This window comes from Xylophilus sp. Leaf220, assembly GCF_001421705.1.
Taxonomy (GTDB): domain Bacteria; phylum Pseudomonadota; class Gammaproteobacteria; order Burkholderiales; family Burkholderiaceae_C; genus Xylophilus.
This window is the reverse complement of record NZ_LMKO01000002.1, coordinates 168816-226486: the sequence shown is the minus strand read 5'-3', so window position 1 is coordinate 226486 and position 57671 is coordinate 168816. Positions and strand designations below refer to the sequence as shown.

Below are 57671 nucleotides of genomic sequence, written 5' to 3'. Positions count from 1 at the left end.
GCGCGACCAGCTGGGTAATGGCTTGGTCGTAGTTCCCTTCCGCGAACGCAAGCTGTGCCGCAGATACGGCCGATCGTGCGGCGGCGATCGATGCGCCGGGCATCGTCGCGGCACCTGCGAGCAATGACAGGCCGCCGATGGCGCGCGGCACCACCACGTCCGTACCCAGAACATCCAAGGTCTGCGTGGCGTTGACACGGCTGTCCGGCACCGCGACGTCGGCCGCATCGGTCTGCACCGCGAAACTGCCCGAGGTCTGCGGCACTCGAAGCTGCCAACGGATGGTGCTTTCCGCACCCGCCGGAACGGGGACGTTCCACACCAGTCTCTGCGATGCGGGATCCACGGGCGATGGTGCGCCATCCATCCACCGCATACCGGCAGAGAGGTCGGCCGACACCCGCGCCTGCACCGAAGTGTCGGCATCGTTGCCGAGGGTGGTGCGCATCGAGGCGTAGCCACCTGCTGCGATCGGCTCCTGGATCGACGCCGCAGCCTCGTCGAGCCGCAGCTTCACGAAACCACCCAAGGCCGAGCCGGCACCGGCGGGCGGCAGAGCGGCCAGGAGATCGAAGCCGAAGCTGAACACCTTGCCCTGGCCGTAGCCGGCAACGGCTGCCGCGACCCCGTGCGCCGGAAAACGCACGATTTCCTGCGCACCGAGGAGTTGGAGCGGCCAGCCGCCGGCAACGGTCGTTGGCGACGCTCCGCCACCGTCCCATGCCACGGCGTTCGCGTCCGCGCTGAAATCTTCGGCGTATCGGGCACCCATCAGATCCGACAGTTCCGCTGCGATTCCTTCTGGTTTGCCTGCTGCCACCAGCACGGCGCCGCGCCGGACGGCAGCGCGCGTTTCTTCGATGGCGGCTGCGTCCAGCTTCCGCATGCCGGCGTCGAGCCAGATTCCGGTGTGCCGTCCGGAACGCAAAGCCGCTCGGTAGTCCGACAGTCGGGTGACGGCGACGGAGCTGTAGCCCAGCGCCGCCAGACCCGCTCTGGCCCTCGCCGCTTTTGCGACGGCGCAATCCTCTTCGGCTGCAACGGACATGGTGCTGCTGCATGAAGACAGCACCAGGAACCGCAAGTCCTTGGAGATGCTCTGGTCCAGGCGAAGTTTGCCTTGGGTGTCTGCCTGCACGAACACCGATGCGGTGTTGTTGGATGCGAGCGGATCGGCGGTGGTGCCGCCGATGGCTGCGGTGGCCGCCGCAGCCTGTGCAAGCGAGCCGACGAGCGTATCCAGCCGCAAGGTCGCGGTTTGGCCCTTGGCCAACGTGCCGATGCTCCACACGCCGGCTGCATAGGTACCCACGCTCGGCATGTGGCTCTGCGGCACCAGCGCAGCGGGCAGACCGGTCGCCACGGAAACCGCCGTGGCGGCGTCCGGACCTGCGTTCGTCGCGGTCACCGTCACGCTCGCGGTGGCGCCCCGGCGCAGCTTGACCGGATTGGCGGCGATCTGGACCGAGAGATCGGCGCTGGCAATGGTGGCTGCCGCACCGGCCCGCTTGGCGAACAGGATGCCGTCGCCGACGCTGCCGGCCCCGACGACGATGTCGGCCAGTGCTCCGGGCGAGGGCACGCCACCGGCGCCACCGGGCAGGACTGCACCGTCGACCAGGCCGGAACGCGTTCCCACCTGCAGTGCGTACCGTCCGGCGCCGAGCCCGGCGAACGAGAACCGGCCCTGGGGATCGGTGTACGCGGTGCTGGATACGGCCACACCGCCGACAGTCTGGCCCTTGAGGTCGAGACCGACGAGGCCCAACCCGGGCTCCTCCTGCTCGCGCAGGCCGTTGGCGTTCAGGTCGTGGTAGACAGCGCCGGAAAGCGTTCCGGTATTGCCTTGAGAAAATCCGATGGCATAGCTGCCGGTGGAATTGACGTCGAAGATGTTGAGGAAATAGGACCAGCTGTGGTCCTGGTTCTGGATCTTGGAGAGCCAGGTGTTCTCGGGCGGCAAAAGTTTGCCGTCGGAGCGCAGCACCCGCGCGGGGCTCCGGTTGCCGTTCGATGGATCGGCCACCCGAGCGAACGCGAATCCAGGTGTCGCCGGGAAAGTCAACGCGGCCGTGCTGCCCGACGACTGCAGCTTCGCGCTGGAGGACCGGTCGGCGACGACCGTATCCAGACCGTCGGACTCGTACACACGCAGGACGTCGACGTCCTTGGCAAGAAAGTCGCGGACGTTGTCGCGCCCTGCGAGGTCCACCCGCACGTCGCGAACCAGGGTGTGGGTCGTCACCTCCTGCAGGAGCGACGTGGCTGCGCCGCCCAGACTGTCGGCATGAACGTAGCTTGCGTCGAACGCGACGAATTTGCCGGACAGGCTGGTGACCATGTCCCACCGACCCATCTGCGAAGTGCCGGGTGCGATGTCGCCGAAATCGAGCAGGAGGCTCTTGCCGGCCGGCTTGTCGGCGACGTAGCCCCCCAGGATCTGGAAGCCGATCGCCAGGCCTTGCTTGTTTTCTACGATCCTGGGCTGTGCCGACTCGATGTTCGTCTTGTACGACACACCGCCGCCGTTGTTCTTGATGCGCACGCCCAGCGTGAACGGCTCGGGCGTTTCCACGGCATCGGTGAACGGGTCGTCCCCCACGACATCGGCCGGCAGGAAGTAGTCGAGCTTGAGCAGGGGTTGCGGACGCACGACGATGTAGTCGGGCGTGACATCGACACTGCTGGTTTGCCCGTTGAGCGTGTAGGTGACCTTGGCACCGACGTAGTAGAGCTTGCCCTTGGACTCCAGCCCTCCGGTGCCAGCGGCCGGGACGATCAGCCAGTGGATGTCGGCTGCAGACTTGCCCGCGATTCCGGCAGAACCCCCGATCGATTCGATTCCGGTCAGCCGGTCGGTTCGAAAAAAGAACGACGTGCCACGCGCGTTCGGGTCGGACGTGGCGCCGACCGGCTGTTCGGCCTGGTCGAGAAAGTAAAGATCGACCTTGACGTTCTGCAGCGCTTTCCCGTCGAGCCCGTTGGTGATCACCATGTGCGCATCGAACGCCTGGCGTTCGAGCGAAAGCTTCTGCTCTATGACGATCTTGACCTCGGCACAGTCGGCGTCCTGTGCCGTCGCGGGATGGAGCCCCAGGGCGCCGGCGACGGCCATGACCAACCACAGCAATCGAAGCCAGGCATATCCAAAGCAGGCCCGTAGCCGACAGCGCATTTGTTTTCCCATCTGCTAACGGCACCGTCGGCCCGATCATAAAATGTCATAAATAGTAACTTATGTTACTAGCGTAGGCATGCTAACGATCGTGATTTCTCATTTGAAATTGATGAACGGTCTCTGTTCGATGGGCCGTCGAAGGCGATTGCGTGCGCTCAACCCTTGCTCTCATCAGGATTCCCATGACACTCGCCACCGTCCAAAGCCGTGCTCTCCAGGGCCTCGAAGCCGCCGCCGTCACGGTGGAGGTGCACCTGGCCAACGGCCTGCCCAGCTTCACCCTGGTGGGGCTGGCCGATGTGGAAGTGAAGGAGGCGCGGGAGCGGGTGCGGTCGGCACTGCAGAACGCGGGGCTGGAGTTCCCGCACAACAAGCGGATCACGGTCAACCTGGCGCCGGCGGACCTGCCGAAGGATTCGGGACGGTTCGACCTGCCGATCGCGCTCGGCATCCTGGCGGCGAGCGGGCAGGTCGACGGCGCGCAGCTGGCGGGCTGGGAGTTCGCGGGCGAGCTGACGCTGTCGGGCGAGCTGCGGCCGGTGCGCGGCGCGCTGGCCACCGCGCTGGCCCTGCGCCGGGCGGCGCCCGGCATCCGGCTGGTGCTGCCCACCGAGAGCGCGGGCGAGGCGGCGCTGGTTCCGGGACGCGAGGTCTACGGCGCGCGCCACCTGCTCGACGTGGTGCAGCGCTTCCTGCCGCCCGCCGTGGCCGCGCAGGCCGCGGCCGGCGACGCGGGTGCGGCGGACCCGAGCGGCTGGGCGCGCATGCAGCCCTCGGCGGCCGGGCCGCAGCCGGTGTACGCCGACCTGTCCGACGTGAAGGGCCAGGCCGCCGCCAAGCGGGCGCTGGAGATCGCCGCGGCCGGCGGCCACAGCCTGCTGATGGTGGGGCCGCCGGGCTCGGGCAAGTCGATGCTGGCGCAGCGCTTCGCGGGCCTGCTGCCGCCGATGGAACTGGACGAGGCGCTGGAGAGCGCCGCCATCGCCAGCCTGGCGGGCCGCTTCGCCCTGGAGCGCTGGGGCACGCGGCCGACCTGCAGCCCGCACCACACGGCCAGCGCGGTGGCCCTGGTGGGCGGAGGCTCGCCGCCGCGGCCCGGCGAAATCTCGCTTGCCCACTACGGCGTGCTGTTCCTCGACGAGCTGCCCGAGTTCCCCCGTGCCGCACTGGAGGCGCTACGCGAGCCGCTGGAGACCGGCACCATCTCGATCGCCCGCGCCGCCCGGCGTGCCGAATTCCCGGCCCGCTTCCAGCTCGTGGCGGCGATGAACCCGACGCCCTGCGGCGGCCTGGGCACCGCCGCGCAGCCCTACCGCTCCTCGCCCGAGCAGATCGCCCGCTACCAGGCGCGGCTTTCAGGCCCGCTGCTCGACCGGATCGACATCCAGATCGAGGTGCCCTCCCTGCCCGCCGATGAATTGCTGCAGGCCCCGCCGGGTGAAGGCACCGCCGCGATCCGCGCGCGCGTGGTCGGCGCCCGGCAGCGGGCGATGCAGCGCCAGGGCCACGCCAACCAGGCACTGCAGGGCCAGGCGATCGACGCGCACGTACCGCTGGAGCCGGCCACCCTCGCATTCCTGCAGAAAACGGCGGCCAAGCTGGGCTGGTCGGCCCGCAGCACCCACCGGGCGCTGAAGGTGGCCCGCACCATCGCCGACCTGGCGGGCGCCGAGGACGTGCAGACGGCCCATGTGGCCGAAGCGGTGCAGTACCGGCGGGCGCTGCGGCCAGCTGCGGGCTAGGACCGATTTGCTATATTTTTCATAGCTGATGGCCGTCGATCCGCGCCGGCCAGCGGCACTTTTCTTCGTGAGTTCGCCCAGAGTGCGTCGCGTGCCGCATCAAGCCGCCCAACATGCATCTCGGCGCCTGCCGGAGCGCCACGGCGCCCTGCCCGGCCCAAAGCCCCTGCACCCGCACGGGTCGATGTTCCCAAGGCGACAGCGCTGCCCCGGGCGCTTCTCAAGAATGGTCCGCACAACCACAACGGAGACACCGCCATGACCCGCCCCTGCCCGAACCGCGGCACGCCGCCGCCAGCCCGCCGCACGCTGCTGGCCGCCCTGCCCGCCCTGTTCTGCGCGCCCTGGGCGCTGGCCCAGACCGCCGCGGCGCCCACCACCGGGGGCTTCCCCAACAAGCCGTTGCGCATCGTCGTGCCCTACCCGCCTGGCGGCGCGACCGACGTGCTGGCGCGGGTGCTGGCCGAGAAGATGGCGCCGCGCCTGGGCCAGCCGGTGGTGGTGGACAACAAGCCCGGCGCCTCGGCGATCCTGGGTACCGACGCGGTCGCCAAGGCCGCGCCGGACGGCCACACGGTGGTGCTGACGCTCAGCCAGTCGCTGCTGACCAACATGTTCCTGTACGAGAAGCTGCCCTACGACCCGCGCCGCGACCTGGTGATGGTCACGCAGATCGCGGTGGCGCCGGTGCTGCTGGTGGTGCACCCGGGCGTGCCCGCCAACACGGGGCCCGAGCTGCTGGCCTACGCCAAGGCGAACAAGGGCAAGCTCAGCTACGGCTCCTGGGGCGTGGGCGCCTACCCGCACCTGGCCGGCGCCCACATGAGCCTGACCCAGCAGGCCGACATGGCGCACATCGCCTACAAGGGCGAGGCGCCGATGATGCAGGACCTGATCGGCGGCCAGATCCAGATGGCCTACGCCAGCGTGCTGCAGGCCAGGCCGCACATCGAGGCCGGCCGGATCAAGGTGATCGGCACCACCGGCGACCGCCGCATGTCCGCGCTGCCGCAGGTGCCGACGCTGGCCGAGCAGGGCCTGACCGACCCGGCCTACCGCATCGCCGGCTGGCTGGCGATGGCCGCGCCCGCCGGCACGCCGGCGCCCATCGTGCAGCGCTGGGCCGAGGAGGTCCGCCTGGCCAGCGAGCAGCCCGACGTGGCGGCCCGCATCGCCGCGATGGGTTTCGAGCGCAAGGCCAGCACGCCGCAGCAGTTCGCCGCCGCCTACGCCGCCGAGGTGCCGGTCTGGGAAAGCCTGGTGCGGCAATCGGGCGCGCGGCTGGAGTGAGCGTCGGAACGACGGGCCGGGCCCGCGCCCCGCTCTGCACCCGCCGCACGTAAAATCCCCGCTCCCCGAGGAGCGTTGCAGCGGCCTGTGTCCCAGTGCCGTCAGGCTCGGGCCGCATCTTCCTTCGCAACGACGCTCACCTGATCCGCCCCACAGGTGAGCCCATGCCGTCCGTTCCTTCCGCCTCCGTTCCCGCCCCTGCCGCCGTGCCCCCGATGAAGCTCTCCGGCCTGGAGCCGGTGTCGATCGGCGACGGCACGCTGTTCGTCAACGTGGGAGAGCGCACCAACGTCACCGGCTCCAAGGCCTTCGCCCGGATGATCCTCAACGGCGAGTACGACCAGGCGCTGTCGGTCGCGCGGCAGCAGGTCGAGAACGGCGCCCAGGTGATCGACATCAACATGGACGAGGCGATGCTCGACAGCAAGGCCGCCATGGTGCGCTTCCTGAACCTGATCGCGTCCGAGCCCGACATCGCCCGGGTGCCGATCATGGTCGACAGCTCGAAGTGGGAGGTGATCGAGGCCGGCCTGCGCTGCATCCAGGGCAAGGGCATCGTCAACTCGATCAGCATGAAGGAGGGGGTCGAGAAATTCAAGCACGAGGCACGCCTCGTGCGGCGCTACGGCGCGGCGGCGGTGGTGATGGCCTTCGACGAGCAGGGCCAGGCCGACACCTTCGCCCGCAAGATCGAGATCTGCGAGCGCGCCTACCGGGTGCTGGTCGACGAGGTGGGCTTCCCGCCCGAGGACATCATCTTCGACCCCAACATCTTCGCGGTGGCCACCGGCATCGAGGAGCACAACAACTACGCGGTCGATTTCATCGAGGCGGTGCGCTGGATCAAGCAGCACCTGCCGGGCGCGAAGATCTCGGGAGGTGTCTCGAACGTCAGCTTCTCGTTCCGCGGCAACGACCCGGTGCGCGAGGCCATCCACACCGTGTTCCTGTACCACGCGATCAAGGCGGGCATGGACATGGGCATCGTCAACGCCGGCATGGTGGGCGTCTACGACGACCTGGAGCCGGTGCTGCGCGAGCGGGTCGAGGACGTGGTGCTCAACCGCCGGCCCGACGCCGGCGAGCGCCTGGTCGAGATCGCCGAGACCGCCAAGAGCGGCGCCAAGGACGAGAGCAAGAAGCTCGAATGGCGCGGCACGCCCGAGGCGCCGGTGGCGGTGGGCCAACGCCTGGCGCACGCCATGGTGCACGGCATCACCGACTTCATCGTCGACGACACCGAGGAGGCCTACCGCGAGATCCTCGCCACCGGCGGCCGTCCGCTGCATGTGATCGAAGGCCCGCTGATGGACGGCATGAACGTGGTCGGCGATCTGTTCGGCGCGGGCAAGATGTTCCTGCCGCAGGTGGTCAAGTCGGCGCGGGTGATGAAGCAGGCCGTCGCCCACCTGCTGCCCTACATCGAGGAAGAAAAGCTGCGCGACGAGGCCGCCGGCCGCGACGTGCGCACCAAGGGCAAGATCATCATCGCCACCGTCAAGGGCGACGTGCACGACATCGGCAAGAACATCGTCACCGTCGTGCTCCAGTGCAACAACTTCGAAGTGGTGAACATGGGCGTGATGGTGCCCTGCCACGAGATCCTGGCGCGCGCCAAGGTCGAGGGCGCCGACATCGTCGGCCTGTCGGGGCTGATCACGCCGAGCCTGGAGGAGATGCAGTACGTGGCCGGCGAAATGCAGCGCGACGACCATTTCCGCATCAGGAAGATCCCGCTGCTGATCGGCGGCGCCACCACCAGCCGGGTGCACACCGCGGTCAAGATCGCGCCGCACTACGAAGGCCCCGTCGTCTACGTGCCGGACGCCTCGCGCAGCGTGGGCGTCGCGCAGAACCTGCTCTCCGACCAGGCGGCGCAGTACATCGACGAGATCAACGCAGACTACGAGAAGGTGCGGGCGCAGCACGCCAACCGCAAGCAGACGCCGATGTGGCCGCTGGCCAAGGCGCGCGCCAACAGGACGCCGGTCGACTGGGCGGCCTACACCCCGCCGGTGCCCAAGTTCCTCGGCCGCCGGCTGTTCAAGAACTTCGACCTGACCGAGCTGGCCAAGTACATCGACTGGGGCCCTTTCTTCCAGACCTGGGACCTGGCCGGCCCGTTCCCCGCGATCCTGAAGGACGAGGTCGTCGGGACCGAGGCGGTGCGCGTCTACGCCGACGGCCAGCGGATGCTCAAGCGCCTGATCGAGGGCCGCTGGCTGCAGGCCAACGCGGTGGTCGGCTTCTGGCCGGCCAACACCGAGCGCGCCGACGACATCGTGCTCTACACCGACGAGAACCGGCTGGAGCCGGCGCTCACCTGGTACGGCATGCGCCAGCAGACCGAGAAGCAGGCGATCGAGGGCGTCATGCGGCCGAGCCGCTGCCTGGCCGACTTCGTCGCGCCGCGCGAGAGCGGGCTGAAGGACTACGTCGGCATGTTCGCGGTGACCGCCGGCATCGGCGTCGAGAAGAAGGAGAAGTTCTTCCAGGACGACCTGGACGACTACTCCGGCATCATGCTCAAGGCCCTGGCCGACCGGCTGGCCGAGGCCTTCGCCGAGTACCTGCACGAGCGGGTGCGCAAGGACCTGTGGGGCTACGCCGCCGGCGAGGCCCTGAGCGCCGAGGACATGATCGCCGAGAAGTACCGCGGCATCCGCCCCGCGCCCGGCTACCCGGCCTGCCCCGACCACAGCGTCAAGCGCGACATGTTCGCCGCGCTCGGCTGCGACGACATCGGCATGGGCCTGACCGACTCGCTGGCGATGACGCCGGCCGCCAGCGTCAGCGGCTTCTATCTTGCGCATCCGGGCAGCACCTACTTCAACGTCGGCAAGATCGGCGAAGACCAGCTGCAGGACCAGGCCGCCCGCCGGGGAATGGACGCCGCCCTGCTGGAGCGGCTTCTGGCCCCCAATCTGTGAGCAGATGAACCGGCCCGCCCTGTGACGGGGGCGGTGCCGCTTACCGCGCCTTACAAAGCGACTACCGGCCGTTGCCTTGCGCTGTGTACCTTGACCACATGCCGAGCGTTTCATCTGGAACACCGGTTTCGATACGAGGAAAAGCCATGAACACCGCCCCCGACACCCTGACCCCCCACACCGGCCCGTCGCAGCCGGCCCTGAAGCCCCTGTGGATCGCCATCGGCGCGCTGGGTGCGGCCGTGGTGGCGCTCGGCGGCACCCTGGCCTACCAGAACCTGCGCAGCGACACGGCGGCGGCCCCCACCGCGGTGACGGCCAGCGCCGCCGCACCCGGCATGGCGGGCACGCCGAACGCCCGCGACGACCTGGTCGAGCCGCCCCGCAACACCGCGGCCGCCGTGACCGCGCCGCCCGCCACGGCGCTCGCCCCGGTCGCACAGGCCCCTGCACCGGTTCGCACTGCCCCGGCACCGGTCGTGCGCGCACCGGCCGCCCCCGCCGGCGGCTACCAGCAGCAGCCGGCCTACTCGCCCAGCTACCCGCAGACGCCGATGCCGGTCGCCCAGGTCTGCACGACCTGCGGCCGCATCGAATCGGTCACGCCGGTGCAGCGCAGTGCGCCGATCCCGGGCGTCGCGGGCCTCGGCGTCGGCGCCCTGGCCGGTGGCGTGCTGGGCGGCGTGCTCGGCAACCAGGTCGGCGGCGGCTCGGGCCGTGCCGCGGCCACGGTGCTCGGCGCGGTGGGTGGCGGCTACCTGGGCCACACGGTCGAGCAGCGCACCCGCACCGTCACCGCCTACCAGGTGCGGGTGCGGATGGACGACGGCTCCACCCGCACCTTCGAGCGGTCCCAGGCGGTGCCGGTCGGCGAACGTGTCACGCTGGAGGGCCGCGGCTTCCGTCTGGGCCAGGGCGCCACCTACTCGTCGAACGATCCCTACTACCGCAACGTGTCGCAGCCCCAGGGCAGCTATTCCACCACCGGCCAGTACTGACGCGCCGGAAGGCCCGCGGCGCAGCGGGCCCGGTTTGCGGCACACGCCTACCCGGCGGGTAGCGGCTCTCGGCTAAGGTCGGCGCATCCCTTTCGATGCCGGCCCCGCCCGGCCCGTGCGCCATGCCTTTCTCCCACCCTGCCTTCGACCGTGCCCATGCGCTGGGCACCCGCGCCCTGCGGCCGGCACAGCCCGGCGTGCGGGCGTTCCAGCTCTGGATGGATGCCGACGGCCTGCGCATGAGCGCGGCGATGTCGTTCTACGGCGTGCTGAGCCTGGCGCCCTTGCTGGTGCTGCTGGTGGCGGTGCTGGGCTGGTGGCTGGACCGCAGCTATGTCGAGACCGAGCTGCTCGACCAGATCACCGCCGTCATCGGCCCGCGGGGTGCCGACGGCGTGCGGCAGGCGCTGGCCAGCGCGCAGAAGCCGTCCGACGGCATCGTGGCCTCGGCCATCGCGTTCGCGCTGCTGCTGTTCGGTGCGACCGGCGTGTTCGCCGAACTGCAGTCGGCCTTCGAGCGGGTCTGGCAGCAGGGCCGGCCACCGGCGCCGCCCAGCAAGTGGTGGTACGCCGCCTCGCTGCGGCTGCGCGGCGTGGGCTACATCCTGGCCTTCGGTTTCCTGCTGATGGTGTCGCTGGTCATCACCACCGTGCTGGAGGTGGTGTCGGGCTGGGCCGGCGCCTGGCTGCCGCTGGAGCCGCTGCTGCGCATCCTGAACCAGCTGATCGCCTTCGCCTTCTGCACCGCGCTGTTCGCGGGGATGATGCGGCTCTCGACCGGCCCGAAGCCCTCGCTGCGCTACATGGTGATGGGCGGCGCGATCGGCGCCACGCTGTTCACCGTGGGCAAGTACGTGCTGGCGCTGTACCTGTCGCGGGCCGCGCTGGTGTCGGCCTACGGCGCGGCCGGCTCGCTGGTGGTGCTGCTGATGTGGATCTATTTCTCGTCGGCGATCCTGCTGCTGTCGGCCGGGTGCGCGCGGGCGCTGTCGGATGCGGCCGCGGAGGCGGCGCTGCGGGAGCGGGAGAAGGAGCAGGCGGTCGAAGCGGCGGTGGCGGCCACCGACGCCTCGGCCGGGCCGACCGTGTCCTGAGGCAGCAGGTCTCGATGGTTCCCTTTCCCTCCCCCGCTGGGGGAGGGTTGGGGTGGGGGCCCGCGACCGGCAGGTTGGAAAAGCAGCGCGCAAAGGGCAGCGGCCCCCATCCCGACCTTCCCCCAGAGGGGGAAGGAGCAAGGCACGGTGGCGATGCCAACGAGGCTTTTTTGAAAGAAAAGTAGCCGGGGCCGGCGCCGATCGCCGGCCCCATGCTATCGATTACATAGCAAACGCACGTCTAGTGCGCACCCACCACCACCGGAATCTCGGTAGCCGGCGGCGTGTTGCGGCTGCGGCCGCAACGCACGATGCCGTCGATCATCACCATGCCGACGCCGGGGATGTCGCCCAGCTGCACGCTCTCCAGCAGACCCGGCGCCGGCGAGTGCTGCGCCCGGTCCATGAAGACGAAATCGGCGGCGCGGCCCACTTCGACCAGGCCGCAATTCAGATTGCGGATCTTCGCGGTGTTGCCGGTCGCGAAGCAGAACACCAGCTCGGCCGGGATGTTGGCGATCGAGGACAGCATCGCCACCATCCGCAGGATGCCCAGCGGCTGCACGCCCGAGCCGGCGGGGCCGTCGGTGCCGAGGATCACCCGGTGCGGGCACTTCAGCTCCAGCGCGGCACGGGCGGCGGCGATGGCCACGCGCTCGTTGCCGTTGTGCACGATCTCGATGGCGCGCGACGACTTCTCGCACAGCTCGCAGACGTGCGCCTCGGGCAGCGAGGTGTGGCCGCCGTTGATGTGGCCGATGATGTCGGCGTCGGCCTCCAGCACCACGTCCTTGTCGATCAGGCCCGAGCCGGGAATCGACGGGCCTCCGGTGTGGATCGTGCTCTGGATGCCGTACTTGCGCGCCCAGCCCACCATCTCCTTGGCCTCGTAGCCCGCCTTGACCGAGCCCAGGCCCACCTCGCCGAGCAGGGTCACGCCGGCCTCGGCCAGCTCCTTGAAATCGCTCTCGACCATGCCGCGCTCGATGATCGGCGCGCCGGCCAGCACCTTCACGCCGCCGGGCCGGAAGTTGTCGAAGGCGCGCTGCGCGGTGATCGCCAGCGCCTTGAGGCCGACGATGTCCTTCGGCCGGCCGGGCAGGTGCACCTCGCCGGCCGAGATCATCGTGGTCACCCCGCCGTGCATGGTGGAGTCGATCCAGCCCATCTGGCCCTGGCGCGGCGTCCAGTCGCCGAAGACCGGGTGCACGTGGCTGTCGATCAGGCCCGGTGCCACGCAGGTCTGGCGGCAGTCGATGACGGTCCTGGCGCCTTCGACGTCGCAGTCCTTGTACTTGCCGACCGCGGTGATCAGGCCGTCCTGCACGACGATGGTGTCGGCGTCGAGGACCGGCCGGTCGATGTCGCCCGAGAGCAGCAGGCCGATGTTCTGGATGACGACCTTGCCGGAGGTCGCGCTGGTGGTGATGTCTGCCATGAAAGCTCCGTGGGGGCGCGGGCGGTGGGCCGCCCTGCGGGGATGGGTTTGGTGTAGTGGATACTACATAGACCGTCGTCCGCATGCAAGCCGCGTGCCGCGCCGTGCGCGACATCCGGCGCGGCGCCAGGGCCGCGGCTAGCCTGCCGGCGCCGGTGCCACCGCGCGCAGCACCACGTCGATCATGAAGGCGTCCCAATGGGCCAGGGCCTCGGGCTGCTCGATCTCCTCGCCCAGGAAGGCCGACAGCGTGTAGCGGTTGGACTGGTAGAAGTAGCCCATCGACGCGATCAGCAGGTAGAGGTCGCGCGCCTGCATGTCGTGCCGGAAGACGCCGGCGCGCACGCCGCTCTCCAGCACCTGCGCGATCACCGAGACGGCCGGCGACGAGTATTCGCGCGCCCGCATCGACTTGGAGATGTGCTTGCCCTTGTGCAGGTTCTCGGTGTTGAGCAGGGTGACGAACTCGGGGTGCTTGCGGTAGTAGCCGCTCACGAAGCGCACCACCGCCTTGAGCGAATCCACCGGCGTGTCGAGCCGGATGTCGAGCGCCGCCTCGGCCTCGTTCATGCGGCTGTAGATCGTCTCGATCACCGCGATGAACAGGCCTTCCTTGCTGCCGAAGTAGTAGTAGATCATCCGGTCGAAGGACTTGGCCGCCTTCGAGATCTTCTCGACGCTGCCGCCCTCGTAGCCGTAGCGGGCGAACACCTTGGTCGCCGCCTTCAGGATGTTGTCGCGCGTGGTCTGCGCGGCCAGCTCCCGCACGCCGGTGCCGCGGGTGCCGGTCTTCTTCGCGGCGGGCTTGCGTTCAGCCATGCGAGCCGGGTGCAGCGCAGCGAGGCGAGAAGCCGAGGGGCCTCACGGCCGCCGCCGGGCCGCCCCCAGGCGGCCGAGCCTTCCCCCCGGGGGATGGCGAACTACACGCAGCGCAGCGAAGTGAGAAGCCGAGGGGCCTCATTTTTCGGCGAAGGCCCGTTCGATGACGAAGTCGCCGGGGGTGGAGGTGTTGCCTTCCTTGAAGCCGCGGCTCTCCAGCAGGTGCTTCAGGTCGGTCAGCATGTGCGGGCTGCCGCAGAGCATCACCCGGTCTTCGGCGGCGTTGATCGGCGGCAGGCCCAGGTCGGCCTCGAGCTTGCCGGTCTCGATCAGCTCGGTGATGCGGCCCATGTTGCGGTAGCTCTCGCGGGTCACCGTGGGGTAGTAGAGCAGCTGGCTGCGCACCAGGTCGCCCAGGAACTCGTGGTTCGGCAGGTGCTCGGTGACCATGTCGTGGTAGGCCAGCTCGTCGACCTGGCGCACGCCGTGGACCAGGATCACCTTCTCGAACTTCTCGTAGGTCTCGGGGTCACGGATGATCGACAGGAAGGGTGCCAGGCCGGTGCCGGTGCCCAGCAGGTACAGGCGCTTGCCGGGCAGGGTGTAGTCGGTAAGCAGTGTGCCGGTGGGTTTGCGGCCCACGATGATCGTGTCGCCCACCTGGATGTGCTGCAGCCGCGAGGTGAGCGGGCCGTTGTCGACCTTGATGCTCAGGAACTCGAGGTGCTCCTCGTAGTTGGCGCTGGCGATGCTGTAGGCGCGCAGCAGCGGCTTGTCGTTGACGCGCAGGCCGATCATCGTGAAATGGCCGTTGGAGAAGCGCAGCGAGGGGTCGCGCGTCGTGGTGAAGGTGAACAGGCGGTCGGTCCAGTGGTGGACGGAGAGAACGCGTTCTTCGTTGAAGGCACTCATGGTCGTGGCAAGGGCGATTGAAGGATGGAGGAAAGCCGACAGGCCCGGTAGGGGCCTGGCGGCGAGAGCGGGTTGTCTCCGGTGTCCATCGTGGTGGCCAGCGGCAGGGCAGCCGCGGATACCGCGATGGTAGGGCATCGGCCGGGCATGCACCGAACCCAGGCATTGGGGCCGTTGCGGGCCATCGCGGTGCGTGCGCGGCGCCCTGGAAAAGTGCGGAAAAACACCGGTTGCGGCTCCTGAACGAATGCGCTACATTGACCCGAAATGTAGCGCTCACAACATTTTGATGTAGTGAATGCTACACAAAATGACAGGCGTGTTCAAGCGGTGCCGGCGGCGACTTGCCGGCACCGCGATTCGCCCCGGTGCCCCACGAGCTGAGATCCCACGCATGACGGAACACACCAAGACCGACGGCCTGCCCGGCATGGACATGCCCGTGCCGACGCCCCCGCCGGAGGCCGCCGCCGCGCGCAGCGCCCGGCCCGCCGTGCCCAAGATCGAGTGCAACGCCTGCCCGGTGCTGTGCCAGATATCGGAGGGCCGCACCGGCGCCTGCGACCGCTACGCCAACCAGGCCGGTGCCTTGGTGCGGGTCGACCCGGTGGTGCTGCTGCGCCGCACGCTGGCCGCCGGCGAGGCCGAGCTGGTGGCGTTCGCGCCGCCCGGTGCGGATGACGCTGCCAGCACGAGCGCGGGCGACGCCGCCCTGGCGCCCGCCGCCTGGAGCGGCGACCTGCTGCACGCCGACGAGGTCTTCGTCACCGGCGTCGGCTCCTCCACCACCTACCCCGACTACAAGCCCGCGCCCTTCATCGTGTCGTCGAAGGCGCAGGGCGTCGACATGGTGACGGTCGTCACCGAAGGCATCTTCAGCTACTGCAGCTTCAAGGTGAAGATCGACACCGACCGTTTCCTCGGCCCCGAGCAGGCCAACATCCGCTGCAAGGGCGAGGTGGTGGGCCATGTGACCACGGCCGAGTACGGCTCGCAGATGCTGTCCCTTGGCGGCGTGCACCACCTCACCGGCGGCAGCAAGAAGGAGGGCCGCATCACCGCCGAGATGATGCAGCTGCTGGGCAACAAGCAGGCGGTGGAGCTCACCATCGACGGCGGCTCGCAGATCGTGGTGCAGGCCGGCCGCGCGCCCATCGTCAACGGGGTGGAGGAGCAGCGGATGCGGGTCGGCTGCGGCTCGGCCACCATCGGCATCTTCGCCAAGCAGCTGCTCGGCCATGTGGACGAGGTGGTGGTGGTGGACGACCACATCACCGGCGTGCTGTCCGAGCACCAGGCCGGCCGCTGCCTGGACATGCGCAGGTCGGGCATCAAGATGCTCGGCCGCAAATCGACGCCTGGCCGCTACTTCCAGGTGGCCAATCCCGGCACAGGATGGGGCGGCACCGACATCGCAGAGCCGCTCTCGATCATCGAGGGCTGGGACGACGGCACCGCCTGGCCGGGCCTGCGCCTGCTGATGACCTCCACCACCGGCGAACATGCCGCCTGGTACGTGCTCGATGCGCAGCTGCAGCCGGTCGAGCAGCCGATGCCCGCCGAGGTGCGCGCGGTGGTCGAGCGCATCGGCGAGAACTGCGAGCCCTCGCTCTGCACCGTGCTGTTCCTGGGCGGCGCCGGCGGCAGCCTGCGGGCGGGCGTCACCGACAACCCGGTGCAGCTCACCCGCGCGATCAAGCAGGCGCTGGTCAACGTGACCTGCGGCGGCGCGCCGGCCTATGTCTGGCCCGGCGGCGGCATCACCGTGATGGCCGACGTGACGCGCATGCCCGACAACAGCTTCGGCACCGTGCCCACGCCCGCCATCGTGGCCCCGATCGAATTCAGCATGTCGCTCGACGACTACGGCCTGCTCGGCGGCCACCTGGACCATGTACGGCCGCTGGAGCAGGTGCTGCGCACCGGCGGCTGGCACACCGACGGCGCGCCGCGCACCCTGCGCTGGGTGCCGCAGCCGGCCGCCAATCCCTGGCCCCTGGGCCACGCGCCGCTGCTGGGCTGACCGCAGTGGCCGCCTCCCGCGCGACGCTCCCGGACGGCCGCTGGCATTTCCAGCACGGCCCGATCGACCTGGTCATCGGGGCCGAAGGCGAGGCCGCGGCCGTGGCCGATGCGCATGCCGCGGCCTGGCAGCGCTTCCTGCCGCTGCTGGGCGAACTGGTCGCGGAGTTGCCCGCGCTGCGGCGGCCGGTCGGCGCCGACTGCCCGGTGCAGGGCCCGGTGGCGCGCCGCATGTGGAGCGCCTGCGCGCCGCACCGGGCCGTCTACCTCACGCCGATGGCGGCGGTGGCCGGCAGCGTGGCGCAGGAGGTCGTCGCCTGCTACGACCGGCCGGGCATCCACCGCGCCTGGGTCAACAACGGCGGCGACATCGCGCTGCACCTGGCGCCCGGCGCGCAGGTGCGGGTGGGCCTGGTGGCCGACGTGGGGCGCTTCGGTATCGAAGAGATGGCCCAGGCCGGCGTGCACGGCATCGCCACCGACGGCCAATTCACCGTCGACGCCGCCCTGCCGGTGCGCGGCATCGCCACCAGCGGCTGGCGTGGCCGCAGCTTCTCGCTCGGCATCGCCGACAGCGTCACCGTGCTGGCCCGCACCGCGGCCGAGGCCGACGCCTGCGCCACCCTGGTGGCCAATGCGGTGAACATCGACGATGCCCGCATCCAGCGCCGCCCGGCGTGCGACCTGAAGGACGACAGCGACCTGGGCCGCCTGCCGGTCACCGCCGAGGTGCCGCCGCTGGGTGCCGACGCGGTGCGCCGCGCGCTCGCCGCCGGCCTGCAGGAAGCCTGGCGGCTGCACGACGCCGGCCACCTGTGGGCGGCCGCGTTGGTCTGCCAGGGCCGGCTCGTGGTCGCGCAGAATGCGCGTGCGGCGCAGCCTGCCCCCTCGCTGCCGGCAGGGCCCGCGGCGCTGCGGGTTGGTTCGGTATTTGCTTAACGAATGGCAGGATTTCCCAGCATGATCGAGATACGACGCACCTTCACCCACGTGGAAGACATCCACCACGAGTTCGGACCGCCGGCAAGCGTGCCGCTGCGCCGCGGCTTCGTCTGCGCGGTGCTGGCCAACCCGTACGCCGGCCGCTACGAGCAGGACATCCTGCCGATGATGGACGCGCTCCAGCCGGTCGGCCTCGACATGGCGCGCCGCCTGCTGGCCGCGATGGACGTGACGGTCGACCGCATCGCCACCTATGGCAAGGGCGCGATCGTCGGCGCCGCCGGCGAGCTGGAGCACGGTGCGCTGTGGCACGTGCCCGGCGGCTATGCGATGCGAGAGCTGCTCGGCTGGAAGGGCGACCGCGCGGCCTACGCCAGCGGCACCATCGTCGAGAAGAAGGGCCAGCCGGCCAACGCGCTGTCGATCGTGCCCTCGACCAAGAAGGTCGGCCCGCCCGGCGTAACGCTCGACGTGCCGCTGACCAACATCAACGCCAGCTACGTGCGCGGTCAGTTCGACGCGATCGAGGTGCGGGTGCCCGGCGCGCCGGCATCCGACGAGATCGTCTTCGTCCTGGCCATGACCACCGGCTACCGCGTGCACGACCGCGTCGGCGGCCTGCGCGCAGAAAACATCGCCCAGTGGGATGGATTGAGATGACCCCCCGATGCGCCTGCGGCGCTTCCCCCCAGGGGGCGAAACCAGCGGCCCGGCAAAGCCGGTTCCGCGGTATCCCTGAAACAGGCAGCGTCCGCCACGTATCGAACGTGCGGACCGCATCCACTGCGCCCCTCTCAATCGAACCGTGCCAGGAGACTCCATGACAGCAAGCATTAGAAAAATCGTCGTCCAGGTGGACGAGGTGCGCATCGAGATGGGCCGGCCCGTCGACCCGCCGACCCGCCGCGCACTGGCGATGGCGGTGATCGCCAACCCGTACGCCGGCCGCTACTCCGAGAACCTGGACGAGCTGGTCGCGATCGGCGAGGAGCTGGGCGCGCTGCTGGGCCGCAAGTGCGTCGAGGCGCTGGGCATCGTGCCCGGCGCCGCGCAGAGCTACGGCAAGGCCGCGATCGTCGGCGAGGCCGGCGAGCTGGAGCATGCCGCCGCGATCCTGCACCCCAAGCTGGGCGCGCCGCTGAGGCACGCCGTCGAGAAGGGCGCGGCCCTGGTGCCGTCGGCCAAGAAGCAGGGCGGCCTGGGCACCGCGGTCGACGTGCCGCTGGGCCACAAGGACGCCGCCTTCGTCCGCAGCCACTTCGATGCGATGGAGGCCCGCGTGGCCGACGCGCCCCGCGCCGCCGAGATCGTGGTGGCGGTGGTCGTCACCGACAGCGGCCGTCCGCTGCCGCGCATCGGCGGCCTGCAGGCCCACGAGATCCAGGGCACCGACGGCCTGCGCTGAGCGCGCGCCGCAGACTGCACCGCATTCACCCCCTCCCCCACCCGTTCACCATCCGCAAGGAGCAGCTCCCATGAAGACGACATTGCACCTCAGCGCCGCGCTCGCCGCCGGCATGGCCCTCTCGGCCGCAGCGCATGCGCAAGGCACGATCAAGATCGGCGAGATCAACAGCTACAAGGCGCAGCCCGCCTTCCTCGAGCCCTACAAGAAGGGCATGGAGCTGGCGGTGGACGAGATCAACGCCGCCGGTGGCGTCAACGGCAAGAAGCTGGAGCTGATCACCCGCGACGACAACGCCAACCCCGGCGACGCGGTGCGGATGGCCGAGGAACTGATCTCGCGCGAGCAGGTCGACGTGCTGACCGGCTCCTTTCTCTCCAACACCGGCCTGGCCCTGACCGACTTCGCCAAGCAGAAGAAATTCTTCTACCTGGCCGGCGAGCCGCTGACCGACAAGATCGTCTGGCAGAACGGCAACAAGTACACCTACCGCCTGCGCCCATCGACCTACATGCAGGTGGCGATGCTGGTGCCCGAGGCGGCCAAGATGAAGAAGAAGCGCTGGGCGCTGGTCTACCCCAACTACGAGTACGGCCAGTCGTCGATCGCCACCTTCAAGAAGCTGCTGAAGGAAGCGCAGCCGGATGTCGAGTTCGTCGCCGAGCAGGCGCCGCCGCTCGGCAAGGTCGATGCCGGCAGCGTGGTGCAGGCGCTCTCCGACGCCAAGCCCGACGCGATCTTCAACGTGCTGTTCGGCGCCGACCTGTCGAAGTTCGTGCGCGAGGGCAACACCCGCGGCCTGTTCAAGGACCGCGAGGTCGTCAGCGTGCTGACCGGCGAGCCCGAGTACCTCGACCCGTTGAAGGACGAGGCGCCCACCGGCTGGGTCGTCACCGGCTACCCGTGGAGCAGCCTGCAGACGCCCGAGCACAAGGCCTTCCTCGCCGCCTACCAGGCCAAGTTCAAGGACTACCCGCGCCTGGGCTCGGTCGTCGGCTACAGCGCGATCCAGTCGATCGCCGCCGGTGCCAAGAAGGCCGGCAGCACCGAGACCGAGAAGCTGGCTGCGGCCTTCAAGGGCCTGCCGGTCGACACGCCCTTCGGCAAGATCGTCTACCGCGCGCAGGACAACCAGTCGACCATGGGCGCCTATGTCGGCAAGACCAAGAACGACGGCGGCAAGGGCGTGATGGTGGACTACACCTACCTCGACGGCGCCAAGTTCCAGCCGTCGGACGACGAAGTCAAGAAGCTCCGCGCCGCGGACTGAGCGTCGGCGGCCCCCGGGGCCGCATTTTTAGAAGAAAAGTGGCTGCAGCCGGCGTACCGCGCCGGCTTCTAGCTATCGTTTATGTAGCAGATCGAGTGCCGCAGCCCCGGCTGCGCCCTCGATACCGTCTTTCGGCAGCACCGCAGGGTTTCGCATGACTTTCTCAGGCTTCGTCGTTCAGCTGCTCAACGGGCTGGCGGGCGCGTCGTCGCTGTTTCTGGTGGCAGCGGGGCTGTCGCTGATCTTCGGCGTCACGCGCATCGTGAACTTCGCCCACGGCTCCTTTTTCATGGTGGGCATCTACGTGGCCTACAGCTTGGTCGAGCGCCTGGGCAGCATCGGCGGCGGCGGCGGCGTCGGCTTCTGGGTGTCGCTGCCGCTGGCGGCGCTGGCGGTGGGCGCGCTGGGCGCGCTGATCGAGGTGGTGCTGCTGCGCCGGATCTACAAGGCGCCCGAGCTGTTCCAGCTGCTGGCGACCTTCGCGCTGGTGCTGGTCATCAAGGACGGCGTGCTGTGGCTCTGGGGCGCCGAGGAGCTGCTCGGCCCGCGGGCGCCGGGCCTGAAGGGCTCGGTCGAGATCCTGGGCCGGCAGTTCCCGGCCTACGACCTGTTCCTGATCGTCGTCGGCCCGGTGGTGCTGGGCCTGCTCTGGCTGCTGCTGACCAAGACCCGCTGGGGCACGCTGGTGCGCGCCGCCACGCAGGACCGCGAGATGGTGAGCGCCCTGGGCGTCAACCAGGCCTGGCTGTTCACCGCGGTGTTCGCGCTCGGCGCGCTGCTGGCCGGCCTGGGCGGCGCGCTGCAGCTGCCGCGCGAGCCCGCCAACCTGGAGATGGACCTGAACACCATCGGCGCCGCCTTCGTGGTGGTGGTGGTGGGCGGCATGGGCTCGATCCCCGGCGCCTATGCGGCGGCGCTGCTGATCGCCGAGATCAAGGCGATCTGCATCTGGCTGGGCGTGGTCGAGGTGTTCGGCATCCCCGTCTCGTTCTCGAAGCTCACGCTGGTGGTCGAATTCCTGGTGATGGCGGTGGTGCTGGTCTGGCGGCCGTGGGGCCTGTTCGGCCGCCCGCAGGCGCCGAGCCGGCACCTGGGCCTGCAGGAGGAGCCGCTGCGACCGGCCAGCCGCAGCTACCTGATGGCTGCCGCGGTGCTGGGCCTGGCGCTGGTGGCGCTGCCCTGGCTGACGGCGGGCGCGCCCTACGCCGCGGTGCTGGCCATCGACCTGATGGTGGCGGCGCTGTTCGCGGTCAGCCTGCACTTCATCATGGGGCCGGCGGGCATGCACTCGTTCGGCCATGCGGCCTACTTCGGCCTGGGGGCCTACGGCGCCGCGCTGCTGGTGCGCTCGGCCGGCCTGCCGATGGAGGCGGCCCTGGTGCTGGCACCGCTGGTGGCCGCGCTCGGCGCCTTCGTCTTCGGCTGGTTCGCGGTGCAGCTGTCGGGCGTGTACCTGGCGATGCTCACGCTGGCCTTCGCCCAGATCGCCTGGGCGGTCACCTACCAGTGGGACGCGTTCACCGGCGGCAGCAACGGCCTGACCGGCGTCTGGCCCGCCGCGTGGCTGGCCGACAAGCGGGTGTACTACTGGCTCACCCTGGCGCTGGTGGGCGCGGGCATCCTCTTCCTGCGTAGGGTGCTGTTCTCGCCCTTCGGCTACGCGATGCGCGCCGGCCGCGATTCGCCGCTGCGGGCCGACGCGATCGGCATCGACGTCAAGCGGATGCAGTGGGTCGCCTTCATCCTGGCCGGCACCGTGGCCGGGCTGGCGGGTGCGCTGTACGCGTTCTCCAAGGGCAGCATCTCGCCCGAGACGCTGTCGGTCTCGCGCTCGGTCGACGGCCTGGTGATGGTGCTGCTGGGCGGCCTGCAGACGCTGGCCGGCCCGGTGGTGGGCGCGGTGACCTTCACCTGGCTGCACGACACGGTGGCGCGCAACACCGACTACTGGCGCGCGATGCTGGGCGGGATCATCCTGCTGCTGGTGCTGCTGTTCCCGCAGGGCATCGCCGGCTTCGCGCAGCAGCTGTTCGGGCGGTTTTCGCGCCGCACCGAACGTGCTGCCCCCGTCCCCGCCGGGGACGCCCTCACCCCGGCCCTCTCCCAGAGGGAGAGGGAATAAGCCATGAGCACACCACTTCTGCAGGTCTCCGGCCTGGGCAAATCCTTCGGCGGCGTGAAGGCCGTCGACGGCATCGATTTCAATCTGCACAAGGGCGAGCTGCTGGCCCTGATCGGCCCCAACGGCGCCGGCAAGTCGACCACCTTCAACATGGTCAACGGCCAGCTGCCGGCCGACCGCGGCTCGATCCGGCTCGAAGGCCAGGAGCTGATCGGCCGCCGGCCGCGCGCCATCTGGCGCATGGGCGTGGGCCGCACCTTCCAGATCGCCGAGACCTTCGCCTCGCTCACCGTGGTCGAGAACGTGCAGATGGCGCTGCTCTCCTACGACGACAAGCTGTTCGCGATGTGGCGCCGCGCGGCCGACCACCGCCGCGCCGACGCGCTGGCCCTGCTGGAGCAGGTCGGCATGCGGACCCAGGCCGACCGGCCGTGCAGCGAGCTGGCCTACGGCGACGTGAAGCGGGTCGAGCTGGCGATCGCCATGGCCAACGACCCCAAGCTGCTGCTGATGGACGAGCCCACCGCCGGCATGGCACCCAAGGAGCGCAACGACCTGATGGCGCTCACCAAGCAGCTGGTGATCGACCGCGGCATGGCGGTGCTCTTCACCGAGCACAGCATGGACGTGGTCTTCGCCTATGCGGACCGCACCATCGTGCTGGCGCGCGGCCGGCTGATCGCCGAAGGCAAGCCGCTCGAGATCCGCGACCATCCCAAGGTGCAGGAGGTGTACTTCGGCACCGGCACCACGTTCGAGAAGAAGAAGAAGGCGGTGGCCGTAGCGCCCACCGTCGTGGCCCCGCAGGAGGTGCTCTGATGTCCGCCGCAGTCCTCGATCCGGTCGCTCCGGCGTCTTCAACGTCTTCGGCGCACGCCGGATCGCAGCAGCTGCTGCTGGAGGCCAGCGGCCTCTGCGCCTGGTACGGCGCTGCGCAGGTCCTCTACGACGTCGACCTGCAGGTGCGGCGCGGCGAGGTGGTGGCGCTGATGGGCCGCAACGGCGCGGGCAAGTCGACCACGCTGAAGGCGGTGATGGGCATGCTGGCCAAGCGCCGCGGCCGCATCGCGTTTCGCGGCCACGACATCTCCACCACCGAGCCGCACCACGCGGCGCGCCTGGGCCTGGGCTTCGTGCCGGAAGACCGCCGCGTCTTCACCGACCTGACGGTGGTCGAGAACCTGGAGGTGGGCCGCCAGCCCGCCCGACAGTGGGACGACGGGACCCCGGCGCCGGTGTGGACGCCCGAGCGCCTGTTCAAGCTCTTTCCCAACCTGGGCGAGATGCCGCAGCGCCCCGGCGGCCGCATGAGCGGCGGCGAGCAGCAGATGCTCACCGTGGCCCGCACGCTGATGGGCAACCCCTATCTGGTGCTGCTGGACGAGCCGTCCGAAGGCGTGGCGCCGGTGATCGTCGAGCAGATGGCCCACATGATCCTGGAGCTGAAGAGCCAGGGCGTGAGCATCCTGCTGTCGGAGCAGAACATGCACTTCGCCGAGCTGGTCTCCGACCGCGCCTACGTGCTCGAAAAAGGCCAGATCCGCTACCAGGCGTCAATGGACGAGCTGGCCGCCAACGAAGAGGTGCGTCGCAACTACCTGTCGGTTTGACAAGGTGTGGGAGAACCTGGTGCGCGGCCCGATTGCGCGCCTGCGGTCCTCACCGTACCAAAGTACGGCTCCGGTCCTCGCCGCACACTCGGGTCGCTCGCTACGGTTCTTTCACGCCTTCTCCCGCTGCGATTTTTCCCGCTGTCGTTCTTCTTCAACTTTCGAACGGAGTCCACCATGATGCACCGCAGACACCTTCTCCAGGCCGGCACCGCCCTCGGGCTGGCCGGCACCGTGCCCACCCTGTGGGCCGCGGGCATGAAGCCCGGCCCGCAGGCCGCGCTGATCGTGGTGGACGTGCAGAACTGCTTCGTCGACGGCGGCACGCTGCCGGTCAAGGGCGGCGCGGAGGTGGTGCCGGTCATCAACAAGATCGCCGCGGCCTTCGACACCATCGTGCTCACGCAGGACTGGCACACCGCCGGCCATGCGTCCTTCGCCAGCACCTATGCCGGCAAGAAGCCGTTCGACAGCACCAAGCTCAAATACGGCCAGCAGGTGCTCTGGCCCGACCACTGCGTGCAGGGCACCGAGGACGCCGCCCTGCACAAGGACCTGCAGCTGCCGACCGCCCAGGTGATCGTGCGCAAGGGTTTCCACAAGGACGTGGACAGCTATTCGGCCTTCGAGGAGGCCGACCGCAAGACGCCCACGGGTCTCTCCGGCTACCTGAAGGAGCGCGGCACCAAAACCGTCTACGTCACCGGCCTGGCGACCGATTTCTGCGTGGCCTGGACGGCGCTCGACGCCCGCAAGCGCGGCTTCGCCGTCTACGTGGTGGAAGACGCGACCCGCGCGATCGACCTGAACGGATCGCTCGCCGCCGCCTGGAAGCAGATGCTCGCCGCGGGCGTGAAGCGCATCCAGTCCGCCGACATCGCCACCGCTTGACGCCGGCGACCGTGCGGCGCGCGCTGCCGCCGGCCTAGGTCCTGCCCCTCCTCGTTCCAGTTGCCTTTTTCGTCCCGCATGCATCCGTCCCCGGCCGCCCACCTGTCCTCCGTCGCCCTGGTCGTCAACGGCCGGCCGGTCGCACCGGCGGTGGGCGCGCAGGCCACGCTGCTGAACCTGCTGCGCAACGACCTGGGCCTCAACGGCCCCAAGTACGGCTGCGGCCTGGGCCAGTGCGGTGCCTGCACCGTGTGGGTCGACGGCGTGGCGGCGCGGGCCTGCGTGATCCCGGCGGCGGGCGTGGCCGGCCGCAGCGTCACCACGCTGGAGGGCCTGGGCACCCGTGCCGCGCCGCACCCGGTGCAGCAGGGCTTCATCGACGCGCAGGCCGCGCAGTGCGGCTACTGCCTCAACGGCATGGTGATGACCGCCGCCGCCCTGCTGGCGCGCGAGCCGCATCCCACCGAGGACGCGATCCGCCGCGAACTGGCGCACAACCTCTGCCGCTGCGGCACCCATGTCGAGATCGTGCGGGCGGTGCAGCGCGCGGCGGACCTGCTGCAGCAGGCCCGCGACGCCGACGCCGACGCGGCCCCGAACCAGGCCGCCGCATGACCGCGCCGCGCCGCGCCGACACCGCCCTCACCCGGGCCGATTTCCACGCGGCCGAGGGCGTGCTGCTGGTGGTGCGCGATCCGCCGCCGGCCGCCCCGCCCGCGCAGGGCCAGCCCGCGGCGGTGCCCGGCAATCCGCAGGAGGGCGTCGAGATCCTGGTCGCCGTCTGGGACGACGGCAGCGTCACCGCGCTCAACGGCCATGTCGATCTGGGCACCGGCATCCGCACCGCGCTGGCGCAGATCGCCGCCGAGGAGCTGGACCTGCCGCTGGAGCGGTTGAACATGGTGCTGGGCGACACCACCCGCGCGCCCAACCAGGGCGGCACCATCGCCAGCGCCTCGATCCAGATCCATGCCCAGCCGCTGCGGCGGGCGGCGGCGCAGGCGCGGGCCTGGCTGGTGGCGCGCGCAGCCGAGCGGATGCAGGTGCCCGCCGAGGCGCTGGAGACGTTCGGCGGCACGGTACGGCTCGCGGCCGATCCCGCCGCCGCCCTGGGCTACGGCGAGCTGGTGGCCGGCGCGCACACCGCGCTGCTGCTCGACCTGGCCGCGCCGGTGAAGGACGCCGCCGACTACACCCTGGTCGGCACCCGCCAGCCGCGGCTCGACATCCCGGCCAAGGCCACCGGCGAGCAGGTCTTCGTGCACGACATGCGCCTGCCCGGCATGCTGCACGGCCGGGTGGTGCGGCCGCCGTACGCCGGCGCCGACCACGGCGACTTCATCGGCAACTCGCTCGAATCGGTGGACGAGGCCTCCATCGCCCACATCCCGGGCATCCGCGCGGTGGTGGTGGTGCGCGACTTCGTCGGCATCGTGGCCGAGCGCGAGGAGCAGGCCGAGCAGGCGCTGCGCGAGCTGCAGGTGCGCTGGAAGCCCTGGCCCGGCATGCCCGACCTGTCGGACCTGGAGCACGCCCTGCGCACCAACACCGCCACGCACCGGCCGCTGATCGACGAGGGCGACGTCGATGCCGCCCTGGCCGGCGCCGCGCAGCCGATGCCGCGCACCTACGTCTGGCCGTTCCAGCTGCACGCGTCCATCGGCCCGTCGTGCGCGGTGGCCCACTGGCAGGCCGATGCGCCGGGCGGCCCGCGCATGGCGGTCTGGGCCGGCACCCAGAACCCGCACGTGCTGCGGCTCGATCTGGCGCGGCTCATGGGCATGCCCGACGTGGCGATCGACCTGGTGCGGATGGAGGCGGCCGGCTGCTACGGCCGCAACTGCGCCGATGACGTGGCGGCCGACGCGGCATTGCTCTCCCGCGCGGTGGACGCCCCGGTGCGGGTGCAGCTGACCCGCGAGCAGGAGCACCAGTGGGAGCCCAAGGGCGCCGCCCAGCTGATGGAGGTGCAGGGCGGCCTGAACGCCGACGGCAGCGTGGCGGCCTACGATTTCCAGAGCAGCTACCCGAGCAACGGCGCGCCCACGCTGGCCCTGTTGCTCACCCGCACCATCGAGCCGGCGGCCCAGGCCTACGAGATGGGCGACCGCACCGCCCGGCCGCCCTACGCCTACGACCACCTGCGGGTGGCGGTCAACGACATGCCGCCGATCGTGCGCGCCTCGTGGCTGCGCGGCGTGTCGGCCCTGCCCAGTTCGTTCGCGCACGAAAGCTACATCGACGAGCTGGCGACCGCCGCCGGCGCCGACCCGGTGGAATTCCGGCTGCGCCACCTGCAGGACCCGCGCGCATCGGAGCTGGTGCAGGCCACCGCCGACAAGGCCGGCTGGCGGCCGCACACCGTGCCGCAGCAGCAGGGCGCCGACGGCGATTTCCTGCGCGGCCAGGGCTTCGCGTACGCCCGCTACATCCACAGCAAGTGGCCCGGCTTCGGCGCCGCCTGGGCCGCCTGGGTGGCCGACGTGGACGTGGACCGCCGGACCGGCGAGGTGCATGTGCGCCGCGTGGTCGTGGGCCACGACGCCGGCATGATGGTCAACCCCGCGGGCGTGGAGCACCAGATCCACGGCAACGTGCTGCAGACCACCAGCCGCGCGCTGAAGGAGAAGGTCGATTTCGCGCCGCGCAGCGCGCCGAACCCCGGCACCGTGGAAAACCGCGAATGGGGCAGCTACCCGATCCTGAGCTTTCGCGAAGTGCCGGTGATCGAGGTGGTGCACATGCCCCGCCAGGGCGAGGCGCCGCTGGGTGCGGGCGAATCGTCCTCGGTGCCCGGCACCGCGGCCATCGCCAACGCGATCTTCGACGCCACCGGCGTGCGCTTCCGCAGCCCGCCCTTCACCCCCGAAGTCATCCGTGCCGGCCTGGGCCTGGGCTCGCTTCCGCAGGCGGGAGCGGGCGGTGGCGCAGGTACGCACCCGCCCGCCGACTATGCGGACCTGCCCCCGCTCCCGCATGCCGGAGCGGGCCGGGGCCAGGGCCAGGGCGCCCCGCTCCCCGCCACCGCCCCCTGGCCCCGCCGCCGCAGCGCCTGGGCCCGCGGCGGTGCCCTGGTCGCCGGCACCCTCGGCCTGGGCGCCGCCCTGCTCGGCTGGCGCCCCGCCATCGCCCCGGTCGCGCCCGCCGCTCCCGGCAGCGCCCCGATCTACACCGCGGCCACCCTCGAGCGCGGCCGGCAGCTGGCCGCCGCCGGCGACTGCGCCGTCTGCCACACCGTGCCCGGCGGCGCGGTCAATGCCGGCGGCCGGGCGATGGACACGCCCTTCGGCACCCTCTACACCACCAACCTCACGCCCGATGCGGCCACCGGCATCGGCACCTGGTCGTTCAGCGCCTTCCAGCGCGCGATGCGCGAGGGCATCTCGCGCGACGGCCACCACCTGTACCCGGCTTTCCCCTACACCGCCTTCGCCAAGACCAGCGACGAGGACCTGACCGCGCTCTATGCGTACCTGATGAGCCAGCCGGCGGTGCGGGCCGAAACACCCGCGGCGCAGCTGAAGTTCCCGTTCAGCGTGCGCCCGCTGATGGCCGGCTGGAACGCGCTGTTCCACGACGCCACGCCCTACAAGGCCGACCCGGCGCAGTCGGCCGAATGGAACCGCGGCGCCTACCTGGTCGAGGGCCTGGGCCACTGCGGCGGCTGCCACACGCCGCGCAACGCGCTGGGCGCCGAGAAGGGCGGCAAGGCCCATCTCTCCGGCGCGATGGTCGACGGCTGGGAGGCGCCCGCCCTCACCGCGCTGTCGCAGGCCCCGGTGCCCTGGAGCGCCGACGCCCTCTACCGCTACCTGCGCACCGGCCACAGCGCCGAGCATGGTACCGCCGGCGGCCCGATGGGCCCGGTCGTGCACGAACTCCAGCAGCTGCCCGATGCCGACATCCGCGCGATGGCGGCCTACCTCGCCTCCTTCCATGCCGCGCCCGATGGGTCGGCGCGGCCGGCGCCGTCTCCGTCCGGGCCCGGCGATCCGCAGGCGGCACCGCGACGGGCCGCACCGCCGGCGCAGGAGGTCTTGCAAGCCCGCCAGATCGTCGCCGACGCCGCCGCCCGCACGCCGCTGCCCGGTGCCGGCCAGCGCATGTTCCAGGCCGCCTGCGCCGCCTGCCACCACGACGGCGACGGCCCGCAGCTGCTCGGCGCCAACGTGCCGCTGGCCCTCAACACCAATCTGCACAGCGACCGCCCCGAGAACCTGCTGCGCACCATCCTCGACGGCGTGCAGCGACCCGCGACGAAGGACGTCGGCTTCATGGCCCCCTTCCGCGACGCGCTCAACGACCGCCAGATCGCCGAGCTGGCGGGCTACATGCGCCAGCGCTTCGCACCGGGCAAGCCCGCGTGGGAGGGCCTGGAGAGCACCGCTGCGCGGCTGCGGGCGGAGCCGGCGCACCGCTGACGGTCGGCCCCCCGGCCGTGCCCCGGCCTGCGCTGTCACATCCCCGTCATCCCCCTGTCGCACGATGCGCGGCTGCCCTGCCCTGCCGCCGTGCCCGCCGTCCCGCCTCCTTCCCCTCCTGTCGACCCTTCGGCCCCCGTCTACGGCGCGGACAGTGCCGGGCTGATCTGCGGGTACCGCTTCGCGCCCGGCCTGGCGGCGGTGGAGATCGATTCGGCCGCGGCGGCGCAGTGGCTCGCCGGCCGTGCGGCCGCTGCTGCGGATGCGGCGCCCGACGGGGCCGGCGGCAGCCCGGCCGCAGCGGCTGGCGAGGGCGACGGCCACTTCGTCTGGCTGCACTTCAACCTGGCCCATGCGTCGGCCGAGCGCTGGCTGCAGCGGCATGCGGGGCTGCAGGACACCTTCTTCGAGACGCTGCACGACGGCCTGCAGTCGACCCGGATCGAGCGGGCCGAGCAGTCGCTGGTGGCGGTGGTCAACGACGTGCATTTCGACTTCGCGTTCGAGCCCTCCGACATCTCCACGCTGTGGGTCAGCGTCGACCGGCACCTGGTGGTGACCGCGCGGCACCGCCCGCTGCGGGCGGTGGACCAGCTGCGCATCGCCTGCAAGCGCGGCCAGGCGCTGGAGTCGAGCATCGAGCTGCTGGAGCGGCTGCTGCGGGCGCAGGCCGACGTGCTGGTGGAGATCGTGCGCGGCGTGACCCGGCGGGTGGACCAGGTCGAGGACGAGCTGCTGGCCGGGCGGCCGGTGCACAAGCGGGCGCGGCTCGGCACCCTGCGCCGGCTGCTGGTGCGGCTGCAGCGGCTGCTGGCGCCCGAGCCGGCGGCGCTGTTCCGGCTGCTGCAGCATCCGCCCGACTGGATGGACGACGAAGGCGTGCAGTCGCTGCGCGAATCGAGCGAGGAGTTCTCGGTGGTGCTGCACGACATGTCCTCGCTGCAGGAGCGCATCAAGCTGCTGCAGGAAGAGATCGCCGCCAACGTCAACGAGGACAACAACCGCAGCCTGTTCGTGCTGACGGTGGTGACGGTGCTTGCGCTGCCGATCAACATCCTGGCGGGCCTGTTCGGCATGAACGTGGGAGGCATCCCGCTGGCCGAGCATCCGCACGGCTTCTGGATCGTGGTGGGCATCGTCGCCAGCTTCACCGTGGTGGCGGCCTGGCTGTCGCTGCGCAAGAAATAGCGCAGGCGGCGGAGGTCGCCCCGGTTGCGGCCCTATAGCACCCGGGTATTGAGGGCTGGCGCTACACTTTGCAACAGCCCGACCGTCGGTGCGCCGCACCACCGGACCGGTGCGCCGCGGCGGTGGGGCCAAGGAAGGACTGGGCCATGGTGTGGTGGGTGGACGATCGATTGCAGGAAGAGGCGCGGCTGGAAGCCCTGCAGAGCACCGGGCTGCTCGACACGCCCGCCAGCGAGGGATTCGACCGCATCACCCGCCTGGCCACCGATCTGTTCGGCGTGCCGATCGCCCTGGTGACACTGGTCGACAGCGAGCGCCAGTGGTTCAAGTCGCGGGTGGGCCTGGCGGTGCAGGAGACCACGCGCGGCGATTCCTTCTGCTCGGTGGCGATGACCCGGCCGGGCGTGATGGTGGTGGAGGACGCGCTGCTGGACCCCCGCTTCCGCGACAACGCGCTGGTGGTGGGCGAACCCGGCATCCGCTTCTACGCCGGCGCGCCGCTGGTGCTGCCCTCGGGCCACGCGCTCGGCAGCCTCTGCGTAATCGACCGGGTGCCCCGCAGCTTCAGTGCGGCGCAGTGCGCGCAGCTGCAGGACCTGGCGGCCCTGGCGATGGCGCAGATCGACCTGGCGCGGATGGCCGGCCGGGTCGACGACACCACCCACCTGCCCAACCGCGCCCGCTTCGACGACGACCTGCAGGACATGTGCCTGGCCACGCCGGGCGCGGAGCGCACGCTGGTGATGGCCGAGTTCGTCGCCTACGACGCGCTGCGCGACGCCTCGCGCGCGGTGAACAACGGCCCGCTGGAGCAGCGCATGCGTAGCGCGGCCCGGATGCTGCGTGCCGAGGTGGCCGCCCATTCGCCGCTCTACCACGTGGGCATGGCGCGCTTCGCCTTCTTCCTGGAAGGTTCCGACCGCGCCTGGCAGTCGGCCTTCGTCGAGCGCCTGATGGCGCAGGCGGTGATGCCGGTGCCGGGCGACGTGGCGCTGCTGGAGCTGCAGCCGCGCGCCGGGCTGGTGCGCTTCTGCCTGACGCCCGACGAGGTGCAGGACGTGGCGCGCAAGGCCAGTTCGGCCCTGCACGAGACGCAGCTCCAGGGCCGCAAGCTGGTCTTCTACGAGGCCGACGTCGACGAGCGCTACCGCCGCTCCTACGGCCTGCTGCGCGACCTGCAGCGCGCGATGGGCGAGGGCGAGTTCTTCCTGGTCTACCAGCCCAAGCTCGACACCGCCAGCCTGCGCTACACCGGGGTGGAGGCGCTGATCCGCTGGAACCACCGCAGCTTCGGCCTGGTGTCGCCCTTCGAGTTCATCCCGATGGTGGAGGGCACCGCGCTGATCCACCTGCTGACCGAATGGGTGCTGCACACCGCGCTGGCGCAGCTGGCCCGCTGGGACGCGGAGGGCGGCCCGGCGCTCGGCATGGCGGTCAACGTGTCGGCCCGCAACCTGGAACATCCCGGTTTCCTGCGGATGCTGGCCAACGCCTGCGCACTGCACGGCATCGACCCCGCCCGGCTGCAGATCGAATGCACCGAGAACGCGGTACTGACCGGCAGCGCCACGGTGCAGGCCCTCAAGCGTGCCCGCACGCTCGGCGTGGAGGTGGCGCTGGACGATTTCGGCGTCGGCTACTGCAACCTGGCCTGCCTGCACAGCATGCCGGCCGGCCTGCTGAAGCTCGACCGCTCCCTGATCGACCCGATCGCCATCGATGTCCGCGCCCTGGCCGTGCTGAAGGCGGTGATCGCCATCGGCCAGGCGCTGGGCTACCGGCTGCTGGCCGAGGGCGTGGAGACGGCGGAGGTCTTCGACCAGCTGGTGGCGATGGGCTGCGACGAGATGCAGGGCTACTACCTCTGCCGCCCCGTCGCCGCAGACGCGGTGCTGCCCTTCGTGCAGCAGTGGAACGCGAGCGTGGCCCTGGAGGCGTAGCGGCCGCGGCCGTGCCGGGTGGCGGTTGTGCACCGGCCGATCGCAGGCAGCGTTTCGATGGCGAAAAGAGGCTGGGGCCGGCGATCCAGGCCGGCATGCAGCTATCTATTTTGTAGCGCCGTTCGTTTTGCGGGAGCGCGCAGCCGGCATACGCTGCCCCGCGGCTGTCAGCCGGACGACACGGCGCTCGCCTAGCATGGCCCTTTCGTCCATCCGCAGAGAAAGAGACACGCCATGCCGCACGCATCCGACACCCTCACCCGCCGCACCCTGCTGGCCGGCGCGGCCGCCCTCGCCGGCACCGGCTGCACCGGCCTGGCACCTTCGGCCGCGACCGCCCTGCCGTGGGAGCGCAGCGGCGGCAGCGGCTGGCCGCCGGCACCCGTGCTGATCGGCCACCGCGGCGCTTCGGCCCTGCGGCCCGAGCACACCCTGGCCGCCTACGCCCAGGCCATCGCCGACGGTGCCGACATCATCGAGCCCGATGTCGTCATCACCCGCGACGGCGTGCTGGTGGTGCGGCACGAGAACGCGATCGCCCTCCTGAACCCCGACGGCTCGGTGAAGGAAGCGACCACCGACGTCGCCGACCGCCCGGATTTCGCGGCGCGCAAGACCACCAGGACGATCGACGGCACCGCGATCACCGGCTGGTTCACCGAAGACTTCACCCTGGCCGAGCTGCAGACGCTGCGCGCGCGGGAGCGCATCCCGGCGCTGCGACCGGCCAATGCCCGCTACGACGGGCAGTTCTCCATCCCCACGCTGCAGCAGGTGATCGACCTGGCCCGCACCGAATCGCGGCAGCGCGGCCGCACCATCGGCGTGTACCCCGAGACCAAGCACCCGACGTACTTCCGGTCGATCGGCCAGCCGCTGGAAGCCCCGCTGGTCGCGCTGCTGGAGAAGAACGGGCTGAACCACCGCGACGCGCTGGTCTTCGTGCAGTCGTTCGAGGTGGCCAACCTGCAGCAGCTGCGCAGCATGACCCCGGTGCGCCTTGTGCAGCTGGTCGGCGCCAGCGGCCGGCCCTACGACTTCGTTGCCCGCGGCACCGCCGAGACGCGGCGCTACGCCGACCTGCTGACGCCCGAGGCCCTGCGCGCGATGCGGCGGTATGCCGACGTGGTGGCACCCTACAAGACGCTGGTCGCCCCGGTGCAGGCCGGCCGCGTGGGCCCGCCCACGCCACTGGTGGCCGACGCGCATGCCGCGGGTCTCGCGGTGCACATCTGGACGCTGCGGCCCGAGAACGGCTTCCTGCCCGCCGGCTACCAGCGCGCGCCGGCGGCCGACGGCACCGTGCGCGGCGACAGCGCCGGCGAGATCGACGCCTACCTGCGCGCCGGCGTCGACGGCTTCTTCACCGACGACCCGGCGGTGGGCCGGGCGGCGATCGCGGCATTTTCGGCCGCGCGGCGGGGTTGACCGCAGGCATGCCGGAACGAACGCCTGCCTGCCGCCGGGTAGAGTCGCAGCCCCGCCGCCTCCGCCCCATCCCATGACACCCCTGCAATCCGAAATCCGCCGCCTCTACCTGCCCCTGTCGGCGCGACCGGAGCCGGCGGCCGACGGCGGGGCGCCTGCCGGGTCGCCTCCCGCTTCGCCGTTCTTCGATGCCGACGGCCGCGTCCGCTGCATGGTGATGGAACTGGCCCGCCCGCCGAGCTGGAGGCTGCTCGGCGCGGTGTGGCAGGGCGTGCAGGCCGAGCTGGAGTTGCCGGCGCCGGCGATCGCGGTGTCGGGCACCGACGGGCTGCAGCTCTGGTTCTCGCTGACGGAGCCGGTGGCGGTGGCCGAGGCCCACGCGTTCCTGGAGGGTCTGCGCCGGCGCTTCCTGCCCGAGGTCACCCGCAGCCGGCTGCGCCTGCTGCCGACGGCCGATGCCGCCCACCCCGGCAGGCATGCCGCGCCGGTGCCGGCGCTGCAGGCGGACGGCGACAACTGGTCGGCCTTCGTCGCATCCGACCTGGCGCCCGTCTTCGCCGACACGCCGTGGCTGGACATTCCGCCCAGCGAAGACGGCCAGGCGACGCTGCTGCGTGCGCTGGCGCCGACGAAGCGGGCCGCGTTCGATGCAGGACTGCAGTTGCTGGCTGCACCGCCCCTGCCGATGCCGGCACCGATGCCGCCGCCACCGGCCGCATTGCCGACACCGGCCCCGCACGCGCTGCAGCAGCCGGCAGCCGGCGCCCCGGCTGCGCAGGACCCCCGCCAATTCCTGCTGCAGGTGATGAACGACGCGACCGTGCCCCTGCCGCTGCGCATCGACGCGGCCAAGGCCTTGCTGCCCTGGCCGCAGCGCGAGGGCGGCACGCCGCCCCCGGCGGGGTGAACCGCAGCCCCAGGATGCGGGGGCAGGTGGCCTGACGGCCTTCCGCCCTGCGGTCGCCGCGCACGGCGCGCGGCCGCCATACTGCGGATGCCTGCACGGCCGCAGCCGCATCGCAGATGCGTTCCGCGCCGATGTGTGCAAACGTTTTGCCGGCATTCGTGCGGTTTCTCGCCTTCATCCACCTGCATCTGGCGTTATTCGTCCGGGTGGGTGATGTATTGCGTTACCTCTCTTGCGAAATCTGGTGGAGCTTTGGACGAACGGCATCCCTAGCATCGAGTCTTTTCGGAGAACCCATGGCGCTGCAATCCCCCTTCTTTGGCAAACGAGAGGCCGAACCCTTGAACCCACGTCCTACCCCGCCTGCCGGCTCGTCCTCGATGGCGCTGCCGTCGTCGGCATCGGCGTCGACCTCGTCGGCCGGTTCCTCGCCATTGAGCGGTGCCAGCACCACGGCCGACAGCCGCGCCGCCACGGCTGCGGCCGTCACCTCGGCCGCGGCCGAAGCGGCGGCGCCCAGCGCCAGCAAGCTGACCGTCGGCCCCAACATCAAGCTGAAGGGCGTCGAGATCACCGATTGCGACACGCTCGTGGTCGAGGGCATGGTCGAGGCGACGATGGACTCGCGGGTGATCCACATCGCCGAGCAGGGCGCGTTCAAGGGCTCGGCCGAGATCGACATCGCCGAGATCCACGGCACTTTCGACGGCACGCTGACAGTGCGCGACAAGCTGGTGATCCACGCCACCGGCAAGGTGACCGGCACGGTGCGCTACGGCAAGCTGGTGGTAGAAGAAGGCGGCCAGCTCTCGGGCGAGATCACCTTCGGCTTCGCCGGCGCCGCGCGCGGTGCGGGCAACGGCAGCACCGGTGCAGCCGCCGCATCGTCCTACGGCGCGAGCTCCAACGCGGCGCTGCAGGCCGCCTGAGCCTTTTCCTGCGACAGGCCGACCGGCCGCGCTCGGCAAGGGGCCGGCCGGTTTTACGTTTCCCGGCCGGTGCCGGTCAGGCGAGCGGCGCGATGCCCAGCCGCTGCAGGAACGCCTGGGCCGCGGCCGGCGCCCGCTCCTTCGCGCCGTTGATGAAATAGACGAACACCTCGCGTGGCGCAGCATGGGGCGCCGCATCGGCGGCCTCGATGTGCGGCACGTCCGCGGGCCGGCCGCCCTCGCTCCAGGTGCGGGCCACCGCGGCCCAGCGGTCGAGCGCGGTGGGGCTGTAGCCGGTCGGCTCCGCCGGGTCGGCGCTCATCAGGCGGGCATAGACGAAGCCGGCCGTCACATCGGCGAACGACGGGTACTGCGCCGCATCGGTGAACACGCTGGCGCAGCGGTACCGGCGGGCCAGGGCGAGATAGGCCGGGTCCCGGAAGCTGGGGTGCCGCACGTCCAGCACATGCCGCAGCGGCAGCCCGTCGACGGCCGCGGGCAGCAATTGCAGGAAGGCCTCGGTATCCGCGGCGTCGAAGGCCTTGGTCGGAGCGAACTGCCACACCACCGGGCCGAGCTTGTCGCCCAGTTCGGCCAGGCCGCTGTGCAGGAAGCGGTGCACCGCGTCGCCCGCCTCGGCCAGCACCCGGCGGTGGGTGCAGTAGCGCGACGCCTTCAGGGAGAACATGAAGCCGCCCGGCGTCTCGTCGCGCCACCGGGCGAAGGTGGCGGGCTTCTGCAGGCCGTAGAAGGTGCCGTTGATCTCGATGGCCGGCACCCGGCGGCTCGCGTACTGCAGTTCGCGGCCGTGGGGCAGGCCCTCGGGGTAGAAGGCGCCGCCGCGCCAGGGCTCGAAGGTCCATCCGCCGATGCCGGTGCGGATGCGGTGCGGGCCGGAAGTGCCGCCAGTGCCGCAAGGGGCGGCCGGGGCCGCGCGGGAGTCGTCGGATGCCATCGCTGCTTCTCCTGTTCCCGCACCGCGTGCGGCCGTGGTGGTGGCTGCCGCTGCTGCCAATACCCCACTCTAGCGGCTGTGCCGGCACCGGCGTACAGTCGAAAACCATCGCCTGCCCGGCCGCCGCGCCGCCGCCCACGGAAAGACCCTTTCTCATGAACGCACCCCTGCACCGCGAAATCCCCGCCGGCCTGCTCGACAGCGCCCGCCTGCTCGACGACGTCTCCGCCCGCTGGGACGGCGACATCGTCCGCCAGATCACCGACTACATCGCCATCCCCGCCAAGTCGCCCGCCTTCGAGAAGGACTGGGCCGCGCTCGGCTACCTCGACACCGTGGTGCGCAACGCCGCCGAATGGGTCGAGGCGCAGAAGGTCGAGGGCCTGCAGCTGGAGATCGTGCGCCTGCCCGGACGCACGCCGGTGCTGTTCTTCGACGTGCCGGCCACCGGCACCACCGTCGCCGAGACGGTGCTGATGTACGGCCACCTCGACAAGCAGCCCGAGTTCACCGGATGGCGCAGCGGCCTGGGTCCGTGGACGCCGGTCTACGACGAGGGCAGGCTCTACGGCCGCGGCAGCGCCGACGACGGCTATGCGGTGTACGCGGCCATCGCCGCGGTGCAGGCCCTGAAGGCCCAGGGCGTGGCGCATCCGCGCATCGTGGGGCTGATCGAGACCTGCGAGGAATCGGGCTCCTACGACCTGCTGCCGTATGTCGACGCGCTGCGCACCCGGCTGGGCGACGTGGGCCTGGTGGTGTGCCTGGATTCGGGTGCCGGCAACTACGACCAGCTGTGGCTCACCACCAGCCTGCGCGGCATGGCCGGCGGCATGCTGAAGGTGGAGATCCTGACCGAGGGCGTGCACTCGGGCGACGCCTCGGGCCTGGTGCCTTCGTCGTTCCGCATCCTGCGCAACGTGCTCGACCGGCTGGAGGACAGCGCCACCGGCCGCCTGCTGCCCGCCAGCTTCCACTGCGAAGTGCCGGCCGAGCGGCTGGCCCAGGCGCAGGTCACCGCCGGCATCCTGGGCGACGAGATCTACAAGCGCTTCCCGTGGGCGCACTACGACTGCGGCGGCTCCACCGCCTTCGCGCTGCCCACCACCACCGACCCGGTCGAGGCGCTGCTCAACCGCACCTGGCGCCCCACCCTGAGCGTGACCGGTGCCGACGGCTTCCCCGCGCTGAAAGACGCCGGCAACGTGCTGCGGCCCTACACCGCCTTCAAGCTCAGCCTGCGCCTGCCGCCCCTGGTCGAGGCCGCCGGCGCGGTGCAGGAACTGAAGGCGCTGCTGGAGGACAACGCGCCCTACCAGGCCAAGGTGACCTTCGAAGGCGGCGGCGGCGCCACCGGCTGGAACGCGCCGGCCACCGCTCCCTGGTTCGCCCGCGCGCTCGACGCCGCCAGCCAGGCCCACTACGGCGCCCCCTGCGGCTACATCGGCCAGGGCGGCACCATCCCGCTGATGAACATGCTGAGCCAGGGCTTCCCCCAGGCCCAGATGATGGTCTGCGGCGTGCTGGGCCCGAAGAGCAACGCCCACGGCCCCAACGAGTTCCTGCACGTCCCCTACGCCCGCAAGCTCACCGCCGCGGTGGCCGAAGTGATCGCCGCGATGGCCGCGCCGGTGGAAGCCACCGCTTCTGCATGAAAAAGGGCCGCAGCCGGCGCACTGCGCCGGCTTGTTGCTACAGAAACAGTAGCATCTGCGCTTAGCGAACGGCCCGCTTCGCCAGCACCGGCTGGCTGACGCCCTGGACGCCGACCAGGGCCAGCACCGTCGTCAGGCTGGTCTGGGCGCCCTGCCAGGCGTCGGTCGGGTCCCACCATTCGCCGAGGGCGTGGAAGGCGCCGGTCTTGCCGCCGCTGCCGAGGATGATGGCCGGGATGCCCAGGCCCATCGGCACGTTGGCGTCGGTGCTGGCCGCGCGCAGGGTGGGCTTCCAGCCGGCGGCCAGGATACTGCCCACGGCGGTCTGCACGATCGGCTCGGCCGCGGCGGTGGTGCCGGCGGGGCGGTCGCCGATCAGGGTGCTGGTGGCGGTGATCTTCGGCTCCACGTTCCAGCGGCGGTTCTCCTCGTCCACCCCGCGCTGCACCGCGGCCATGATGTCCTTCTCGGCCGCAAGCAGGGCGGGCAGCGCGTTGGAGCGGATGTCGATCGCCATGTTGGCATCGCCCGCGATGGTGTTGACCGAGGTGCCGCCGCCGACCTTGCCGACGGTGAAGGTGGTCTTGGGATCGGCGGGCACCTGCACGTCGCCGATGTGGGCGATGCTGCGGCCCATCGCATGGATCGCGCTCGGCACCTGGCCGAAGGCGCCGAAGCTGTGGCCGCCCGGGCCCTTGAAGGCCACGTCGTAGCGGTGGCTGCCGGTGCCCTGGTTGAGCACGCCCTCGCCGGTGCCGGGCTCCAGGCCCACCATGCCGTCGATGTCGGCGTGGTCGCGGAACAGCGCCTTCATGCCGCGCAGGTTGCCCAGCTCTTCCTCGCCCACGTTGCCGACGAAGACGATGTCGCCCACCGTCTGCAGCTTGCGCTCGTTCAGGGCCTTGAGCCACGACAGCAGCACCGTCAGGCCGCGGGTGTCGTCGGAAATGCCGGGTGCGTACAGGCGGCCGTCGCGGTCCTTCACCGTCACGTCGGTGCTTTCCGGAAAGACCGTGTCGAGGTGGGCCGACACCACCAGCTTCGGCCCGTTGCCGGTGCCCTTGCGGATGCCGACGGCGTTGCCTTCCTTGTCGATGTGCGCATCGGCCAGGCCCAGCGCCTTCAGGCGGGCGACGAAGTATTCGGCCCGCTTCTGCTCCTTGAACGGCGGCGCGGGAATGGCGGTGAGGGTGCGCAGTTCTTCGATCGTGCGCGGATGGTCGGCCTTCAGGTCGTCCAGCACCTGCTGCACCGGCGCCGCGGCGCGCACCGCCTGCAGGGCCTGCTGCACTGCCGGGCTGGCGGGCGCGGTGGCGGGCGTCTGGGCCCGGGCGGCCGGTGCGAGGGCGACCAGGCCGAGGCCCAGGGCGCAGCAGAGACGGGACAGGGTGTGCGGAAGGCGTGTGTGCATCGTGTGACGGGAGAGAGAGGTTGGAAACGGAAGGAGGAAATCGGAGCGACGCGGTTCGGATATCGGCATACCGGGGCGGCTGGCAGCTGATGTCGCCGCCGCCGTGCCGGCACCTGCCGCTTTATGCAAGAAACAGGCCGCCAGCCGGCGCGGGGCGCCGGCTTCCAGCTACTTTTTCTGTAGCAGGCTGCCGAGCGAGGCCAGCAGATCCTGCGAGGTGCCGGAGGCAGCGCCGTCGGCCGGCACCACGCCCTGCGGCGTGAGCTTGTCGACCAGCACCGGCAGCCACTGGGCCAGCAGCGTCTGGAGCTGCGCCGGGTCCATGCCCAGCCGGCCGGCCAGGCCGGCCAGCAGGTCGCCGCCGAGCGCGTCGTGCACCTGGGCGCCGCTCACCGGCAGGTTGGGGCCGGTGCCGACCCACGACGCCGCCAGGTGTCCCAGGCCGCCCTGCTCGAACCGGTGCAGCAGGCCCGGCAGGCCGCCGAGCGGGTTGTTGGTCGAGGCCAGCATCGGCCCCAGCACGGAGGCCAGCGGCCCCAAGCCCGCGCCCTGGGCGCCCCCGGCGGCGTGGCCCAGGACGGAACCGACGACGGAATCGAGCAGGCCCATGGTGTCTCCTTGTAGGGTGCGGCTGTGCGAAGCGCTCCATTGTGGGCCGCCGCGCGCCGGGCCTTGTATCCAGGATGCAGCGGCGGCGGCCCTGCGGGGCGGCCGGGGCCGGCACCGCACGGCGCCCTATTCGCAGCCCAGGTACTGCCGCAGGTCCTCCACGCTGCGCTGTTCGTTGGGCAGGAGCTGGGGGTTGTCGCCGGTCTGCGGCTGCATCGCCCGGCTGCCGAGCGTGGCGGCGCGGCGGTCGAGCATCGCGCAATCGGCTGCCTGGCGGGCGGGCATGCCGGCGTTGGGCGGCGGCAGGTAGGGCTGCTGCGCGACCGGCGGCGCGACCGGCGGCGCGGCCGGCGGCTGCGGCGGTGCGAAAGTGGCGGGCGACGGCACCGCCGCGGGGATCGGCGTGGTCGCCACCACGTTGTTGTCGGGCTCCACCTGCAGCGCCGCACCACGGCTGCCGGCGGGGCAGGTGCTGTCGGAATAGGTGACCCGGCCGTTGGCGGCGGTGCATTTGGAGAGTGTCTGCACCCGGGGCGCCGTGGCGTCGGGCGGCACCGGCGTGCCCGCCCGGGCATTGCCCGCGGCAGGCGTCTGGGCCTGTGCCGGCAAGCAGGCGCCCAGGGCGACCGCCGCGCCCCAGAGGGCCCCGGCCACCGCCCGCGCACTGCGGCGGCAGGCCGTGGCGAGGACGAGAAGACGTGGCGGATACGACAGCGGATGGTCCATGGCGGCAAGGGGCGGGGGAGACAGCAGGCGATAGTGCCCCAGAGCGCGGTACCGTGCACGCCGCCGTCGGGCGGACGCCAACGCCTTCCGACGGCCGGTGTCACCGGCCACTACTGGCAGAGCAATACTCGTCCAGAGCAGATTCACCGCCAGCCGAGGAAGCCCGCGAATCCCAACATGCCCTTACGCATGAGGTACTCCAGAAACAGTTGAGCCCCATCCAGTCGGGCGTCCGGCTACGTAAACATGTAGGACTGGGCAGAGTCCGAACGGGCCTGCCGTCCTTCGCCGTTGCGCCATGCCGCTGGCTAAATTAAATTCCAACGGACCTGAAAAGCCCCTTGCCGGACCGACTTCCGGCACGCTCTGACGGCCCCGCAATATTGCGGGGCTGCTGCTTTTCCCGGTCCAGAAATGGATTTCCCGGTGCACAAGAATCCTGTCGAAACGCCCTACAACGGTGGCCAACCGTACCTGCCGCCCCCCCAGCTCTTGGCGGAGGGGCCCGCACTGCGCCGGGAACCCTCCGCTGATTCCCCAAGGCAACGCATCCTGCTGGTGGACGATTCCCACACCAGCATGGCCGTCATGGCCGAGCTGCTGGCGCCCACCTATGAGGTGATGACCGCGTCGACCGGCATGCAGGGCCTGGAGATGGCGCGCGCCTGCCGTCCGGACCTGGTGCTGCTCGACGTGGTGCTGCCCGACATCAACGGCTTCGAGATCCTGCAGCGCCTGCGCTCCGACCCGGCGACGGCGATGATCGCGGTAGTCTTCGTCACCGGCTTCGACCGGCCGGGCGACGAGGCCCGCGGCCTGATGCTGGGCGCCTCCGACTACATCCTGAAGCCGGCCGAGCCGCCGGTGCTGTTCGCCCGCGTCACCGCCCAGCTGCGGCTAGTGCGCCAGCGCACCGCGATGGAAGAGCTGGCCCACCTGGACGAGCTGACCGGCATTCCCAACCGCCGCCAGTTCGACGAAGTGCTGGCCGCGGAATGCCGCCGAGCCGACCGCCAGAAGCACCCGGTTTCGGTCGCGATCGTCGACGTGGATTTCTTCAAGCAGTACAACGACCGCTACGGCCACCCGGCGGGCGACCGTGCGCTGAAGGCGGTGGCCCGGGTGCTGCGCGACGGCATGCACCGCCCCGGCGACCTGGCGGCCCGCTACGGCGGCGAGGAGTTCGCGCTGGTGCTGGGCGGCACCAGCCGGCAGGGCGCGATGGCGCTGGCCAACCGGCTGCGCCAGGCGGTGGGCGGGCTGCAGATCGCCCACTCGGATTCGCCGATCGCGTCGCATCTGACGGTGAGCGTCGGCGTGGCCAGCACCATTCCGGCCGCCGACAGCAATCCCCAGATCCTGGTGCAGCGGGCCGACGACAGCCTCTACCGCGCCAAGGAGTCCGGCCGCAACATGGCGGTGTCGGACGGCGACTTGGGCCACACCTCACTCTCGGCCGCCTGAACGGCGGTCTGCCGACGCCTACGCCGCGGTGCCGGCGGGCGCTGCCACCGGCAGCTCAGCGATCACCTTGATCTCGAACTGGAAGCCGTAGAGCCAGGTCACGCCGATGCCGGTGAGCGTCGGGTGCGGCGCGGCGCCCCAGTAGTCCGGGACGATCCGCCAGATCGTCTCGAAATTCGCCTCCGGATCGACGACGAAGACCGTCACGTCCACCACGTCGTCGAAGCTGCAGCCGGCGGCGCCCAGCACCGCGTTCAGGTTGTCGAAGGCACGGCGCACCTGCGCTTCCAGTCCCGGCTCCGGCGAGCCGTCCTCCCGGCTGCCGACCTGGCCGGAGACGAACAGGAAGCCGTTGGAGCGCACGGCGGGCGAATAGCGGTTCTTTTCGTAGAGGGCCTGCCGGCCGGGCGGGAAGACGACGTCGCGTGTGTTCATGGAATTTTCGGAGTGGTGATCAGAACCACTTACTCTAGGCAGCCCGGCCACGGCGATAAACCGCGAAGATCCACCATCACTGTTCACAGCGGCCGAACAATCGCGGCCGCGCCAGGAGATCCGATGGACCGATTCGATGCGATGCTCGCCTTCGCCCGGGTGGTGGAGACCCGCAGCTTCACCAAGGCCGCCGAAACGCTGCACCTGAGCCGCGCCAGCGTGACCCAGCTGGTACAGCAACTGGAGGCGCGGCTGCGGGTACGGCTGCTGAACCGCACCACCCGCCGGGTGCATGCGACCGCCGACGGCGCCGCCTACTACGAGCGGGTGGTGCGCCTGCTGGCCGACATGGACGACGCCGAAACCAGCCTGTCGGCCGCCGCCACCGTGCCCCGCGGGCGGCTGCGGGTCGACGTGCCGAGCCCGCTGGCCCGCATGCTGCTGGTGCCGGCACTGCCCGACTTCCACGCCCGCTACCCCGAGATCCAGATCCACATGGGCGCGAGCGACCGCATGGTCGACCTGCTGGGGGAGAACGTCGACTGCGTGGTGCGCGGCGGCGTGCCGACCGATCCTTCGCTGGTCGCCCGCCGCGTCGGCGACCTGCCGCTGGGCGTGTACGCCGCGCCCGCCTACCTGGCCCGCCACGGCATGCCGCCGCATCCCATGGCGCTGCAGGAGGCCGGCCACCGCATCGTCGGCTACCTGCGGTCGCGCACCGGCACCATCTTTCCCTATGCGATGCGCCGCGGCGCCGAAAGCATCGAGGTGCACGGCCGCTACGTGGTCGCCCTCGACGACGGAAACGCCTACCTGGCCGCGGGCCTCGCCGGAATGGGCATCCTGTGGCTGCCCGACTACATGGCGCGCGGGCACCGGGACCGCGGCGAACTGGTACCGCTGTTCGAGGACTGGGCCATCGACCCGATGCCGCTCTACATCGCCTTCCCGCCGAACCGGCACGTCAGCACCAAGCTGCGGGTATTCATCGACTGGGTGGTGGAGCTGATGGCGCAGCATGCGCCGGTGGCCGTGCGCGGCGCAAGCCGGGCGATGCCGGCGGCGGGAGACACCGCGACTTCCTGATCCCTTCTGCGGGCCGAAGACGCGAGCGCTCCGGCGTTCCCGTACTCACCCGAGGTCGCCTATGCGGGAAGATGCCATTACCTGCCGAACCGGGAACAGACATAACCCGGATAAAACCGGAATCGGTCGGCGGTCGAATCGGATATTCGACCGTTCCGCGGCAGTTGCTACAGAAGACCGCGCTGCGCCGCGGCCGCTGCCATTTCCGCCAGAAACGGCCCGCGCGGTGCCTCGACCGGCTTGTCGACCAAAAACTCTTCGCGGTCCTTGCCTGCGATCCATTTCGGCGGCTTGCCCCGCCCGGTCCAGGTCGCCCCGGTTTTCTCGTCCAGGTATTTGGCTGCGACCTTCTTCTCGGGCAGCTTCCAGGGAAATACCTGCTGGGCGGTGAAGCCGAATTCGGCGACCAGTTCCCGCACCTTCGCGAGTGCCGCTTCCGATTCGAGCTTGTAGGCCCTGGCGATGTCCGCATCCAGCTTGGCGCGCGCGCTCTCCAGATCTTTCAGATTATTCATGTCGACTTAAAAAATGACCCGTGCGGTGAAACCGTTGACTCAACAGAGGGACGAAAGTCCCATTCGATATTCAAAAAGGTGCGTATCGCACTTCTGCATGTCCGGCGAGCGCGCGACGGGAGCATCCGAATGCCCCGGAGTTGCAACGTTTCGCGCAGCGCCGCCCCCCAGCCGCCATTTTCTCCATCCCGCCGTCGATTCTATCGCGCACTATGGAATTGATAGCTGCAGGCCGTTGAACAGTGCCGGCCATGCCTTCAAAAGCAACGGATGTTCACCGAAGGCCCCGGCTCGGATGCGGGCCCGCTCGTGCCGGGATCCATGCGGCAGGCCCCGAGGCGAACGCAAAAAGGCAAACCCTGTGGATACTTCCGGCACAACCCGCACCTTATCCACAGCGCGGCGCCTTCCTCCGAAGTTGTCCGCATCGCCGGACTTCGGCGACAGCCCGGCCTCCACATGGTTCCCGCCCGCGCAACGCCTTGCTGCGTATGGGAAAAACCGGGTTCTCCACAGAAACCCGCCACCCTTACTACTACTACTAATTTGAAATAGAAGTATTAGAGGAGAACAAGCGAACCCAAAGTCGCGCGCGCCGCCGCTGCGCAACGACACCCTGCCCCGCGCCCAGCAAAAAGCCCCGTGGCAGGCAGGCTGCGACGGGGCTTCGAAAACCAGGACCGCAGCCGATGGCTGCGAGAAAAATCAGTCGGCTTCGATCTTCGCCGCCTTCACCACCTCGGCCCAGTCGGCCGATTCCTTCTTCAGCCGCGCCGCCATCTGCTGCGGATCTAGGTAGTCGGCCGCCGCACCCTGCTCCTGCGCCTTCTGCTTGAACGCCGCGGAACCGGCCACCCTGGCGATGTCGGCCGTCAGCCTGTCGACCACCGCCTGGGGCGTCTTCGCCGGTGCGAATACGCCGAACCACGAGGTCGCGTCGAGCTTGGGCAGCCCGGCCTCGGCGGTGGTGGGCACGTCGGGCAGGCTCGGCAGGCGGGTCTTGCCGGTGGTGGCCAGCACCCGCAGCTTGCCGCTCTGGATGTGCGGCATGAAGGGCGGCGCGGTGCCGAAGGTGATCTCCACCTGGCCGCCCAGCAGGTCCTGCAGCGCCGGGCCGGTGCCCTTGTAGGGGACGTGGGTCATCTTGATGCCCGCCTGCTGCTCCAGCATCGCGCCGGTGGCGTGCTGCAGCGATCCGTTGCCGGACGAGGCGTAGTTCACCTTGCCCGGGTTGGCCTTGGCATACGCGACGAACTCGGCCAGCGTCTTGTAGGGCAGGTCGGCCCGCACCACGACGATCTGGGGGGCGGAGACCACGTTGGCGACCGGCACCAGGTCCTCGGGCTTCCACTGCAGCGGGCCCTTGGTGACCAGCGGGGTGATGACCTGGTACCCCGAGTACTGCATCAGCAGCGTGTAGCCGTCGGCCTGCGCCCGGGCCACCGCCGCGGCGGCGATGCCGCCGTTGGCCCCGCCCCGGTTGTCGGCCACCACCGGCTGGCCCAGCACCTCGCCCAGCGGGACCGCCAGCATGCGGGCCGAGATGTCGGTGGTGCCGCCGGCCGCCGTCGGCACGATCAGCGTGACCGGTCGGGTCGGGTAGTTCGCCGCCGGCTGCGCCAGCGCCGACAGGCCCGTGGAGGCCGCCAGAAGGGCCGCGGCGGCCATGAGCCGCCGGCGGGAAGGGGGGAGGGTGCGAGGGGTCGTCATGGTGTGTCTCCGGTCGTTGGTGTTCAGAAAAAGGAAGCCAGGGTGCGCCCGGTGCGCTTCGCTATGAAAACAATAGCTGACAGCCGGCGCACAGAGCCGGCCCCAGGCACTTTCAATCGTTAAATTACAAAATCGTCCGTATGGGCACTGCCCGCGTGCATGGCGCCTTTCTGTTCCAGGGATACCGCAGAACCGGCTCTGCCGGGCTGCTGGTGTCGCCCCCGGCGAGGGGGAGAGCGGAGACACGCAGTGCGAAGCCTGGGGGAGCACTCAGCCCTTCGGCTCTGCCGGGCTGCCGGTGTCGCCCCCGGCGAGGGGGAAGGCGGAGACACGCAGTGCGAAGCCTGGGGGAGGCCGACCTACCGCTCCAGCGCCCGTTCGCGCAGCGCCAGGAAGTCCGCCGGCGGGGCGTGCAGCAGCTGGCGGGGACCGGCCTGGGCGACCTGGCTGGGGATGGGGTGGCCGATCAGCGCCGGCAGCCGGTGGGCGGCGGCGATCAGCCCCTCCAGGTTGCAGCGGGTGTCGAAGCCCATCAGCTCCAGCGCATGCACCACCTCCTCGGTGCAGACGTTGCCGCTGGCGCCCGGCGCGTACGGGCAGCCGCCCAGGCCGCCCAGCGAGGCGTCGAACCGGTCTGCGCCCGCGTCGATCGCGGCCAGCACGTTGGCCAGGCCCATGCCGCGGGTGTTGTGGAAGTGCAGCGTCAGCTCGGCCGCCGGGAAGCGCTGGCGGAAGGCGGCGGTGAGCGCCGCCACCTGCGTCGGGTAGGCCATGCCGGTGGTGTCGCACAAGGTGACGCCGCGCACGCCGGCCTGGTCCAGGAAGCGGGCCGCCCACTCCAGCACCACCTGGGCATCGACGTCGCCCTCCATCGGGCAGCCGAAGGCGCAGGAGAGCGAGACGTTCACCGGCACCCGGGCCTGCACCGCCAGCGCCACCACCTGCGACAGCGCCGCGAACGACTGGGCGCGGGTCATCCGCAGGTTGGAGATGTTGTGCGTCTCGCTGCACGACATCACCAGGTTGAACTCGTCGGCCCGGGCGTCGACGGCGCGCTCGGCACCGCGCAGGTTGGGCACCAGGCAGGTGTAGACCACGCCCGGCGCGCGGCGGATCTCACGCAGCACCGTCTCGGCGTCGCGCAGGGCCGGGATCGCGGCGGGCGAGGTGAACGAGGTCACCTCGATCTTGGCCAGGCCCGTCTCCGACAGCGCATCGACCAGCGCGATCTTGTCGGCCGTGGGCACGAAGGCGGCTTCCATCTGCAGGCCGTCGCGCGGGCCGACGTCCTGCAGGAAGATGCGGCGGCCGGCGCCGTTCCAGGGGGTGTGCATGGTGTGTCTTCCTTCTTTTTCTCAGGCGACGACGCCGCGGGCGCGCAGCTGTGCGATCTGTTCTTCGGTCAGGCCCACCTCGCGCAGTACCGCGTCGGTGTCGTCGCCCAGGTGCGGGGCCGAAGTGCGCACGCTGCCCGGCGTGGCCGAGAGCTTGGGCACGATGCCGGGCACCTCGACCACGTGGCCGTCGCGGGTGGTCTGCTGCAGCAGCATGTCGCGGGCGCGGTAGTGCGGGTCCTCGTGGATGTCCTTGGCGGTATAGACCTTGCCGGCCGGCACCCGGGCGGCGCCCAGCACCGACAGCACCTCGGCCATCGGCCGCGAAAGGGTCCAGGCGCCGATGGCGGCGTCGAGCTCGGCCACCCGCGCCACGCGGCCGGCGTTGCTCTGCAGGTCGGCCGCGGTGGCCAGGTCGGCACGGCCGATGGTCTCCATCAGCCGGCGGAAGATGCTGTCGCCGTTGCCCGCCACCAGCACCCATCCGTCGGCGCAGGGGTAGGCGTTGCTGGGCGCGATGCCGGGCAGTGCGCTGCCGGCCGCGTCGCGCACCGCACCGAAGGCGCTGTACTCGGGGACCAGGCTCTCCATCACGTTGAACACCGCCTCGTGCAGCGCCACGTCGATCACCTGGCCGGGACCGCCGTGGACCTTGCGGTGGTAGAGGGCGGTCAGCACGCCGATGGTGCCGTGCAGCGCCGCCAGCGTGTCGCCGATCGAGACGCCCACCCGCACCGGCACCCGGCCCGGCTCGCCGGTCAGGTGGCGCAGCCCGCCCATCGCCTCGCCGATCACGCCGAAGCCGGGCAGGTCGCGGTAGGGACCGGTCTGGCCGTAGCCCGAGATGCGCAGCATCACCAGGCCGGGGTTGAGCGCATGCAGCGCCTCGGGCGACATGCCCCAGCCCTCGAGCGTGCCGGGCCGGAAATTCTCGACCAGCACGTCGGCCTCGGCGATCAGCCTGCGCGCGATGTCCTGGCCCTCGGCGCTGCGCAGGTCGACCGCGACGCTGCGCTTGTTGCGCGACTGCACCTGCCACCAGACCGAGGTGCCGTCCTGCAGCATGCGCCAGTTGCGCAGCGGATCGCCCGCGCCGGGGGTTTCGATCTTCACCACATCGGCCCCGAACTCGCCCAGCGTCTTGCCGCAGAACGGCCCGGCGATCAGCTGTCCCATCTCGACGACGCGCACGCCGGCGAGCGCGCCGGGCGGAAGGAATGCCGGGGAAGGGGCAGCGGTCATGCGGTGTCTCTTTCGTGGGGATGAACACGGCATCATCGGCCTGCCGGCCCCGGCGGTAAACCGGTCGATCGCGAGGCTGCCATCGCGGATGGCGATGGTGGGGCGTTCCAAAGGGCATATCGGTTTACCGGATATCGGTAAACCGATAAAATGACGGGATGATCTAGTCGTTCCGGTGTGCGCGTACCGAGGAACTGTTCACCACCGGCAGATCGCGCCCGTTCGCTGCCATCAAAAAAATTGCGGAGCGCAAATTGCAGATGCTCGACAGCGCCGCCATTCTCGGCTTCCTCGCATCGCCGCCGGGCAACCGGCTGGAAGCGTTGGTCGGCGATCGCGAGGGGCAGTACAGCATCCGCATCAATGCCCAGTGGCGCATCTGTTTCGTCTGGACTGCGCTGGGCCCTTCGCAGGTCGAGATCGTCGACTACCACTAAGAAAGCAGAAGCACGCCATGCCCAAGAACGGAATGCGCCCGGTCCATCCGGGCGAGATACTCAAAGAGGAATACCTGCAGCCGCTGGGTCTGAGCGCCCACGCCTTGTCCAAGGCGTTGAAAGTGCCGGCCTCGCGGATCGGCGACATCGTGCTGGAACGGCGCAACGTCACGCCCGACACGGCCCTGCGGCTGGCCCGGTACTTCGGAGGCGATGCCCAATCGTGGCTGCAGTTGCAGCAGGCCTACGACCTGAAGGTGGCGGCGAAGGCGGCGGCCAAGACCATCGAGAAAGAAATCGTGCCATACGACTTCGGCCGTACCGGGGGTCGCGCCTTCGCGTGATGGCGGTGGCTCCGTACCTGCACTTTTCAACGGGCCGATAGCTCCGATGCGGCTCGACCCGATCTCGCTGCGCCTCTTCGTCGCGGTGATGGAAGAAGGCACCATCGCCGATGCGGCCGCGCGCGAGCACCTGGCCGCTTCGGCGGTCAGCAAGCGGATCAGCGAGCTGGAAGGTGCGCTGTCGGCCGTGTTGTTCGCCCGCAGCAACAAGGGCACCGAACCCACCGCCGCCGCCTATGCGCTGCTGGGCCTGGCGCGGGGCGTGCTCAACGGGCTCGACGACATCGCCACCCAGATGCAGGGCTATGCCGACGGCCTGCGCGGGCAGGTGCGGGTGGCGGCCAACATTTCGGCGATCACCCAGTTCCTGCCGGGCGAGCTGCGCGGCTTCATGGACCGGTACCCGCGGGTGCAGGTGCACCTGCAGGAGCGGATCAGCACCGCGATCGCCCGCGAGGTGGCCGAGAACATGGCCGACATCGGCATCCTCAACGCTGGGCACTACGGCGAGCCGCGCATCGCCCTGCTGCCGTACCGGCACGACGAGCTGGTGCTGGTGGTGCCCCGGGGCCACGCCCTGGCGCGCCGGCGCCGGGTGTCGCTGCGCGCCGCGCTGCCTTTCGATTTCGTCGGCATGCACCCGGGCAGCGCGATCAACCACCGCATCACCCAGGCGACGGCCGAGATGGGCCTGACGCTCAAGACGCGGATGCAGGTGACCGGCTACGACGCGCTCTGCCTGATGGTGGCGAACGGCCTGGGCTTCGGCGTGCTGCCGCGGGGCAGCGCGGCGCTGTACCTGCAGGCGCTGCCGCTGGTGGCGGTGGGGCTGGAGGAACCCTGGGCGCGGCGGGAACTGGTGCTGTGCGTACGGGAAGGCGGGGAACTGCCGCCGGCCACGCGGCTGCTGGTGGAGCATCTGCAGCGCAGCTAGCGGCACGGCGGCCGGCGCGAAGCGGCCCCATCGGGCAGAATCCGCCGATGCCGACCACCGCACACTCCACTCCCGAGGCCTTCCGATCGTTTCGCCAGGCGTTCGACGCGCAAGGCTTGCGGGCAGCCCTGGGAGAACTGGCGATGCTGTCCGACTACCGCTACATCGGCATCTGGCGCTTCCAGGACGGTCGCGCTGCGGCGGCGGTGCATGTCGATCGGCAGAATCCGTTGGAGGAAAACGCCGCCGAAGTGCCGGAAACGGCGACCTACTGCACCTTCGTGCGCGACAGCGGCCAGCCCTTCAGGACTGCCGATTCCCAGGCCGACCCCCGGCTCGGCACCCATCCGGCCCGCGACGTGGTGCGCACCTACTGCGGCGTGCCGCTGATGGACAGCGAAGGTGCGGTGCTCGGCACCCTGTGCCACTACGACCTGGAGCCGCGCGACCCGGAGCAGATCAACGTGGAACTGATGCTGATGGTGTCGAGCTTCATTTCGCTCAACGGCCACCTTCCCCACTATCCTGCGGCCTGAGTGCGCAATCAATCCGGCGTCGTCCTACGCGCAATGGGCATGTTGCATCGCCGGCCGTGCGTGCATCGCTCCTATGCTCGGAAGCACTAGCCCTCCCGCCATGCCGATCCCCGCATTCCTCGTCGAAGACAGTGCTGTCATTCGCAAAAACCTGATTCCCACCCTCGCCGAACTCGCGGGGGTGAGCGTCATCGCGTTCGCCGAAGGGCAGGCCGATGCGCTCGAATGGCTGCGCAGCCACGACGGCCAGTGGCAGCTGGTGATTGTCGACCTGTTCCTCAAGGAAGGCTCCGGCCTGGGGATCATCGCCGAGTGCAAGCAGAAGCGGCCCCTGGCGCCGGTGGTGGTTCTGACCAACTACGCCACGGCCGACATGCGCCGCCGCTGCCTGGAACTGGGCGCCGACGCCTTCTTCGACAAGTCGAGCCAGCTAGAAGAGTTCTTCTCGTACTGCGAGCAGCACTTCGTGAACTGAGCGCCGGCGGCTGCCTGCGGTGCGCGGGCGGCCGAACTCAGTCCCGCACCACGCCGACGATGGCGGCATACAGGCCGCGCAGCGAAATCGGTTTTCCCACATAGCCCTGGAACCCCGCTTCCCGGCCGGCCCGCACGTCCGTCTCCATCGAGAACGCGGTCAGGGCCACGGCCGGTAGCCGTTCGGCCGTGCCGTGGGGCAGGGCGCGGATGCGGCGGATGAGGGTCAGTCCGTCCATCTCCGGCATGCCGATGTCGGACACCAGCACGTCGAAACGCTCGGTCTCCAGGATGCGCAGCACCTCGGCCGCCGAGCCGACCGCGCGCACCTCGGCGCCGAATCCGGCCAGCGCCACGTGGGCCACCTCGCGTGCGTCGGCCTCGTCGTCGACCAGCAGCACCCGCAGGCCCTGCAGTTCGGTGCCGACGGCCGCGGCGACCTCGTCCGCGGCACCGGCGGTGCCGGCCGGCTCGGCGTTGTCGGCCAGCGGCAGGTGGGCGGTGACGGTCGCACCCTGGCCGGGGCCGGCGCTGTGGGCCGCGATGCGGCCGCCGTGCAGTTCGACGATGCCGCGGGCGATCGCCAGCCCCAGGCCCAGCCCGCCCGAACGGCGGGTGACCGAGCCGTCTTCCTGGCGCATGCGCTCGAAGACGTAGGGCAGGAAATCGGCCGCGATGCCGCGGCCGGTGTCCTGCACCTGCACCACCGCCTGGCCGGTGGCCGGGTCGGCGCGCACTTCCAGCACCACCCGGCCGCCCGCCTCGGTGAACTTGATCGCGTTGCCGACCAGGTTCGACATCACCTGCTCCAGCCGGCGCATCTCGCCCGCCACCCAGACCGGCGACGCTTCGCGGCAGACCAGGTCCACGCCCTTGGCCTGCGCCGCGTGGATGTGCGACAGGAACACGTTCTGCGCCGATGCGGCCAAGTCGACCGGCTCGTGGCGGATCACCATCTTGCCGGCCATCACCGCGGTCATGTCCATCAGGTCGTCGATCAGGCTGGCCTGCTGGCGGGCGTTGCGGCGGATCGACTGGCTCGCCTTGGCGATCATCGGATCGTCGGTCTTCTTGCGGGTGAGGATCTCCGACCAGCCGGCGATCGCGTTGAGCGGCGAGCGCAACTCGTGCGACACGGTGGCCAGGAACTCGTCGCGCAGCCGGGCCAGCCGGTCGGATTCGGCGCGGGCGCCTTTTTCTTCCTCCAGCGCGCGGTGGGTGGCGGCGGCCAGGCTGGCGATCTCGTCGATGTCGAACAGCGTGCCGACCCAGCGGTGGATGCGGCCGTCGGCGCCCGGCACCGCATGGGCGCGGATGTCGAACCAGCGCGGCGCGGCGCCCTCGGCCTGCGCCAGCCGGCACTTGCAGGCCAGGTTCTCGCCGGTGGCCAGGCTGTGCGCCCAGGCCGCCGCGAAGGCGGCGCGGTCGTCCGGATGCGCCCGCAGCGCCAGGTCGGCCAACGGGAAATCGCCTTCGGGCCGGTGGGCATGGATCCAGTCCTGGTTGACGTACTGCAGCCGGCCCTGCGCGTCGGCCTGCCAGACCACCTGCGGCAGCGAGCGGGCCAGCGCCTGGAACTGCCGCACGCTGGTGCTGGAGGCATCGGCACTCGACCGGGCCGAGTCGGCCAGCCGGGCCATGGCGCGCTTGACCGCCGCCACCTCGCCGGTCTCGTGCGCGTCGATCCGGCTGTCGGCCCAGGGCTGGCCCGGCTCGGCGCGGTCGACCGCGTCGGCCAGGCGGCGCAGCGGCATCACCAGCCGGCCGGTGAGCCACCACGCCAGCACCGCGGCCAGCAGCCCGATCGCCGTGCCGCCCGCCAGGAAGCCGTACTGCAGGGTGCGCACCGAATCCAGCGTAGCCGAGAACGGCTGCCGCGCCACCACCCGCCAGCCGAAGCCGGCGAAACTGCCGTGCGGCCGGGTGGCGGCGTTGGTGGTGAGGTAGTCGGTACCGTCCGACCAGGTTTGCCGCGCCGTATGGCCGGTGGATGGCACCAGAGAGGCCAGCGCGGTACCCACCGGCACCGCGTCGGTGGCGGTCAGCACCACCTTCGATTCGGTATCGACCAGGAAGATCTCGACACCCTGGCGCTCGGCCACCGGCCCCAGCACGTTGTCGCGGACCTGGGCCGTCCATTCCCAGCCGATGTGGGTGCCGAAGACGCGGACGACCCGCCCCTCCGCATCCCGGATCGGCGCCGCCACGTCCAGGAAGCGCAGCGGCTCGCCGTCGCTGCGGGCGGGCAGCAGTTCGGCCAGCCGCACCGCCTTGTGCACGTCGCCCAGGAACAGGCCCTTCCTGCCTTCCTCGAACACCGGCCGGCCGATGGCCGAGCCGCCTTCGAAGAGGCCGCCGCTGGCCGCCACGACGGTCCCCGACGGCACGTCGATCACGCTGACGTAGGAGTACTCGGGGTTGTCGCGCTGGAAATCCTCCAGCGCCGACCGCATCGAGGCGCGGGTGGAATCGGGACTGCGGTAGCGGCTGCGGTCCGCCTGGGACATCACCTCGCGGCCGAACTGGTCCATGCCGGTCGACAGCTCCCGCGCCATCTGCTCGGCCAGGCTGTCGAGGTTGTTGGCGCTCAGCTCCACCATCCGCCGCTCGGCGATCCCCGCCAGTCCGATCGACAGCACCACCGACGCGCCCACGATGACCGCGCCCAGCGCGATGCCGAGCTGGGTCTGCAGCCGCAGCACCGGCCCCCTGGCGAAGGTTCTGGCGGACGACGGGGCCGTGGAATTTGGAGGAGGCTGCACGTACCGGATCGTATCAACTTGTTGCGGCCCGCCCGGCGCTATCGGCCCTGCCGGGCCGGGTTTTTAGGGTTTGCGTACGTCGGCCGGCCGCGCGTGTGGACAAGCCTGTGGAGCGATCGATTGTCAAGTTCGACTTGTCCACAGAGCCGGCGCGAAACGGAAAGTTGTTATCCCTGCACCTTGGCGCTCAGGCCGCTCCGCCCACATGGTTCGGCCACACGCAAGTGCTTGATCCAAATCACGAAAACCCGGTTGTCCCCACTTTTCGCCGCCCTCTACTACTACTGCTATTGAATATAAGAAGAATGAGAGAAGAACTGCCGAAACTCCCGCTCCCCGCGCGGCCGGGGTGGCGAGGGTGGTCAGGGTCCGGTCGGGCAGGGCTTCTCAAAATGCAAGAAGCGTCGGTTTCCGTACGGCCGCGGGGCGCCGTCCCACATGGCGCCGCCGGCCGCCGGGCTACCGTGCGGTGGCCCGGCCCGAAGAGGCCCTTTCCAGTCCCCCAAAGCGGTTTTCCGTTTTTTCCATGCCCCTTTCCGTTCCCGTGGCCGACACCGTGTCTCCCATTCCCCGCAAGAAACGCCTGCGCAACCGACCGCCCACCTTGTCGATGGCGGCCTGGCGCCAGTTCATGCAGGTGGCCAAGCCCTACTGGCTGGGCGACCAGAAGAAGTCGGCCTGGTCCTTGCTGGCGCTGCTGGTGGTGCTGATGCTCCTGGAGACGCAGCTGGCGGTGATGCTGGTCGACAAGACCGGCGAGATGACCTCGGCCCTGGCCGGCCGCGAGAGCGAGCGCTTCTGGTCGGCGGTGCGGATGGCGCTGCTGGTGCTGGCCTTCGCGGTGCCCGTCTATGCGTTCTATTACTACATGCGGGACGCGTTCTCGAACAACTGGCGGCGCTGGCTGACCGGCCGCTTCCTCGACGGCTACCTGGGCGACCACAAGTACTACGAGCTGGGCTCGAACAACGACATCGACAACCCCGACCAGCGCATCAGCGAGGACATCAACACCTTCACCGGCCGGTCGATCAACTTCCTGCTGATCTTCCTGGGCTCGCTGATGCAGCTGGTGGCCTTCAGCGCGGTGCTGTGGTCGATCTCGCACCTGCTGGTGGCCTTCCTGGCCGTCTACGCGGTGGTGGGCACCTTCCTGGCCCTGTACGTGTTCGGCGCGCCGCTGATCCGGCTCAACTTCCTGCAGATCCGGCGCGAGGCCGATTTCCGCTTCAACCTGATGCGGCTGCGGGAGAACGCCGAGTCGATCGCCTTCTACCGGGGCGAGGCGCAGGAGCGGTCGCAGATCGACGGCCGGCTGGGCGCGGTGCTGGCCAACTACGCCCGGCTGATCAAGAAACAGCGCTCGCTCAACATGTTCCAGCGCGCCTTCAGCCAGCTGACCCTGGTGGTGCCCAGCATCATCCTGGCCAACGCGGTGCTCTCGGGCGAGCTGGAAGTGGGCCGCGCGGTGCAGGCGGCCGGCGCCTTCGCCGCGGTGCTGGGCGCCGTATCCTTGATCGTCGACAACTTCGAGGGCCTGAGCCGCTTCGTCGCCGGCATCGACCGGCTGCATGCGCTGTCGCAGGCGGTGATCAAGGCGCCGCTGGCCACCGCCGCCGTGCCCCCGCCGGTGGCCCGCCGCGCTGCCCCCACTGTGCCGCCTGCACCCGAGCCGGCGCCGGCCCCCACGCCGCCGGCGCCCACCCAGATCGAACTGCGTCCCGGCGACACGGTGGCGGTGGAGAACCTGTCGCTCTACACCCCGCAGTTCGGCCGCCTGCTGGTCAAGGACCTGAGCCTGGCGCTGGCGCCCGGCGAGGGCCTGCTGATCACCGGCGCCAGCGGCTGCGGCAAGAGCTCGCTGCTGCGGGCGATGGCCGGCCTGTGGCGCACCGGGACCGGCGTGGTGCAGCAGCTGCCGATCGAGGACGTGTTCTTCCTGCCCCAGCGGCCCTACATGCAGACCGACACCCTGCGCAGCCAGCTGCTCTACCCCAGCCGCGAATCGCCGCTGAGCGACGACGAGCTGCACGGCATGCTGAAGGCGGTGCGGCTGGAAGAGCTGTCCGACCGGGTCGGCGGCCTGGACGCGGTGCACGACTGGGAAAAGCTGCTGTCGATGGGCGAGCAGCAGCGCCTGGCCTTCGCCCGGGTACTGGTGCGCCAGCCCCGCCTGGTGATCCTGGACGAGGCGACCAGCGCCCTCGACAGCGCCAACGAGGCCGCCCTGTACGAGCGCCTGCGCGCCGACGGCTGCACCCTCATCAGCATCGCCCACCGCGCCGCGGTGCTGCGCCACCACACGCAGGTGCTGCAGCTGAAGGGCGGCGGTGCGTGGGAGCTGCACACGGCCGAGAGCTACCGGTTCGAGGGCTAGCCGCTGGCCGCTGCGTCCCGGGCAGCAATTGCTACTATTTCTATAGCTGAACGTCGGCGCGCCATGCCGGCTGGATGCCTTATTTCTTCCTGTTCTCCAGTACCGGGCGCGGCTGTCGGCACGCCCCGGGTCAGCCGCCGCCCGGCACCTGCCCGCGCGACCGGAAGCCCTCGGCGATGGCAGCGATCACCGCCGCCTTGGGTGCGGTGCGCAGTTGCACCAGCGCCATCTCGCGGGCTTCGGCCGCCTGCGGAATCTCCACCACGCCCAGGCGCGCATCGGCCTGCCAGCCGCGGCCGTCGAGCAGCGGCAGCAGCGCCACGCCCAGGCCGTCGCGTACCAGGTCGGCGATCGCCTCGATCGAATTGAGCTCCAGGAACTCCTGCGGCCGGGCGCGCAGCCGGCGCAGGGTGCGCTCGACCAGCTGGCCGGTGTGCTCGGCCCGGCTGAAGCGGATGAAGGGGTGGCGCTCCACCAGCGCGCGCACGCCGCCGGGCGCGGTGCCGGCCGGCACCAGCAGCACCAGCGGCTCGGTATAGAGCGGTGTCCAGGCCAGGGCGGGGCGGCTCTGTACCGGGTCGCGCACCACGATGGCCGCATCCAGGTCGCCGCTTTCCACCTGGGCGATCAGCCGGTCGGACTTGCCCGAGGACACGTGCAGGTCGAGCGCCGGATGCCGCCGCTTCAGGTCCAGCGTCGCCTGCACCAGCCGGCCCAGGCCCGAGACCACCGCGCCCAGCTGCACCGTGCCGGCCATCGCGGCGCCGGCGGTGTCGGCCTGCAGCATCTGCGCATACAGCGCGGCCATCCGTTCGGCCAGCGGCAGCAGGGCCCGGCCCTGCGCGTTGAGGGCGACGGTCTTGCCGTCGCGGGTGAAGAGGGCGCGCTTGAGCTCGTCCTCCAGCGTGCGCATCTGCAGGCTGACGGCCGAGGGCGTCAGCGCCACCCGGTGGGCCGCGGCGGCGAAGGAGCCTTCCTCGGCCACGGCCAGGAAGGTCTGCAGCACCCGCTGGCTAAGCATGGAGCCGGCCTCTCTGCGCCAGGGCGACGGTGCACCGACGAGGTTTTCTCGTCGTGCGGTGCAGCATTAATCGCTTTCCCTCGCGGCGCCGGCTCACAACAATCGGGGCAGGGCCGCGCCTGCCCGCAGGGCGCGCGGCATTCGTCGCCGTGCTGTCCGTTCCGGAAA

45 protein-coding genes and 1 riboswitch (1 of these 46 only partly in view) are annotated in these 57671 nt (G+C 70.6%); of the genes, 30 read left to right on the top strand and 15 right to left on the bottom strand.

Translation table 11 applies throughout. The features are described from left to right. On the bottom strand, positions 1 to 3115 hold the 5' portion of the coding sequence (locus ASE76_RS05855) for a choice-of-anchor U domain-containing protein (protein WP_055836161.1). 1337 nt of this gene lie to the left of the window's left edge; 3115 of the gene's 4452 nt are visible here — the first part of the coding sequence; its start codon is at positions 3113 to 3115; its stop codon lies off the left edge, out of view. A gap of 245 nt (positions 3116 to 3360) precedes the next feature. Here ASE76_RS05855 and ASE76_RS05850 point away from each other — a divergent pair, with 245 nt between their 5' ends. The 5 genes from ASE76_RS05850 (at position 3361) to ASE76_RS05830 (ending at position 11232) form a co-directional block, all read left to right on the top strand. Further along, positions 3361 to 4920 carry a YifB family Mg chelatase-like AAA ATPase gene (locus tag ASE76_RS05850; protein WP_055836157.1) on the top strand — a complete coding sequence of 520 codons (1560 nt, stop codon included), beginning with the start codon at positions 3361 to 3363 and terminating at the stop codon, positions 4918 to 4920. Between the two features lie 258 nt (positions 4921 to 5178). Beyond that, positions 5179 to 6210: a tripartite tricarboxylate transporter substrate binding protein gene (locus ASE76_RS05845; protein WP_082448051.1), complete on the top strand. Its 1032-nt coding sequence runs from the start codon at positions 5179 to 5181 to the stop codon at positions 6208 to 6210. A 61-nt stretch (positions 6211 to 6271) separates the two neighbouring features. Continuing rightward, positions 6272 to 6355: riboswitch (S-adenosyl-L-homocysteine riboswitch) on the top strand. A 19-nt stretch (positions 6356 to 6374) separates the two neighbouring features. Continuing rightward, complete coding sequence (gene metH / locus ASE76_RS05840) at positions 6375 to 9140, top strand: methionine synthase (protein WP_082448049.1); 2766 nt, start codon at positions 6375 to 6377, stop codon at positions 9138 to 9140. 146 nt (positions 9141 to 9286) lie between these two features. Continuing rightward, the gene (locus tag ASE76_RS21375) at positions 9287 to 10138 is read left to right on the top strand and encodes a glycine zipper 2TM domain-containing protein (RefSeq protein ID WP_055836154.1); all 852 of its coding nucleotides are present in this window, start codon (positions 9287 to 9289) and stop codon (positions 10136 to 10138) included. A 122-nt stretch (positions 10139 to 10260) separates the two neighbouring features. Further along, positions 10261 to 11232, top strand: coding sequence for a YihY/virulence factor BrkB family protein (locus tag ASE76_RS05830; RefSeq protein ID WP_082448047.1), 972 nt, complete (start codon positions 10261 to 10263; stop codon positions 11230 to 11232). Between the two features lie 241 nt (positions 11233 to 11473). Here the strand turns inward: ASE76_RS05830 and ASE76_RS05825 are convergent, their stop codons facing one another. The 3 genes from ASE76_RS05825 to ASE76_RS05815 form a co-directional block, all read right to left on the bottom strand. Beyond that, on the bottom strand, positions 11474 to 12670 hold the full coding sequence (locus ASE76_RS05825) for an amidohydrolase family protein (RefSeq protein ID WP_055836151.1): 1197 nt from the start codon (positions 12668 to 12670) through the stop codon (positions 11474 to 11476). A gap of 138 nt (positions 12671 to 12808) precedes the next feature. After that, the gene (locus ASE76_RS05820) at positions 12809 to 13489 is read right to left on the bottom strand and encodes a TetR/AcrR family transcriptional regulator (protein WP_055836148.1); all 681 of its coding nucleotides are present in this window, start codon (positions 13487 to 13489) and stop codon (positions 12809 to 12811) included. A gap of 138 nt (positions 13490 to 13627) precedes the next feature. Beyond that, entirely contained in the window at positions 13628 to 14401 is a 774-nt protein-coding gene (locus ASE76_RS05815; RefSeq protein ID WP_055836144.1) for a ferredoxin--NADP reductase, read from the bottom strand. Between the two features lie 394 nt (positions 14402 to 14795). Here ASE76_RS05815 and ASE76_RS05810 point away from each other — a divergent pair, with 394 nt between their 5' ends. The 16 genes from ASE76_RS05810 (at position 14796) to ASE76_RS05735 (ending at position 35476) form a co-directional block, all read left to right on the top strand. Continuing rightward, on the top strand, positions 14796 to 16424 hold the full coding sequence (locus ASE76_RS05810) for a hypothetical protein (RefSeq protein WP_055836141.1): 1629 nt from the start codon (positions 14796 to 14798) through the stop codon (positions 16422 to 16424). Positions 16425 to 16429: 5 nt separating this feature from the next. After that, positions 16430 to 17362: a UPF0280 family protein gene (locus tag ASE76_RS05805; RefSeq protein WP_055836138.1), complete on the top strand. Its 933-nt coding sequence runs from the start codon at positions 16430 to 16432 to the stop codon at positions 17360 to 17362. A gap of 21 nt (positions 17363 to 17383) precedes the next feature. Next, complete coding sequence (locus ASE76_RS05800; protein WP_055836135.1) at positions 17384 to 18025, top strand: amino acid synthesis family protein; 642 nt, start codon at positions 17384 to 17386, stop codon at positions 18023 to 18025. Positions 18026 to 18185: 160 nt separating this feature from the next. Then, positions 18186 to 18770 (top strand): amino acid synthesis family protein, encoded by a 585-nt coding sequence (locus ASE76_RS05795; protein WP_055836130.1) that lies wholly within the window; start codon positions 18186 to 18188, stop codon positions 18768 to 18770. Between the two features lie 70 nt (positions 18771 to 18840). Further along, positions 18841 to 20040 (top strand): ABC transporter substrate-binding protein, encoded by a 1200-nt coding sequence (locus ASE76_RS05790; protein ID WP_055836129.1) that lies wholly within the window; start codon positions 18841 to 18843, stop codon positions 20038 to 20040. A 154-nt stretch (positions 20041 to 20194) separates the two neighbouring features. Continuing rightward, positions 20195 to 22162 (top strand): ABC transporter permease, encoded by a 1968-nt coding sequence (locus tag ASE76_RS05785; RefSeq protein ID WP_055836126.1) that lies wholly within the window; start codon positions 20195 to 20197, stop codon positions 22160 to 22162. Between the two features lie 3 nt (positions 22163 to 22165). Continuing rightward, positions 22166 to 22981, top strand: a complete 816-nt coding sequence (locus ASE76_RS05780) for an ABC transporter ATP-binding protein (protein WP_055836123.1) — start codon at positions 22166 to 22168, stop codon at positions 22979 to 22981. Beyond that, entirely contained in the window at positions 22981 to 23772 is a 792-nt protein-coding gene (locus ASE76_RS05775) for an ABC transporter ATP-binding protein (protein ID WP_082448045.1), read from the top strand. Before ASE76_RS05780 ends, ASE76_RS05775 begins: the two co-directional genes overlap by 1 nt. Positions 23773 to 23952: 180 nt before the next feature. Next, positions 23953 to 24663: a bifunctional nicotinamidase/pyrazinamidase gene (pncA, locus tag ASE76_RS05770; RefSeq protein ID WP_055836253.1), complete on the top strand. Its 711-nt coding sequence runs from the start codon at positions 23953 to 23955 to the stop codon at positions 24661 to 24663. Between the two features lie 78 nt (positions 24664 to 24741). Further along, positions 24742 to 25278 (top strand): (2Fe-2S)-binding protein, encoded by a 537-nt coding sequence (locus tag ASE76_RS05765; protein ID WP_055836120.1) that lies wholly within the window; start codon positions 24742 to 24744, stop codon positions 25276 to 25278. Beyond that, entirely contained in the window at positions 25275 to 29084 is a 3810-nt protein-coding gene (locus ASE76_RS05760) for a molybdopterin cofactor-binding domain-containing protein (protein WP_055836118.1), read from the top strand. The genes ASE76_RS05765 and ASE76_RS05760 overlap by 4 nt, the downstream gene beginning before the upstream one ends. A gap of 90 nt (positions 29085 to 29174) precedes the next feature. Then, positions 29175 to 30272 (top strand): transporter, encoded by a 1098-nt coding sequence (locus ASE76_RS05755; protein ID WP_055836115.1) that lies wholly within the window; start codon positions 29175 to 29177, stop codon positions 30270 to 30272. A gap of 146 nt (positions 30273 to 30418) precedes the next feature. Beyond that, positions 30419 to 32212 (top strand): bifunctional diguanylate cyclase/phosphodiesterase, encoded by a 1794-nt coding sequence (locus ASE76_RS05750; protein WP_055836113.1) that lies wholly within the window; start codon positions 30419 to 30421, stop codon positions 32210 to 32212. 234 nt (positions 32213 to 32446) lie between these two features. Then, the gene (locus tag ASE76_RS05745; protein WP_082448043.1) at positions 32447 to 33640 is read left to right on the top strand and encodes a glycerophosphodiester phosphodiesterase; all 1194 of its coding nucleotides are present in this window, start codon (positions 32447 to 32449) and stop codon (positions 33638 to 33640) included. Positions 33641 to 33713: 73 nt separating this feature from the next. Further along, complete coding sequence (locus ASE76_RS05740; protein ID WP_055836110.1) at positions 33714 to 34547, top strand: hypothetical protein; 834 nt, start codon at positions 33714 to 33716, stop codon at positions 34545 to 34547. Positions 34548 to 34843: 296 nt separating this feature from the next. After that, on the top strand, positions 34844 to 35476 hold the full coding sequence (locus tag ASE76_RS05735) for a polymer-forming cytoskeletal protein (RefSeq protein WP_055836107.1): 633 nt from the start codon (positions 34844 to 34846) through the stop codon (positions 35474 to 35476). 76 nt (positions 35477 to 35552) lie between these two features. Here ASE76_RS05735 and ASE76_RS05730 read toward each other — a convergent pair whose 3' ends face one another. Beyond that, entirely contained in the window at positions 35553 to 36431 is an 879-nt protein-coding gene (locus ASE76_RS05730; protein WP_082448041.1) for a DUF72 domain-containing protein, read from the bottom strand. A 155-nt stretch (positions 36432 to 36586) separates the two neighbouring features. Between ASE76_RS05730 and ASE76_RS05725 the strand changes: the two genes are divergently transcribed. Beyond that, complete coding sequence (locus tag ASE76_RS05725; RefSeq protein ID WP_055836104.1) at positions 36587 to 38086, top strand: M20/M25/M40 family metallo-hydrolase; 1500 nt, start codon at positions 36587 to 36589, stop codon at positions 38084 to 38086. 61 nt (positions 38087 to 38147) lie between these two features. Here the strand turns inward: ASE76_RS05725 and ASE76_RS05720 are convergent, their stop codons facing one another. The 3 genes from ASE76_RS05720 to ASE76_RS05710 all read right to left on the bottom strand — a co-directional run bounded on the left by ASE76_RS05720 (position 38148) and on the right by ASE76_RS05710 (position 40832). Continuing rightward, positions 38148 to 39497 carry a M20/M25/M40 family metallo-hydrolase gene (locus tag ASE76_RS05720; RefSeq protein ID WP_055836101.1) on the bottom strand — a complete coding sequence of 450 codons (1350 nt, stop codon included), beginning with the start codon at positions 39495 to 39497 and terminating at the stop codon, positions 38148 to 38150. A gap of 168 nt (positions 39498 to 39665) precedes the next feature. Then, positions 39666 to 40106 carry a YidB family protein gene (locus tag ASE76_RS05715; protein WP_055836099.1) on the bottom strand — a complete coding sequence of 147 codons (441 nt, stop codon included), beginning with the start codon at positions 40104 to 40106 and terminating at the stop codon, positions 39666 to 39668. 126 nt (positions 40107 to 40232) lie between these two features. Then, positions 40233 to 40832, bottom strand: a complete 600-nt coding sequence (locus tag ASE76_RS05710) for a DUF4124 domain-containing protein (protein WP_055836096.1) — start codon at positions 40830 to 40832, stop codon at positions 40233 to 40235. A 558-nt stretch (positions 40833 to 41390) separates the two neighbouring features. Between ASE76_RS05710 and ASE76_RS05705 the strand changes: the two genes are divergently transcribed. Beyond that, complete coding sequence (locus tag ASE76_RS05705; RefSeq protein ID WP_236698347.1) at positions 41391 to 42296, top strand: diguanylate cyclase; 906 nt, start codon at positions 41391 to 41393, stop codon at positions 42294 to 42296. A gap of 18 nt (positions 42297 to 42314) precedes the next feature. Here the strand turns inward: ASE76_RS05705 and ASE76_RS05700 are convergent, their stop codons facing one another. Beyond that, positions 42315 to 42731, bottom strand: coding sequence for a Rid family hydrolase (locus ASE76_RS05700; RefSeq protein ID WP_055836093.1), 417 nt, complete (start codon positions 42729 to 42731; stop codon positions 42315 to 42317). 123 nt (positions 42732 to 42854) lie between these two features. Between ASE76_RS05700 and ASE76_RS05695 the strand changes: the two genes are divergently transcribed. Further along, positions 42855 to 43817 (top strand): LysR family transcriptional regulator, encoded by a 963-nt coding sequence (locus tag ASE76_RS05695; RefSeq protein ID WP_055836090.1) that lies wholly within the window; start codon positions 42855 to 42857, stop codon positions 43815 to 43817. A 167-nt stretch (positions 43818 to 43984) separates the two neighbouring features. Here the strand turns inward: ASE76_RS05695 and ASE76_RS05690 are convergent, their stop codons facing one another. The 4 genes from ASE76_RS05690 to ASE76_RS05675 all read right to left on the bottom strand — a co-directional run bounded on the left by ASE76_RS05690 (position 43985) and on the right by ASE76_RS05675 (position 48618). Continuing rightward, positions 43985 to 44332 carry an H-NS family nucleoid-associated regulatory protein gene (locus ASE76_RS05690; RefSeq protein ID WP_055836087.1) on the bottom strand — a complete coding sequence of 116 codons (348 nt, stop codon included), beginning with the start codon at positions 44330 to 44332 and terminating at the stop codon, positions 43985 to 43987. A gap of 705 nt (positions 44333 to 45037) precedes the next feature. After that, positions 45038 to 46042 (bottom strand): tripartite tricarboxylate transporter substrate binding protein, encoded by a 1005-nt coding sequence (locus ASE76_RS05685; protein ID WP_055836084.1) that lies wholly within the window; start codon positions 46040 to 46042, stop codon positions 45038 to 45040. A 359-nt stretch (positions 46043 to 46401) separates the two neighbouring features. Continuing rightward, on the bottom strand, positions 46402 to 47376 hold the full coding sequence (locus ASE76_RS05680) for a hydroxymethylglutaryl-CoA lyase (RefSeq protein ID WP_055836081.1): 975 nt from the start codon (positions 47374 to 47376) through the stop codon (positions 46402 to 46404). 21 nt (positions 47377 to 47397) lie between these two features. Next, positions 47398 to 48618, bottom strand: a complete 1221-nt coding sequence (locus ASE76_RS05675) for a CaiB/BaiF CoA-transferase family protein (RefSeq protein WP_055836078.1) — start codon at positions 48616 to 48618, stop codon at positions 47398 to 47400. 194 nt (positions 48619 to 48812) lie between these two features. Between ASE76_RS05675 and ASE76_RS19895 the strand changes: the two genes are divergently transcribed. From ASE76_RS19895 to ASE76_RS05655, 5 genes are all read left to right on the top strand, one after another. Next, complete coding sequence (locus ASE76_RS19895; protein WP_236698352.1) at positions 48813 to 49055, top strand: type II toxin-antitoxin system RelE/ParE family toxin; 243 nt, start codon at positions 48813 to 48815, stop codon at positions 49053 to 49055. A 17-nt stretch (positions 49056 to 49072) separates the two neighbouring features. Continuing rightward, entirely contained in the window at positions 49073 to 49399 is a 327-nt protein-coding gene (locus tag ASE76_RS05670) for a HigA family addiction module antitoxin (RefSeq protein ID WP_055836075.1), read from the top strand. A 46-nt stretch (positions 49400 to 49445) separates the two neighbouring features. After that, positions 49446 to 50333 (top strand): LysR family transcriptional regulator, encoded by an 888-nt coding sequence (locus ASE76_RS05665; RefSeq protein WP_055836073.1) that lies wholly within the window; start codon positions 49446 to 49448, stop codon positions 50331 to 50333. Between the two features lie 47 nt (positions 50334 to 50380). Beyond that, positions 50381 to 50869 (top strand): GAF domain-containing protein, encoded by a 489-nt coding sequence (locus ASE76_RS05660; protein ID WP_055836070.1) that lies wholly within the window; start codon positions 50381 to 50383, stop codon positions 50867 to 50869. Between the two features lie 100 nt (positions 50870 to 50969). Then, positions 50970 to 51344 (top strand): response regulator, encoded by a 375-nt coding sequence (locus ASE76_RS05655; protein ID WP_055836067.1) that lies wholly within the window; start codon positions 50970 to 50972, stop codon positions 51342 to 51344. A 37-nt stretch (positions 51345 to 51381) separates the two neighbouring features. Here ASE76_RS05655 and ASE76_RS05650 read toward each other — a convergent pair whose 3' ends face one another. Next, positions 51382 to 54105 carry an ATP-binding protein gene (locus ASE76_RS05650; protein WP_156362528.1) on the bottom strand — a complete coding sequence of 908 codons (2724 nt, stop codon included), beginning with the start codon at positions 54103 to 54105 and terminating at the stop codon, positions 51382 to 51384. 631 nt (positions 54106 to 54736) lie between these two features. On the opposite strand from ASE76_RS05650, the gene ASE76_RS05645 reads away from it, so the two are divergent. Further along, positions 54737 to 56482, top strand: a complete 1746-nt coding sequence (locus ASE76_RS05645; RefSeq protein WP_168389221.1) for an ABC transporter ATP-binding protein/permease — start codon at positions 54737 to 54739, stop codon at positions 56480 to 56482. 130 nt (positions 56483 to 56612) lie between these two features. Here ASE76_RS05645 and ASE76_RS05640 read toward each other — a convergent pair whose 3' ends face one another. Further along, positions 56613 to 57503 (bottom strand): LysR family transcriptional regulator, encoded by an 891-nt coding sequence (locus tag ASE76_RS05640; RefSeq protein ID WP_055836058.1) that lies wholly within the window; start codon positions 57501 to 57503, stop codon positions 56613 to 56615. Between the last annotated feature and the right edge of the window lie 168 nt (positions 57504 to 57671).

Bases quoted from the DNA above. Each gene is read 5' to 3' on its own strand.
- ASE76_RS05850 (WP_055836157.1), top strand. From the start codon at position 3,361: ATGACACTCGCCACCGTCCAAAGCCGTGCTCTCCAGGGCCTCGAAGCC.
- ASE76_RS05845 (WP_082448051.1), top strand. From the start codon at position 5,179: ATGACCCGCCCCTGCCCGAACCGCGGCACGCCGCCGCCAGCCCGCCGC.
- metH (WP_082448049.1), top strand. From the start codon at position 6,375: ATGCCGTCCGTTCCTTCCGCCTCCGTTCCCGCCCCTGCCGCCGTGCCC.
- ASE76_RS21375 (WP_055836154.1), top strand. From the start codon at position 9,287: ATGAACACCGCCCCCGACACCCTGACCCCCCACACCGGCCCGTCGCAG.
- ASE76_RS05830 (WP_082448047.1), top strand. From the start codon at position 10,261: ATGCCTTTCTCCCACCCTGCCTTCGACCGTGCCCATGCGCTGGGCACC.
- ASE76_RS05825 (WP_055836151.1), bottom strand. From the start codon at position 12,670: ATGGCAGACATCACCACCAGCGCGACCTCCGGCAAGGTCGTCATCCAG.
- ASE76_RS05820 (WP_055836148.1), bottom strand. From the start codon at position 13,489: ATGGCTGAACGCAAGCCCGCCGCGAAGAAGACCGGCACCCGCGGCACC.
- ASE76_RS05815 (WP_055836144.1), bottom strand. From the start codon at position 14,401: ATGAGTGCCTTCAACGAAGAACGCGTTCTCTCCGTCCACCACTGGACC.
- ASE76_RS05810 (WP_055836141.1), top strand. From the start codon at position 14,796: ATGACGGAACACACCAAGACCGACGGCCTGCCCGGCATGGACATGCCC.
- ASE76_RS05800 (WP_055836135.1), top strand. From the start codon at position 17,384: ATGATCGAGATACGACGCACCTTCACCCACGTGGAAGACATCCACCAC.
- ASE76_RS05795 (WP_055836130.1), top strand. From the start codon at position 18,186: ATGACAGCAAGCATTAGAAAAATCGTCGTCCAGGTGGACGAGGTGCGC.
- ASE76_RS05790 (WP_055836129.1), top strand. From the start codon at position 18,841: ATGAAGACGACATTGCACCTCAGCGCCGCGCTCGCCGCCGGCATGGCC.
- ASE76_RS05785 (WP_055836126.1), top strand. From the start codon at position 20,195: ATGACTTTCTCAGGCTTCGTCGTTCAGCTGCTCAACGGGCTGGCGGGC.
- ASE76_RS05780 (WP_055836123.1), top strand. From the start codon at position 22,166: ATGAGCACACCACTTCTGCAGGTCTCCGGCCTGGGCAAATCCTTCGGC.
- ASE76_RS05775 (WP_082448045.1), top strand. From the start codon at position 22,981: ATGTCCGCCGCAGTCCTCGATCCGGTCGCTCCGGCGTCTTCAACGTCT.
- pncA (WP_055836253.1), top strand. From the start codon at position 23,953: ATGCACCGCAGACACCTTCTCCAGGCCGGCACCGCCCTCGGGCTGGCC.
- ASE76_RS05765 (WP_055836120.1), top strand. From the start codon at position 24,742: ATGCATCCGTCCCCGGCCGCCCACCTGTCCTCCGTCGCCCTGGTCGTC.
- ASE76_RS05760 (WP_055836118.1), top strand. From the start codon at position 25,275: ATGACCGCGCCGCGCCGCGCCGACACCGCCCTCACCCGGGCCGATTTC.
- ASE76_RS05750 (WP_055836113.1), top strand. From the start codon at position 30,419: ATGGTGTGGTGGGTGGACGATCGATTGCAGGAAGAGGCGCGGCTGGAA.
- ASE76_RS05745 (WP_082448043.1), top strand. From the start codon at position 32,447: ATGCCGCACGCATCCGACACCCTCACCCGCCGCACCCTGCTGGCCGGC.
- ASE76_RS05740 (WP_055836110.1), top strand. From the start codon at position 33,714: ATGACACCCCTGCAATCCGAAATCCGCCGCCTCTACCTGCCCCTGTCG.
- ASE76_RS05735 (WP_055836107.1), top strand. From the start codon at position 34,844: ATGGCGCTGCAATCCCCCTTCTTTGGCAAACGAGAGGCCGAACCCTTG.
- ASE76_RS05730 (WP_082448041.1), bottom strand. From the start codon at position 36,431: ATGGCATCCGACGACTCCCGCGCGGCCCCGGCCGCCCCTTGCGGCACT.
- ASE76_RS05725 (WP_055836104.1), top strand. From the start codon at position 36,587: ATGAACGCACCCCTGCACCGCGAAATCCCCGCCGGCCTGCTCGACAGC.
- ASE76_RS05720 (WP_055836101.1), bottom strand. From the start codon at position 39,497: ATGCACACACGCCTTCCGCACACCCTGTCCCGTCTCTGCTGCGCCCTG.
- ASE76_RS05715 (WP_055836099.1), bottom strand. From the start codon at position 40,106: ATGGGCCTGCTCGATTCCGTCGTCGGTTCCGTCCTGGGCCACGCCGCC.
- ASE76_RS05710 (WP_055836096.1), bottom strand. From the start codon at position 40,832: ATGGACCATCCGCTGTCGTATCCGCCACGTCTTCTCGTCCTCGCCACG.
- ASE76_RS05700 (WP_055836093.1), bottom strand. From the start codon at position 42,731: ATGAACACACGCGACGTCGTCTTCCCGCCCGGCCGGCAGGCCCTCTAC.
- ASE76_RS05695 (WP_055836090.1), top strand. From the start codon at position 42,855: ATGGACCGATTCGATGCGATGCTCGCCTTCGCCCGGGTGGTGGAGACC.
- ASE76_RS05690 (WP_055836087.1), bottom strand. From the start codon at position 44,332: ATGAATAATCTGAAAGATCTGGAGAGCGCGCGCGCCAAGCTGGATGCG.
- ASE76_RS05685 (WP_055836084.1), bottom strand. From the start codon at position 46,042: ATGACGACCCCTCGCACCCTCCCCCCTTCCCGCCGGCGGCTCATGGCC.
- ASE76_RS05680 (WP_055836081.1), bottom strand. From the start codon at position 47,376: ATGCACACCCCCTGGAACGGCGCCGGCCGCCGCATCTTCCTGCAGGAC.
- ASE76_RS05675 (WP_055836078.1), bottom strand. From the start codon at position 48,618: ATGACCGCTGCCCCTTCCCCGGCATTCCTTCCGCCCGGCGCGCTCGCC.
- ASE76_RS05670 (WP_055836075.1), top strand. From the start codon at position 49,073: ATGCCCAAGAACGGAATGCGCCCGGTCCATCCGGGCGAGATACTCAAA.
- ASE76_RS05665 (WP_055836073.1), top strand. From the start codon at position 49,446: ATGCGGCTCGACCCGATCTCGCTGCGCCTCTTCGTCGCGGTGATGGAA.
- ASE76_RS05660 (WP_055836070.1), top strand. From the start codon at position 50,381: ATGCCGACCACCGCACACTCCACTCCCGAGGCCTTCCGATCGTTTCGC.
- ASE76_RS05655 (WP_055836067.1), top strand. From the start codon at position 50,970: ATGCCGATCCCCGCATTCCTCGTCGAAGACAGTGCTGTCATTCGCAAA.
- ASE76_RS05645 (WP_168389221.1), top strand. From the start codon at position 54,737: ATGCAGGTGGCCAAGCCCTACTGGCTGGGCGACCAGAAGAAGTCGGCC.
- ASE76_RS05640 (WP_055836058.1), bottom strand. From the start codon at position 57,503: ATGCTTAGCCAGCGGGTGCTGCAGACCTTCCTGGCCGTGGCCGAGGAA.